At 66.8% G+C, this 57671-nt stretch carries 42 protein-coding genes (1 of these 42 running past the window's edge); 14 read left to right on the forward strand and 28 right to left on the reverse strand.

Going from position 1 to position 57671, the window contains the following annotated elements; translation table 11 throughout:
- Positions 1–205 precede the first annotated feature (205 nt).
- Positions 206–766, reverse strand: a complete 561-nt coding sequence (locus ACU0DV_RS02190; protein WP_446241430.1) for a helix-turn-helix domain-containing protein — start codon at positions 764–766, stop codon at positions 206–208.
- Between the two features lie 354 nt (positions 767–1120).
- Here ACU0DV_RS02190 and ACU0DV_RS02195 point away from each other — a divergent pair, with 354 nt between their 5' ends.
- A complete protein-coding gene (locus ACU0DV_RS02195) occupies positions 1121–10783 on the forward strand; it encodes a VCBS domain-containing protein (protein ID WP_446241429.1) in 9663 nt (3220 codons plus the stop codon).
- 44 nt (positions 10784–10827) lie between these two features.
- Here ACU0DV_RS02195 and ACU0DV_RS02200 read toward each other — a convergent pair whose 3' ends face one another.
- Positions 10828–11397: an NUDIX hydrolase gene (locus ACU0DV_RS02200; protein WP_446241428.1), complete on the reverse strand. Its 570-nt coding sequence runs from the start codon at positions 11395–11397 to the stop codon at positions 10828–10830.
- The gene (locus ACU0DV_RS02205; RefSeq protein WP_446241427.1) at positions 11390–11596 is read right to left on the reverse strand and encodes a hypothetical protein; all 207 of its coding nucleotides are present in this window, start codon (positions 11594–11596) and stop codon (positions 11390–11392) included. Before ACU0DV_RS02205 ends, ACU0DV_RS02200 begins: the two co-directional genes overlap by 8 nt.
- Before the next feature lie 98 nt (positions 11597–11694).
- On the opposite strand from ACU0DV_RS02205, the gene ACU0DV_RS02210 reads away from it, so the two are divergent.
- Positions 11695–12906 (forward strand): bifunctional alpha/beta hydrolase/OsmC family protein, encoded by a 1212-nt coding sequence (locus ACU0DV_RS02210; RefSeq protein ID WP_446241426.1) that lies wholly within the window; start codon positions 11695–11697, stop codon positions 12904–12906.
- 203 nt (positions 12907–13109) lie between these two features.
- Here ACU0DV_RS02210 and ACU0DV_RS02215 read toward each other — a convergent pair whose 3' ends face one another.
- The 6 genes from ACU0DV_RS02215 to ACU0DV_RS02240 all read right to left on the reverse strand — a co-directional run bounded on the left by ACU0DV_RS02215 (position 13110) and on the right by ACU0DV_RS02240 (position 19691).
- Positions 13110–13715: a biotin transporter BioY gene (locus tag ACU0DV_RS02215; protein ID WP_446241425.1), complete on the reverse strand. Its 606-nt coding sequence runs from the start codon at positions 13713–13715 to the stop codon at positions 13110–13112.
- Positions 13716–13866: 151 nt separating this feature from the next.
- The gene (locus ACU0DV_RS02220; RefSeq protein WP_157815037.1) at positions 13867–14241 is read right to left on the reverse strand and encodes a hypothetical protein; all 375 of its coding nucleotides are present in this window, start codon (positions 14239–14241) and stop codon (positions 13867–13869) included.
- 178 nt (positions 14242–14419) lie between these two features.
- Entirely contained in the window at positions 14420–15865 is a 1446-nt protein-coding gene (locus ACU0DV_RS02225; protein WP_100930103.1) for an NAD(P)(+) transhydrogenase (Re/Si-specific) subunit beta, read from the reverse strand.
- A 15-nt stretch (positions 15866–15880) separates the two neighbouring features.
- Positions 15881–17452, reverse strand: coding sequence for a Re/Si-specific NAD(P)(+) transhydrogenase subunit alpha (locus tag ACU0DV_RS02230; RefSeq protein WP_100930102.1), 1572 nt, complete (start codon positions 17450–17452; stop codon positions 15881–15883).
- Positions 17453–18051: 599 nt separating this feature from the next.
- On the reverse strand, positions 18052–18483 hold the full coding sequence (locus tag ACU0DV_RS02235; RefSeq protein WP_446241442.1) for a methyltransferase family protein: 432 nt from the start codon (positions 18481–18483) through the stop codon (positions 18052–18054).
- A gap of 260 nt (positions 18484–18743) precedes the next feature.
- On the reverse strand, positions 18744–19691 hold the full coding sequence (locus tag ACU0DV_RS02240) for an MBL fold metallo-hydrolase (RefSeq protein WP_446241424.1): 948 nt from the start codon (positions 19689–19691) through the stop codon (positions 18744–18746).
- A gap of 147 nt (positions 19692–19838) precedes the next feature.
- On the opposite strand from ACU0DV_RS02240, the gene ACU0DV_RS02245 reads away from it, so the two are divergent.
- Both ACU0DV_RS02245 and kynU read left to right on the forward strand, forming a co-directional pair.
- Positions 19839–20588, forward strand: coding sequence for an SDR family NAD(P)-dependent oxidoreductase (locus tag ACU0DV_RS02245; RefSeq protein ID WP_446241423.1), 750 nt, complete (start codon positions 19839–19841; stop codon positions 20586–20588).
- Positions 20589–20693: 105 nt separating this feature from the next.
- Positions 20694–21884: a kynureninase gene (gene kynU, locus ACU0DV_RS02250; RefSeq protein ID WP_446241422.1), complete on the forward strand. Its 1191-nt coding sequence runs from the start codon at positions 20694–20696 to the stop codon at positions 21882–21884.
- A gap of 154 nt (positions 21885–22038) precedes the next feature.
- Here kynU and ACU0DV_RS02255 read toward each other — a convergent pair whose 3' ends face one another.
- The 4 genes from ACU0DV_RS02255 to ACU0DV_RS02270 all read right to left on the reverse strand — a co-directional run bounded on the left by ACU0DV_RS02255 (position 22039) and on the right by ACU0DV_RS02270 (position 25727).
- On the reverse strand, positions 22039–22218 hold the full coding sequence (locus ACU0DV_RS02255) for a hypothetical protein (RefSeq protein WP_446241421.1): 180 nt from the start codon (positions 22216–22218) through the stop codon (positions 22039–22041).
- Positions 22219–22694: 476 nt separating this feature from the next.
- Complete coding sequence (locus tag ACU0DV_RS02260; protein WP_446241420.1) at positions 22695–24398, reverse strand: tetratricopeptide repeat protein; 1704 nt, start codon at positions 24396–24398, stop codon at positions 22695–22697.
- A gap of 44 nt (positions 24399–24442) precedes the next feature.
- Positions 24443–24703, reverse strand: a complete 261-nt coding sequence (locus tag ACU0DV_RS02265) for a hypothetical protein (RefSeq protein ID WP_446241419.1) — start codon at positions 24701–24703, stop codon at positions 24443–24445.
- A 73-nt stretch (positions 24704–24776) separates the two neighbouring features.
- Positions 24777–25727 carry a homocysteine S-methyltransferase family protein gene (locus tag ACU0DV_RS02270; RefSeq protein WP_446241418.1) on the reverse strand — a complete coding sequence of 317 codons (951 nt, stop codon included), beginning with the start codon at positions 25725–25727 and terminating at the stop codon, positions 24777–24779.
- A gap of 267 nt (positions 25728–25994) precedes the next feature.
- On the opposite strand from ACU0DV_RS02270, the gene ACU0DV_RS02275 reads away from it, so the two are divergent.
- Complete coding sequence (locus tag ACU0DV_RS02275) at positions 25995–29549, forward strand: AAA family ATPase (protein ID WP_446241417.1); 3555 nt, start codon at positions 25995–25997, stop codon at positions 29547–29549.
- A 7-nt stretch (positions 29550–29556) separates the two neighbouring features.
- On the opposite strand, the gene ACU0DV_RS02280 is transcribed toward ACU0DV_RS02275, so the two are convergent.
- The 7 genes from ACU0DV_RS02280 to ACU0DV_RS02310 all read right to left on the reverse strand — a co-directional run bounded on the left by ACU0DV_RS02280 (position 29557) and on the right by ACU0DV_RS02310 (position 35268).
- Entirely contained in the window at positions 29557–29982 is a 426-nt protein-coding gene (locus ACU0DV_RS02280; protein WP_446241416.1) for a hypothetical protein, read from the reverse strand.
- Between the two features lie 4 nt (positions 29983–29986).
- Entirely contained in the window at positions 29987–30553 is a 567-nt protein-coding gene (locus tag ACU0DV_RS02285) for an N-acetyltransferase family protein (RefSeq protein WP_446241415.1), read from the reverse strand.
- Between the two features lie 392 nt (positions 30554–30945).
- Positions 30946–31407: a nuclear transport factor 2 family protein gene (locus ACU0DV_RS02290; protein WP_446241414.1), complete on the reverse strand. Its 462-nt coding sequence runs from the start codon at positions 31405–31407 to the stop codon at positions 30946–30948.
- 88 nt (positions 31408–31495) lie between these two features.
- Positions 31496–31966, reverse strand: a complete 471-nt coding sequence (gene cynS, locus ACU0DV_RS02295) for a cyanase (protein WP_283980500.1) — start codon at positions 31964–31966, stop codon at positions 31496–31498.
- A gap of 65 nt (positions 31967–32031) precedes the next feature.
- Positions 32032–32940, reverse strand: a complete 909-nt coding sequence (locus ACU0DV_RS02300; RefSeq protein WP_100930091.1) for an ABC transporter ATP-binding protein — start codon at positions 32938–32940, stop codon at positions 32032–32034.
- A 126-nt stretch (positions 32941–33066) separates the two neighbouring features.
- Positions 33067–33897: a nitrate ABC transporter permease gene (ntrB, locus tag ACU0DV_RS02305; protein WP_100930090.1), complete on the reverse strand. Its 831-nt coding sequence runs from the start codon at positions 33895–33897 to the stop codon at positions 33067–33069.
- Positions 33898–33900: 3 nt separating this feature from the next.
- Positions 33901–35268, reverse strand: coding sequence for a CmpA/NrtA family ABC transporter substrate-binding protein (locus tag ACU0DV_RS02310; protein WP_100930089.1), 1368 nt, complete (start codon positions 35266–35268; stop codon positions 33901–33903).
- 230 nt (positions 35269–35498) lie between these two features.
- Here ACU0DV_RS02310 and ACU0DV_RS02315 point away from each other — a divergent pair, with 230 nt between their 5' ends.
- From ACU0DV_RS02315 to ACU0DV_RS02345, 7 genes are all read left to right on the forward strand, one after another.
- Positions 35499–37355 (forward strand): sigma 54-interacting transcriptional regulator, encoded by a 1857-nt coding sequence (locus ACU0DV_RS02315; RefSeq protein WP_446241413.1) that lies wholly within the window; start codon positions 35499–35501, stop codon positions 37353–37355.
- A gap of 121 nt (positions 37356–37476) precedes the next feature.
- Positions 37477–38310: a tryptophan 2,3-dioxygenase gene (gene kynA / locus ACU0DV_RS02320; RefSeq protein ID WP_283980502.1), complete on the forward strand. Its 834-nt coding sequence runs from the start codon at positions 37477–37479 to the stop codon at positions 38308–38310.
- 172 nt (positions 38311–38482) lie between these two features.
- Positions 38483–38938 (forward strand): (2Fe-2S)-binding protein, encoded by a 456-nt coding sequence (locus ACU0DV_RS02325; RefSeq protein ID WP_100930086.1) that lies wholly within the window; start codon positions 38483–38485, stop codon positions 38936–38938.
- Positions 38939–38941: 3 nt separating this feature from the next.
- Positions 38942–41179: a molybdopterin cofactor-binding domain-containing protein gene (locus tag ACU0DV_RS02330; RefSeq protein ID WP_446241412.1), complete on the forward strand. Its 2238-nt coding sequence runs from the start codon at positions 38942–38944 to the stop codon at positions 41177–41179.
- Between the two features lie 165 nt (positions 41180–41344).
- Entirely contained in the window at positions 41345–42058 is a 714-nt protein-coding gene (locus tag ACU0DV_RS02335) for a hypothetical protein (protein WP_446241411.1), read from the forward strand.
- Positions 42059–42396: 338 nt separating this feature from the next.
- Positions 42397–45474 carry a Hint domain-containing protein gene (locus ACU0DV_RS02340; RefSeq protein WP_446241410.1) on the forward strand — a complete coding sequence of 1026 codons (3078 nt, stop codon included), beginning with the start codon at positions 42397–42399 and terminating at the stop codon, positions 45472–45474.
- Between the two features lie 207 nt (positions 45475–45681).
- Positions 45682–46599 (forward strand): hypothetical protein, encoded by a 918-nt coding sequence (locus ACU0DV_RS02345; protein ID WP_446241409.1) that lies wholly within the window; start codon positions 45682–45684, stop codon positions 46597–46599.
- 119 nt (positions 46600–46718) lie between these two features.
- Here the strand turns inward: ACU0DV_RS02345 and ACU0DV_RS02350 are convergent, their stop codons facing one another.
- On the reverse strand, positions 46719–47495 hold the full coding sequence (locus ACU0DV_RS02350) for a gamma-glutamyl-gamma-aminobutyrate hydrolase family protein (RefSeq protein ID WP_100930082.1): 777 nt from the start codon (positions 47493–47495) through the stop codon (positions 46719–46721).
- A 338-nt stretch (positions 47496–47833) separates the two neighbouring features.
- Here ACU0DV_RS02350 and ACU0DV_RS02355 point away from each other — a divergent pair, with 338 nt between their 5' ends.
- Positions 47834–48484, forward strand: a complete 651-nt coding sequence (locus ACU0DV_RS02355) for a CatA-like O-acetyltransferase (RefSeq protein ID WP_446241408.1) — start codon at positions 47834–47836, stop codon at positions 48482–48484.
- 10 nt (positions 48485–48494) lie between these two features.
- Here the strand turns inward: ACU0DV_RS02355 and ACU0DV_RS02360 are convergent, their stop codons facing one another.
- On the reverse strand, positions 48495–50312 hold the full coding sequence (locus tag ACU0DV_RS02360; protein ID WP_370312090.1) for an ABCB family ABC transporter ATP-binding protein/permease: 1818 nt from the start codon (positions 50310–50312) through the stop codon (positions 48495–48497).
- A 139-nt stretch (positions 50313–50451) separates the two neighbouring features.
- The gene (locus ACU0DV_RS02365) at positions 50452–52221 is read right to left on the reverse strand and encodes a LysM peptidoglycan-binding domain-containing protein (protein WP_446241407.1); all 1770 of its coding nucleotides are present in this window, start codon (positions 52219–52221) and stop codon (positions 50452–50454) included.
- Between the two features lie 137 nt (positions 52222–52358).
- On the opposite strand from ACU0DV_RS02365, the gene ACU0DV_RS02370 reads away from it, so the two are divergent.
- Complete coding sequence (locus tag ACU0DV_RS02370) at positions 52359–52910, forward strand: LOG family protein (RefSeq protein ID WP_446241406.1); 552 nt, start codon at positions 52359–52361, stop codon at positions 52908–52910.
- On the opposite strand, the gene rarD is transcribed toward ACU0DV_RS02370, so the two are convergent.
- From rarD to ACU0DV_RS02395, 5 genes are all read right to left on the reverse strand, one after another.
- Positions 52853–53767, reverse strand: a complete 915-nt coding sequence (gene rarD / locus ACU0DV_RS02375; RefSeq protein ID WP_446241405.1) for an EamA family transporter RarD — start codon at positions 53765–53767, stop codon at positions 52853–52855. The genes ACU0DV_RS02370 and rarD overlap by 58 nt on opposite strands.
- A gap of 164 nt (positions 53768–53931) precedes the next feature.
- Positions 53932–54531 carry a superoxide dismutase gene (locus ACU0DV_RS02380; protein WP_446241404.1) on the reverse strand — a complete coding sequence of 200 codons (600 nt, stop codon included), beginning with the start codon at positions 54529–54531 and terminating at the stop codon, positions 53932–53934.
- Positions 54532–54625: 94 nt separating this feature from the next.
- Complete coding sequence (locus tag ACU0DV_RS02385) at positions 54626–55045, reverse strand: hypothetical protein (RefSeq protein ID WP_446241403.1); 420 nt, start codon at positions 55043–55045, stop codon at positions 54626–54628.
- 62 nt (positions 55046–55107) lie between these two features.
- On the reverse strand, positions 55108–55671 hold the full coding sequence (locus ACU0DV_RS02390; protein WP_283980513.1) for a sarcosine oxidase subunit gamma: 564 nt from the start codon (positions 55669–55671) through the stop codon (positions 55108–55110).
- Positions 55664–57671, reverse strand: the 3' portion of a protein-coding gene (locus tag ACU0DV_RS02395) for a sarcosine oxidase subunit alpha family protein (protein WP_446241402.1). It continues 1019 nt past the right edge of the window; 2008 of the gene's 3027 nt are visible here — the last part of the coding sequence; its start codon lies off the right edge, out of view — the gene reads right to left on this strand; the stop codon is at positions 55664–55666. Before ACU0DV_RS02395 ends, ACU0DV_RS02390 begins: the two co-directional genes overlap by 8 nt.

Consider the following 57671-nt stretch of genomic DNA (forward strand, 5'->3'; position numbering starts at 1 on the left):
GCTGGCGCAAGGCGATCCGCCGGAGAGGCTCCGCCTCCCCGGACCCCTCCGAGGTATTTTCACCAAGATGAAGGGGACGGACGGCCTTGATTCATCTTGGTCCAAATACCCTCGGGGGAGTCTCCCGGAGGGAGAGGGGGGCAGAGCCCCCATCCGCGGGCGAAGCCCGCGCGGATCGGCTTGCGTCAGCAAGCCGAAACCATTCTCAGCCGCTGATCCGGCACATCATGAACTTCGCTCCCTGCCCTTTTGCGGTGACGAAGCGTGTCTCGCCGTGTTCGCGATAGCGCAGCGTGTCGCCCGGGGCGAGGTAGTGCGCCTCGCCGTCGACCACCGCATGCATGTAGCCGGTCAGCATCACGAGGTGGTGCTCCTGGCCCGGAACCTCGGGGGCTTCCTGCACCCAATGTGTGCCGGGTGTGATCTTGCATTCGATCACCTCCCCCGCAAGCGCGGGTGCTGCGGGGGACACGAACCGGCGGGAGAGGCCTGTTTCGCCATCACGCCACAGCGCCTGGTCGTCGCGGCGGACCTGGGCGGCGAAGCCGTCCTCCATGAGCGACATCAGCCGCGACAGCGTCATCTCGTGGGCGGCGGCGAGGCGGTAGAGCACGTCGGCGGAAGGGCTGACCTCGGCGTTTTCGAGGCGGGAGAGCGCGGCGCGGGAGACGCCGCTGGCAGCAGCCAGCTGGTCCAGTGTCCAGCCGCGCGCCGCGCGAAGTGCAGATAGACGCGCAGCGAGGCGAACTGTCAGTTCGCTCTTCATTCCTATCCCCCCCGGGAATCTATCCCGCATATGAGAGTAGGCAGGATTCGTCCACAAAGGCAACCGTGGCAACTGTCCGGACACCGTTTCCGATTCTGAAACACTCATGACGCGATTCGGCCTGTCGGAACGCAGGATTGACGCGAAAGGTGGTGGAAATCCGGTTCCACTTCGGGACGAAACACCCGCCTTCTCAGACGCTTGCGGTGGTCTGGCCGTGGCCCACGTACGGAAAGGTTTGACAGGGAAGGCTTACCGGGCCGTTAATATTGGGAGTTTCCAGTACCAGCTTGGGCGCGCACCTGCGCCGTTTCGATTTTCAAACTGCCGCTATTCTTTCCGATGGGGGACACCATGACGTATTTTCGTCCGGGCCGTGGAAACGGCACCGTATCAAGCACTTTGAAGACCATCAACGGCACCCGCGCCGACGACACGATCGACCTTTCCGGGGAGACATCCGGCCGCAAGGTGAACGCCAAGGGCGGTGACGACAGTGTCATCGGTTCGGATCACGACGATACTATCGAGGGCAGCAGCGGCGCCGACACGATCCTCGCCGGGCCGGGCGACGACAATGTCAGCGGCGGGTCGGGCGACGACAGCATCGATGCGGGCAGCGGCGACAACGACATCCGCGCGGGGACCGGCGACAACACCGTTGTGTCCGGCGATGGCGATGACGAGGTGCGCAGCGGCTGGGGCGACGACGACATATCCACCGGCGGCGGCGATGACGAGATCCGGTCGGGGCACGGTGACGACACCGTCGATGCGGGCGACGGCGACGACGTGGTGCGCACGGGGCATGGCGACAGTTCGGTCGACGGCGGTGCGGGTGACGACCTGATCGAGGTGGGGCATGGCGAGAACACCCTCCGGGGCGGCGCGGGCGACGACACCCTCGAGGGCAGCATCGGGTTCGACACGGCGGTCTACGACGGCTCCATCCTCGACTTCGACATCTGCCTGACGGGCAGCCATCTGGACGGCGGCGACCGGCACCGGAACGACAAGGGCAAGGGCCACGACACGCACGGCAACGGCCATGGGTACGGGCATTACAAGTCGTGGTTCGCCTGCGGCTGGGGGCAGTCGCTGACCGTCACCGACCTGATCGGCGCCGAGGGCACCGACACGCTGCGGTTCATCGATGCGCTGCAGTTCGCGGATGTCACGCTCTACCTCGACGGGCGGGACAATGCGCCGGTGGTCTCGGTCGCCAATCAGGTGGTTTCCGAGAGCGGGACGGTGGCCTTCCCCATGGAGATCGTGGATTTCGACGGTGACGGGATCGCCATCGATTCCGTTTCGGCCACGGGCGGGCTGGTCGACGTGGCGCTGCTGAACGGCGACACGCGGGATTGCGCCAGCGGCATGCTCTACGAACTGACCTTCGACACCGATGGCGCATACGAAGGGCTGGCCCTGGGCGAGGATGCCGTGGTGGTGGTGACGGTTGTCATCGACGACGGCCGCGGCGGGCTGATCGCCCGCGAGGTGCAGATCACCGTCACCGGGGAGAACGATGCCCCGACGCTCGACGCGGTGACGCTGGCGGCGGAGGAGACAGGCGGGCCGGTCAGCGTGGACCTTGCCGACTACGGCGATGACATCGACAGCGACGACGACGGCACGACGCTGATCTACACCATCACCGCCCCGCCTGCGGAGGGTGCGGCCACGGTCTCCGGGACGCAGGTGACCTTCGACCCGACCGGCTTCTTCACCGACCTTGGTCAGGGCGAGACGCGGGATGTGACCTTCGAGGTGACGGCGACCGACCGGCACGGGGCGACGGCTGTGAACACGGTCACCGTGACGGTCACGGGCACCAACGATGCGCCGCAGGTCACGGTCAGCCCCTCTGCCGGATTCACCGAGGCGCCGGTGGCCGGCGTGCAGGTGCTGGCAGACAGCGGGACGGTGGATTTCACCGACAGCGATGCGGGCGACCTTGTCGACATCACCTTCGTCTCCAACGGCGATATCGCGTGGAGCGGCGGCGTGCTCGACCCCGGCATTGCGGCAGCGCTGGAGGCCGGTTTCTCCACCGGGGTGTCGGATGCGGTGCCGCCGGGGTCCATCGGGTGGAACTACGCGGCGCAGGCTGCTCTGAGTTTCCTGGCCATCGGAGAGGAGATCACCTGGTCCTACACGATCACGGCGACGGACCTTGCGGGCGAGACCGGGACGCAGGTCCTGAGCTTCACGGTGACGGGCAGGAACAACGCGCCGCAGATCACCTCGGCGCCGGTCGACGTGGCGCTGGCTGAGCCGCTGGCGCCCGGCGGGCTTTCCGATCAGGGGCAGATCACCTTTGCCGACCTCGACGCGACCGATACGGCCAGCATCGGCCACCTGCCCTTCACCGTGATCTTCGAGGATGCGGCGGGCGCCGGTGTCCCCTCGCCCTTCACCGCGGCAGAGATGGCGGCGCTGGAGGCGGCCGTGACCATCGACGAGACCGGATACTGGCGGCTGGACATCCCCGCCTCGCTGGGGATCGACCGGCTGTCCGCGGGCGACACGCTGAGGATCGAGACCCGGGTCTTTGCCACCGATGACAGCGGGGCGCCGAACGACACCTCCGGCATGCAGGTGTTCAGGGTGGCGGTGACCGGCCGCAACGATTTGCCCGAGATCACCGCCGCCGTGGTCGAAGGCGCGGTTTCCGAGATCGCGGATGGCGCACCGGGTGAAAGCGTGGATGTCCTGTCCGCCTCCGGCACGATCGACTTCACGGATATCGATGCCTTCGATACGCATACGGCCACGGCCCTGCCGGTTTCGACCGGCTATGTCGGCAGCTTCTCCGTGCCCGCCGGGCCGATGTCGGGCAGCTTCGACTGGACCTTCACGGTGGATGACGCCGCGCTCGACAGCCTCGGCGAAGGCGAGACGCTGCAGCAGGTCTACGAGGTCATCCTCTCCGACGACAACGGGGGCAGTGCGACGCGCCTTGTCACGGTTACCATCACCGGCAGCAACGACGGACCGGAGATCGCCGTGGGCCAGGACACGTCGGGCGCGGTCAGGGAGGCCGGCAGCGATGCGGACGGGATCGTTGTCGATCCGGGCACGCCCGTGGCCACCGGGACGCTCGCCGGTTTCGACCCCGATGCGGGCGCGGTGCTGACGTGGTCCGGCGACACGGCGGGGACCTATGGCGATTTCAGCATCGACCCGGGGACCGGCGCGTGGACCTATGCGCTGAACAACGGCGCGGCGGACAGCCTGTCCGCAGGCCAGGTGGAAACCGAAAGCTTCGTCGTCACGCTGACCGACGATGCGGGCGCCTCCACCACTGCCAGCATCACGATTTCGGTGACCGGCACCAATGACGCGCCGAGCGCCAGTGCCCTGTCGGGGGTCGTGCAGGAGAGCGCAGTTACAGAAAAATCTCCGAGCGCGACATTGGAAAACATTGCCGCGCAAAATATCGGACTGTTCATTGTTTTCGACTTTGACAACAACGTAGCATTCTCTGTACCGCGCGACCTCAGTTCCAACAACACCGTCTCCCAAGTTGCAGAATCTAATCTTGCGTTTGGGAACGGAGTAGTCGTGGTTGTCGATCCCAACAGCAACAGTTGGAGGGTCAGTGCGTCTCTCTTTAGTAAAGGCGAATTGTCATACATTGAAACATCAAATTATTCCATAATTGACACCGATGGGGGGACACCCTCTGCAACAATTGGAAGTAATTTCGAGACGCTACTTTTTTCGCCCGACAATGAAACTGTTGAGGAAATCAAAATATCATTGTTGAATCACTCTTTGGTCGACGAACGGATCCTGAATTTTGAAGCCCAGATCTTAGGAATTGACTATCGAATTTCCAGAAATGACGATCTCCTTATCTCCGAGGTCAAATTCGACGCACAAATCATCCACCCGAAAGATAGGATTGTTATTAATGCGGCCTTCACGGATGTGGACGCGCTCGACAGCCATACATTCGGCGTGGACACCACAGGCACGCTTGGCCTTGTGACCAACAACCTGGACGGCACGTTCACCTATTCCGCCAATGGCGCTTTCGAGCATCTGGCGATTGGCCAGCAGGCGACCGATACCTTCACCTACACGGTGGATGACGGCAATGGCGGCGTCGATACGGAGGTGGTGACGATCACCGTCGAAGGCGCCAACGATGCACCCCGGATCACACTGACCACGCCCGATACCGATGCCGAAACGCTGGCAGAGACCGGCGTGCCGCTGACCGTATCCTCTTCTCTCACCTTCTCGGACGTGGACATCAGCGACACCGTGACGGCTGCGGTGACCGGGTTCAGCGCCTCCGGCGCGACGGCGGTGCTGGCGGGGATTCCGTCCGCTGACCTCCTCGGGATGCTCACGCTGGACACGCCAAACGTGCTGAGCGGCGTCGAAAGCCTCGCGCGGCGTGGATGGACCTTCGACAGCGGCACCACGAATTTCGCCGGGCTGTCGCTGGGCGAAAGCCTTGTGCTGACCTACACGGTCACGGCGACCGACGTGCACGGTGCAGAGGCGAGCCACGACATCGCGATCACCATCGAAGGCCGCAACAACCGGCCGACCGTCGTCATCGAGCCCGCCCTGCCCTTCGTGGAGGACGCGGATGCCACGGCGCAGGTCCTGTCACAGAGCGGCACGCTGAGTTTCGATGACATCGACCTGGGCGACACGATCGATCTGACCTATTCGATCAACGGGGCGCCCGTGTGGTCCGGCGGGACACTGACCGCCGCGCAGGAAACCGCGCTGGCGGCAGGGTTCTCCACTGGCGTAACAGGGGCCAATGCGCCCGGCACAATCGGCTGGACCTACGACGCCACGCTCGACCTCGATTTCCTCGGTCGGAACGAGACCATCGGCCTGTCCTATATGGTCGCGGCGCATGACGGCACGCAGACCGGCACAGATGTCATCTTCTTCAGCATCTTGGGCACCAATGACGCGCCGGTGGTGACGGCGACCCCGGCCAGCGCAATCACAGAGGAGGCGGATGCCTCCGCGCAGGTCATCGGGCTGTCCGGCACGGTGGAGATCGCCGACCTCGACGTGAACGACGTGCTGGAGGTCTACACCCAGTTGGTGGATGTGCCCGTCTGGTCGCACGGTACGTTGACCGCCGCGCAGGAGGTGCAGATCCAGACCGGCTTCACGCTCGGCGTACCGGGGCCGGTGACGGCCGGGACGGTGCTGCCGTGGAGCTACAACAACTCGCTCGACCTCGACTTCCTCGGCGCGGGCGAGACGATCACCTTCTCGGTCCGGATCGTGGCGAACGATTTCGGGGCAGCGCTGGCGTCCGACATCGTCACCTTCACCATCACGGGCACGAATGACGGGCCGGTGCTGGTGGCGGACGGCAACGGCAGCGACCTCGTGACGGAGGCCGGAACCCTCGATCCGGGCGACCCGAGCGCCGTGGGCAAGCTGCTCATCAACGACAGCGACCCGGACGCCAACGACACGCTGACGCTTTCTGCGGTGAACGGATCGGCGGCGAACATCGGCACGGCGGTCGCGGGCACCTACGGCAGCCTGCTGGTCGATGCGGCGGGCAACTGGACCTACACGCTGGACGACGCCGACCCGGATACGGAGGCGCTGGCGCAGGGCGAGATCGCGACGGAGGTCTTCGGCTATTCCGTGGTGGACAGCACGGGGGCGGAGGCAAGCTCCACCCTGACGATCACCATCACCGGGTCCGGCGACAACGCGCCGCCGGTGGCATCCGACGACAGCCTGCAGGTCGACGAGGATGACGTCCACGGCTTCGCCCAGGCGGACATCTTCGGGCAGGTCTCGCTGGCGCTTGCCAACGACACCGACCCGGAGGGCGACGCGCTTCGGGCGTCCTCGATCACCAACGGCATAGACTCGGAGGCGCTGCCCGATCCGTTCGGCGCGCCCGGCCAGACGATGACCATTGCCGGGACCAACGGCGGCGTCTTCACCGTGCGGAACGACGGCGCCTACAGCTTTGACACCAATGGCGAATTCAACGCCCTCGCTCACGGGGAGTTCGTGAGCACCGGCATCACCTACACGGTGACGGACGCAAACGGCGGCACCGACACGGCAGAGATCACCGTGGACGTGCGGGGCAGGAACGATGCGCCGGTGGCCGTGGCCGACGACAACGGCGGCAATCCCGTGGTGGAGGCGGGCTTTGCCACGGCGGGCGATCCCTCTGCCAGCGGCAATGTGCTGGCCAACGACACCGATCCGGATACGTCGGACGTGTTGATCGTGCTTTCGGTGGAAGCGGACAACGCCAACGTCGGCGCGCCGGTGGCGGGGCTTTACGGGTCGGTCGTGATCGGCGCGAACGGCGACTGGACCTACACGCTGGACGACCTCAACCCGTCGACCCGCGCGCTGGCCGAGGGCGAGGTCGTAACGGAAACCTTCCAGTACGTGGTGAATGACGGTCTGTTCGCGGCCGACACCGGGACGCTGACCATCACCATCACCGGGTCTAATGACGCGCCTTTCGCGCCGGATACCCTCCAGGTCGGGACGGAGGATGGCATGGTCATCGATTCCGTGCTGTCGTCAGACCCGGATTCTGTGGCGGCACCGATCCATACCGTCGAAACCGGGCCGTCACATGGCAGCGTCACGATGAACATCGACGGGAGCTTCACCTACATCCCGGACGCGGACTGGTCCGGGATCGACAGCTTCGACTACCGGGCGACCGACAGCCTTGGCGCCTACGAGGTCGGGACGGAGATCATCACCATCGAGGCGGTGGCCGACGCGCCGACCGTCTCTCTGGCACCGCCGGGGGCGGCGACCTACGGCTTTGCAGGTAGTGGGGTCGACCAGCAGGTGTCCACCGCCGCGACCGATGGCGACACGGCAGAGACGGTTGCAGCACTGGATGGCGGCGGCTACGTCGTCGTCTGGCATTCAAATGAAAACGGCACGTACAACGTGCTGGCCCGGATGTTCTCGGACGATGGCACACCGCAGGGTCAGGCCCTGACGGTTGCCTCTGGCCTGCCGGCGATCCCGTACCCGGTGGTAAACGGCCTGCCCGGCGGAGGGTTCGCCATAGCGCATGCCAGCGCCGGAGCCGGCGGCAGCGACATATCCGTGTCTCTGTACGATACCGGCGGGAGCCAGACCAACACGCAGACATTCGGCGGGTCCGGTCTGGTCCACCCCGACACAGCCGTCCTGGACGACGGGCGCATCGTGGTGACCTACACGCAGAGCGCTGGCGGCGATGCGGGCAGTTCGGCGATCATGGGGCAGGTCCTTGCATCCAACGGAAACCTGTTGGGCAGCCCGTTCCTCGTCAACGTGACGAACCCCACCGCCCAGCAAAGCAGCCACGTCACGGCCCTGCCCGGCGGCGGCTTCGTGGCGGTCTGGGCCTCCGACTTGCAGGACGGCAATGGCCTGGCCATCGTGGGCCGGATGTTCGACGCCAGTGCCGCACCGGTCGGCCCGGAGTTCGTCGCGAACACCTACACCAACGGCAACCAGGAGCTTCCGGTCGTCGCCGCGCTGGCGGACGGCGGCTATGTCGTCGCCTGGCAGAGTTTCGGCCAGGACGGAAGTGGCAACAGCCTGCACGCGCAGCGATACGATCTGACCGGCGCGCGCGTCGGCGGTGAATTCCAGGTCAACACATATAGTTTCAGTGCCCAGTCCTCGCCCACCGTGGTCGGACTGCCCGACGGCGGCTTTGCGATCAGTTGGTCGTCCTTTCTTGAGGACGGCTCCGGCTACGGTATCTTCGAGCAGCGCTACAATGCGGACGGCAGCCCCTTTGGCATCGAAACCCGCGTCAACAACATCACCACCGGCAACCAGTATTCGTACCCGTTCGGCGGCGGTGGGCAGATGGCGCTGCTCGACAACGGGGATCTGGTCAACGTCTGGAGCACGGAGATTGGCGCGGGAGAGATCTTCTCGACCCTCACGTCCCTGCCCGAAGGCTATACGACCGAGGACCGGCCGGTGCCGGTGAACCTGGCCGCAGCGCTGACCGACACGGACGGGTCCGAGACGCTGACGATCACGCTCTCCGGTTTCCCGGCGGGCGCGACCTTCAGCCTCGGCGCGGCCTCGGGCAGCGACTGGGTGATCGAGAACGCCGAGGGTCTGGACCTCTCGACGCTCGAGATGACGCCGCCCGCCGACTGGAACGGCAGCTTCACCCTGACCGCCATGGCGACGGCGACCGAGACGTCCAACGGCAGCGCCGCGTCCACGACCGCCTCCGGCACCTACCGGATCCTGCCGGTCGAGGATGGGCCGCGCGCCGAAAACCAGGTCATCGAGGTTCCGATCAACGACGGCCTCTCGCCCTACACGCCCCCGCCCGGCGCGCTGGTCGCGGTCGATCCGGACCTTGGCGACACGCTGACATGGACGGCGGGCAGCTTTGCCCTGCCGAACGGCACGCTCAACATCTCTCCGAGCGGCGGGTTCAACTTCATCCCCAACCCCGGGTTTACCGGAGTGGAGACCTTCACCGCCACGGTCACGGATTCGACCGGGCGAACCGACACCGCCGAGCTGCGGATCGAGGTCGCCAACGAGACCTTCGTGTCTGACAGCGGACAGGAGGTGACGCTGGACCTGAACGCAGCACCAGTGGACGGGAACCCGGCAGGGGCGATCTCCATCGACCTGACGTCCTACGACGCGCCCAGCGTGAACCTGGTGTTCGCCATGGACGCGTCGGGCAGCCTCGGCGCCTCCGCCTGGCTACAGCAGCTCGACGCCGTTTCGAACGCACTCGAGGACATCGCGACGCGGTTCGACGGCACGGGCATCGACATCGACGTGGAGGTGTTCAGCTACAGCGGCGCGACATCGCAGAACAACCTGCGCCTCCAGTTCGTCGACGGCAACCCGGCCACCCTGCCGCAGATCCTGACAGCGCCGCGGCGGGCCGCCCCGTCCGTGGACCTCGACCTGACGACGCTTGCCGGCTTGCAGGCCGACATCGCCCAGATGACTTACACCGCCGGGTTCACGCCGTGGGACGCCGCCTTCCAGCAGACCGAATACTACTTCGACTCGCAATACGTGGTGGATGGCCCGGATGCGCTGAACCTGATGCTGTTCATCACCGACGGCAACCCGGGACCCACCCAGCAATGGGCGCAGCCGCTCGCCAACCTGCTGAACGACAGCTTCACGACGACCATCTCCTCCTCGGGCACGCCGGCCGGGACCTACACGCCCCAGCCGCAGTTCTCCCTGCCCTACGCGGTCGATGTGCAGTCCTTCGGCATCGGCAGCAACCTGAACCTCGCGCTGCTCAGCCAGACCGACAGCGACGGCCAGGCCACCCCGGTCACCAGCTTCGGCGCCCTCAGCGCCGCACTGACCGGCGCGGGGCTGTTCCCGGCGACGCTGATCGCGCTCGACGTGACGCTGGAGGCGGACGGCACCGACCTCGGCACCATCGCGGACGAGACGAACCCGGCGGTCGTCGCAGGCACGCTGGAGATCGACCTCGCGCTGGCGGACCTCGCAGGGATCGAGGACCTGCTGGGCGCGCAGAACGAGTTCGCGGTGACAGCGATCTTCGATCTGGACGGCGACACCGGCACGACCTTCGACCAGGTTACGCTGAACTCCTACGAGCTGATCGGCCTCGGCGATACGGCCGTGACCGAGACCGGGACGAGCGGGAACGACCTGCTGATGGGCAGCCTTGCCGGGGATTCCATCGATGGAGAGGCGGGCGACGACCTGATCCTGACCGGGGCCGGGTCCGACACCGTGATCGGCGGCACCGGCGACGACCGGCTGGGTGGCGGCGCGGACGGCGACAGCTTTGTCTTCCGGGCGGGCGACGGGCTGGACCGGATCCTCGACTACGATGCAACTGAGGACGAGATCGTCTTCGACGGGCTGGCCTTCGGCGACCTGACCATCGCGGACACCGGCACGGGCAACGTATCCATCACCTACACGGGCGGCGTCCTGACGGTGGAGAACGCATCCGTAGCGGACTTCCTCGAACCGGAGTTCGTCTTCATCTGACGGGCGCGCTTGGCCCGAGGGGGGCGGCGGCGCACAGCCCCGCCCTACCCCGTGTCGCGCCCGATCCGATGCGCGGCCTCTGCGCCACGGTCGGCCAGCACCCGGTCCCTGAGGCGCAGCACGCTAGGCGCGCGGGTGTAGCGCCCGACCTCTGCCAAGGGCACCCAAGCCAGCGCCCGGCTTTCGTGCGAGACGGCAAAGCCGCGGCTCCCGGCCCGCATCAGGTAGCGCAGGTCGTAATGCAGATGCGCGGGCTCACGCGTGTTGGCGGGGATCTCGTGGATGTCGATGTCGAAGACCTCGGGCGAGAGCAGGGTGATCCCCGCCAGCCCGCTTTCCTCCCGCGCCTCGCGCAGTGCCACCTGCGCCACGTCTGCCTCGCCGTCGCAATGGCCGCCCAGCTGCAGCCAGCGGTCGAGCTTGCGGTGATGGGTCAGCAGCATCTCGCCCCCGTCCGGAGAGAGCAGCACGGCGCTTCCGGTGACATGCCCGCCGATCAGCGGATCGCGCGAGAAGGCCGCCCTGCCGTGCCGGGCGCAGAAGGCCAGCAGCCGCGCCCACTCCCGTCGGTCCCGCGCGTCGCGCGGCGTGAAGAGGCCCGGCCCCTCAGCCACCCGTCACCTCCGACAGCAGGAGCGCCATGGCCACCGCCGCCAGCGGCCAGCGCAGGCGGGCCGGCCAGGACGACCAGATCGCCGCCAGCGCAAAGACAACCGTCGCCGCAACGCGCACGCCCGCGGGAAAGGCGCCCGGCGCCATCCATCCCGCGGCCGTCACCAGACCCGCCACCGCCGCCAGCAACTTCACCCACATTGCAACGTCTCTCACCTTGCCGTGACGCACCTGTCACCCCGGTTGCGTCTCCCCTGCGTCCGGCCACATCCTGTCGGCACCAGGAGTCAGGAACGATCATGCCCAGCGACCGCGTCACCTTCCCCGGCCATTCCGGCCACCGGCTTGCCGCCCGTCTGGACAGGCCCGACGGTCCGCACTTGGCCACCGCCCTCTTCGCCCATTGCTTCACCTGCGGCAAGGACATCCATGCCGCGCGGCGCATCTCGCAGCGGCTGGCGGCCATGGGGATCGCCGTGCTGCGCTTCGACTTCACAGGCCTCGGCCACAGTCAGGGCGAGTTCGCCAACACCACCTTCTGCTCCAACGTTTCCGACCTCAGCTGCGCCGCCGACTGGCTGGCAGAGCGCGACATGGCGCCCGCCCTCCTGATCGGCCACTCGCTCGGCGGCTCGGCCGTGCTGCGCGCCGCAAGCGACATCCCCTCGGCAAAGGCGGTAGTGACCATCGGCGCCCCCTTCGACCCGGCGCATGTGACGGAAACCTTCGCCCACGCGCTCGACCGGATCGAGTCGCAGGGCGCCGCGCAGGTGAGCCTCGGCGGGCGGCCCTTCACCATCGGGCAGGACTTCGTCAAGGACGTGGGCGCGCAGGACCTCGAACCGGCCATCGGCCACCTCAGGAAGGCGCTGCTGGTGCTGCACGCGCCGCGCGATGCGGTGGTCGACATCTCAAACGCCACGCGCATCTTCATGGCCGCGAAACACCCGAAAAGCTTCGTCACGCTGGACGACGCCGACCACCTCGTCTCCGACCCCGACGATGCCGAGTACACCGCGGGGGTGATCGCCGCATGGGCCCGGCGCTACGTCGACCTCGCCCCGCCCGCCCCGCCGCCCGGCGCACCCGAAGGCGTCACCCGCGTGACGGAGACCGACCCGAGGAGCTTCCTTCAGGACATCCAGAACGGCCCGCACCACCACGCGCTCGCCGACGAGCCGGAGGCCTACGGCGGCACAGACCGGGGCATGTCGCCCTACGGCTTCCTGTCGGCGGGCCTCGGTGCCTGCACATCGATGACGATCCGCATGTACGCCCGGCGCAAGGGCTGGCCGCTGACGCGGATCTCGGTCGACGTGACCCACGACAAGGTGCACGCGCAGGACGCGGGAAGCCAGACAGACACCCGGATCGACCGCTTCACCCGCGCCATCACGCTCGAAGGAGACCTTTCGCCGGACCAGCGGAGCCGCCTCCTTGAAATCGCCGACCGCTGCCCGGTGCACCGCACCCTCGAGACCGGCGCCCAGATCGAAACCCGCCTCACCTGACGTGCACCCGGCCCCTTCATCTTGGCGGCAAATACCTCGGGGGGCCGAAGGCGGGGGCAGAGCCCCCTCCTGCCGTTTCCATCCGTTCACCGTCCGAAACAACGCCCCATCCCCATAAACGAAAAGGCCGGGCGCGATGCCCGGCCTTTGCTATCTTCGTGTCCGGAAGCAGGGCGGGGCTCATGCACCGCCTGCCCCGTTCCTCAGCCGCGCGCGCGGCCGACCAGTTTCCATGCGGCGGGCAGCAGCAGCGCGGCCAGCGCCAGCTTGATGAAGTCGCCCAGCAGGAAGGGCGTCAGGCCCCACGCGAGGATCGGCTTGTCCCAGCCATAGAGCATGCCAAGCCAGATCAGGCCCGGCACGTAGAGGATCACGTTGCCCAGGAACATCGCCGCCGCCATCTTCGGCGCGGACCGGTCCCAGCCGCGACGGGCCAGCACGCCCATGGCGCCGACCGCGATCACGTAGCCCAGGAGGTAGCCGCCGGTGCCGCCCATCATGTACTCGATGCCGTTGAGGTCAGCGGTGGAGCTCTGGAAGATGTCGAAGCCCAGCATGCCGATCATCATGTAACCCATGATCGTCGCGAGGCCGAGGCGCGCGCCATACGCGGCGCCGATCGTCAGCACGGCGAAGGTGCCCATGCCCATCGCCACCGGCGAGCCCGGCACCGGCACCTTGATCTTGGCCATCACCGCAAGGAAGGCGATGCCCGCGACGACAAGCGCCACCTGCTTGGCACGCAGAGCCAGTCCTTCGTTCGCGCCAAAGGCTTCTGCCAGCACGCTCCGGTCAAACGTCAGGTTCATGAGGTCCCCCTTTATCCTGTCGAAACCATTCCGACCGTATTGCCTCAAGCCTTCCGGCCAAGCAAGTATATTGCGCGGATGCACGCGCAGAAAATATGCAAATATGTGGTTTGCAGATGCAAACTTTGTGGACCGCACCGCGGCCGATGCCCTACAGCCGCGCGTCCAGCCAGACCTGTGCCTGCGTCAGCGCGAAATGCACCCGTGCCGCATCGCCGGCCTTCAGGCGGGAGCGCAGCAGGAACTGATACCGCCCGAGGTCGACCTCCGACAGCGCCTGCAACAGCGCCAGCAGCCAGCGTTCGTCGAAGGTCCGCGCCGCGTCGCCCGGTGGACAAAGGTCGAGCGGGCGGGCGAAGGCGCCCTCCACCGTGCTCAGAAAGCGCTCGAACGGGTGGTTTTCCCGCGCGTCCATTTCCCGGACGGCACGGAGCACATCCAGCCGGGGATCGGCCTCGCGAAGCTGCGGGAACCGATGGGACCAATGCTCCCCCGCCGCGGCGTTCATGGTCGGTCTGGCTGTCATCGCTTTGCACCCCTTATTTCCGACCAATTTAATCAGTTAATACGGCGGCACGCAACGGCCTTCTCGATCCCCTGCCCCTGCGCCACCCCCGACTGCCGCGAAACCGGGCAACCGGCACGCCAACGAAAAAGGGCGGCCCCATCGGGCCGCCCTTCCGTTTACCTTGTCACCTGAGGGATCAGCTGATGCGGTTCAGCAGTTCGCCCACGGAATGCTTGGCGTCACCGTAGTACATCCGCGTGTTGTCCTTGTAGAACAGCGGGTTCTCGATGCCGGAGTAGCCGGTGCCCTGGCCGCGCTTCGACACGAAGACCTGCTTGGCTTTCCAGACTTCCAGCACCGGCATCCCGGCGATGGGCGAGTTCGGATCGTCCTGCGCCGCCGGGTTCACGATGTCGTTCGAGCCGATGACGATGACCACGTCGGTCGAGGGGAAGTCCTCGTTGATCTCGTCCATTTCCAGCACGATGTCGTAGGGCACCTTCGCCTCTGCCAGCAGCACGTTCATGTGGCCCGGCAGACGGCCCGCCACCGGGTGGATGGCGAAGCGCACATCCTTGCCCTTGGCGCGCAGCTTGCGGGTCAGCTCGGCCACGTTCTGCTGCGCCTGCGCAACGGCCATGCCGTAGCCCGGGACGATGATGACGCTGTCCGCTTCTTCGAGCGCGTTGGCCACGCCGTCCGCATCGATCGCGATCTGCTCGCCCTCGACTGCCATCGCCGGACCGGAGGCGCCGCCGAAGCCGCCGAGGATCACCGACACGAAGGACCGGTTCATCGCCTTGCACATGATGTACGACAGGATCGCACCGGAGGAACCCACAAGCGCACCGACCACGATCAGCAGGTCGTTGCCCAGGGAGAAGCCGATGGCCGCCGCCGCCCAGCCTGAATACGAGTTGAGCATCGAGACCACGACCGGCATGTCGGCGCCGCCGATGCCCATGATCAGGTGATAGCCGATGAAGAACGCCAGGAGCGACATCACCAGCAGCGTCCAGCCGCCGCCCGTCGACATGTAGATGACGAGCAGGATCAGCGAGAGGATCGCCGCGCCCGCGTTCAGCATGTGGCCGCCCGGCAGCTTCTGCGCCGCGGAGGTCACCTTGCCCGCCAGTTTGCCGTAGGCGATGACGGAGCCGGTGAAGGTCACCGCACCGATGAACACGCCCAGGAACACCTCGATCTTGAGGATGTTGATCTCGGCCTGGGTCTTGTGCGCCACGGTGGAGGCAAAGCCCTTCAGCGCCGCCAGCCCGGCTTCGTCACCCGCCGACTGCAACGCGCCGACGGTGTTCATGACGAGTTCGGCGTTGTAGCCCACGAAAACGGCCGCGAGGCCGACCAGCGCGTGCATCCCCGCCACCAGTTCCGGCATCTGGGTCATCTCGACCCGGCTGGCCAGCAGGTAGCCGATGACGCCGCCGCCCGCGATCAGGATGATCGACAGGATCCAGAGGCCCGAGCCCGGTCCGATCAGCGTGGCGAAGACCGCCAGCGCCATGCCGACGATGCCGTACCACACCGCGCGTTTCGCGCTTTCCTGCCCCGAAAGGCCGCCCAGCGAGAGGATGAAAAGAACGGCTGCGACCACGTAGGCCGCTGTCGTGAATCCGAAGTCCATGTGCAATGTCCCCCCTTACGACTTCTGGAACATGGCGAGCATGCGCCGTGTCACGAGGAAGCCGCCGAAGATGTTGATACCGGCGAAGAAGACCGAGATGGCCGCGAGGATGACAACAAGCCAGTTGCCCGCACCGATCTGCATCAGCGCGCCGAGAATGATGATCGAAGAGATCGCGTTGGTGACCGCCATCAGCGGCGTGTGCAGCGAGTGCGACACGTTCCAGATCACCTGGAAGCCGATGAAGACCGACAGCACGAAGACGATGAAGTGCTGCAGGAAGCTGGCCGGCGCCACGAGGCCCACGAGCAGCATCAACGCACCGCCTATGGCGAGCAGCGTCACCTGGCTTTTCGTCTGGGCCTTGAAGGCGGCCACTTCCTTGGCGCGCTTCTCCTCGGGGGTCAGCTCCTTCGGCTTCTCCTTTTTCTGCGCGGCGATGGCCTGGACCTTCGGCGGCGGCGGCGGGAAGGTGATCTCGCCCTGGTAGGCGACGGTTGCGCCGCGGATCACGTCGTCGTCCATGTTGTGGTTGACCTTGCCGTCCTTCTCGGGCGTCAGGTCGGTCATCATGTGACGGATGTTGGTGGCATAGAGCGTCGAGGACTGCGTCGCCATGCGCGACGGGAAGTCGGTGTAGCCGACGATGGTCACGCCGTTCTCGGTCACGACCTTCTCGTCCTTGACGGTGCCCTCGACGTTGCCGCCCTTCTCGGCGGCGAGGTCGATGATCACCGAGCCCGGCTTCATCGCGGCGACCATGTCGGCCAGCCACAGCTTCGGCGCCTCGCGGTTGGGGATCAGCGCCGTGGTGATGACGATGTCCATCTCGGGCGCCAGTTCGCGGAACTTGGCAAGCTGCGCCTCGCGGAACTCGGGGCTGGAGACCGAGGCATAGCCGCCGGAGGCGCTGCCGTCCGCCTGCTCTTCCTCGAAGTCGAGGTAGACGAATTCGGCCCCCATCGATTCGACCTGCTCGGCCACTTCGGGGCGCACGTCGAAGGCGTAGGTGATTGCACCGAGCGAGGTGGACGTGCCGATGGCGGCCAGACCGGCCACACCGGCGCCGACGACCAGCACCTTGGCCGGGGGCACCTTGCCCGCCGCCGTCACCTGGCCGGTGAAGAAGCGGCCGAAGTTGTTGCCCGCCTCGATCACCGCTCGGTAGCCCGCGATGTTGGCCATTGACGACAGCGCGTCCATCTTCTGCGCACGGGAGATGCGCGGCACCATTTCCATCGCGATGACGTTGGCGCCCTTCTCCTTCGCCTTTTCGAGACCCTCGGCGTTGCCGCCCGGGTTGAAGAAGGTGATCAGTGTCTTCTCCGGCGTCAGCCGGTCGAGTTCGTCCGCCGTGGGAATGCGCACCTTGGCAATGATGTCGGACTGCGACCACAGCGCATCGGCGGTCTCCACCACGGTGACGCCGGCCTCTTCGTACAGCGCGTCGGCAAAGCCCGCCTTCTGGCCCGCGCCGCTCTCGATCAGGCAGTCATAGCCCAGCTTCTGGAGCTGGCGCGCGGAGTCGGGCGTCATCGCCACCCGGTTCTCGCCGACTTCGACTTCTGTTGGTGTCCCGATTTTCACGTCTCTTGTCCCCCTCTTCAGGAAATCCCGGACCGGATGCCGCACGTCGCGGCCCCGGCATTACGGTTTGACGATGGGTCTACACGTCTGACCTAATGTTTCCAAACCGTATCTCGCGCTTCTAGACCACAGCACGGGAGAAAGTTAAAGATGTCTATTCGTTTATTGCGCAACCTGTCTGACCTAAGCAACAAACTTGCGCACCGATGTATACCGAAGCCTGGCTATGGCGCGGCGTGGAACCGATGCCGGGCTCGCCCGGGCGTTGAAATTGCTTGCGACGTCCGGAAGCATCCGACGATTCAAACGCGGTCCGCAGGGGAATACCGAGACCCGACCGGGGGCTTCAAACACGGATGGGCACGCCGCGAGCCAAGGGCCGGCTCTGCGTGACACGCACCCGACCGGGGGCTTCAAAAGCACCACCGATCCGGACAATAGGCCCGAGGGCGCCCTGACCTCGCTCGCGTGAAGGAAGGCTGGGCAGCGGCCTCAGTGACGAGGCCAGACCGAAGAGCCGCCCGCCGATCCCATAGGCCGCCAAACCTTGCTCACCGTGTGTCCATAGCCGAACCGCCTCCCGCAGAGGCGTACTCAACTCAAACCCAGCGGCGGGTCTCCCGCTCGTATCGTGCGAAGGCGGTGGTGAACCTCTGCCGCAGCCGCGCCTCCTCCGGCACGATGAACCGCCGCTCGATCACCCAGACGAAGACCGGCACCAGCGGCAGCGCCAGCACCGCATCCCAGTAGAGGATCAGCCCGGCAAGGATCATCGTGTCGCCCAGGTAGATCGGGTTCCGGGACCGCTTGAAGATGCCGGAGGTCACCAGCCGGTCGGCATTGCGGTGCGGGATCACCGTCGTGCGATGGCGCCGCATCTCGAAGATCGCCAGCCCGAGAAGGAACAGCCCGCCGCCCACCAGCAACCCGCCCAGAAGGTCGGCCCAGACGGGCCCGAAGGACCCGCGCGGGAACCATGTCTTCTGCCACCACGCCAGCGCCGCGAATCCCGCCAGCCAGACCGGCGGCATGTCCAACCACTTCAACACGCAACCCTCGCCTTCATCCTGATCCCAGTACCCCGCATTGCCTCTCCGCAGGAAAGGCGGGGGCAGCGCTCCCTCCCCCGCCATGCAACACGTACTCCGTCCTGCACCGGCGCGCCCGGAAACGCCAGTGACCGAATGCAACGTCCGCCGCCAGCAGCGCGGCCCCCTTCAGGACGGCGATACGCGCACCGACGGCACCGGCGGGCCAAGGCATCTCCGCCATCCCAGCGGTGCGGAAGGTGTCACTCCCACTCCATCTCCTCGAACACCCGCCCGGCGTTCTTCGTTGCCAGTTCCTCGAAGGTGTCGAGATGCGCCCAACGCGCCTGATCGACGTAGTAGGCGCCGGCCAGGTCGCCGCCCTCGTCGATATGCGCGCCGACCTTCTCACGCAGGTCGCGCAGATAGCCGACCGTGCCCTCCGTCACCGTGCCCATGTTCGTGGGATGGCCGTGGCCCGGGATCACGTAGGCTGCGCCGAGATCGGAGAACGGGCCTTCGAAGGTCTCGATCCAGCACGACGTGCAGGTGTCGGCGAAGATCGGTGGCATCCGCTCGTGAAAGGCGATGTCCCCGGCAATGACGATGTCCCACTCCGGGATCCAGACCTGGGCGTCGCCCGGCCCGTGCGCAGGGCCGAGGTGCAGGACCTCGAACCCCACCCCGCCCATCTCGAACCTGTACCCGTCCTCGAACGACAGGTTCGGCACCACCACCCGCGTGCCTTCCGCCTTGTCGCGGTTGTAGCCCTGCATGCCCTGCAGGATGAAATCGCCGTTCTCCTCGACCTCCGCGATCGCCTCCGCATGGGCGAGGATGTCGACCCCCTGATCGGACCAGTAGGCATTGCCGAGCATGGCGTGCCCCTGCCCGTTCTCGTTGATCACCAGTTTCACCGGCAGATCCGTGACCTTGCGGATCTCCTCGTGCAGCGCCGCCGCCAGCCGGACCGAGGCGCCGCCGTTCACGACCACCACTCCCTCCTCCGTGACAACGAAACTGAGGTTGTTGTTGTGGCCCGCGTTCTCGTAGGTCGGCGGCGCGGTGGCCCCGATCGCGGTCCAGACGCCGGGAATGAATTCGACCGGCGCGTCGTACAGTTCGGATTGCGGATACTTGTCGGCAATCTCTTCGTTGGCCAGCGCCGGCATCCCCGCCAGCACCAGCCCCGCAACAAGCAACGTTCTCATGGCAATTGTCCTCCCTCGAAACCCGGAACACATTCGCATACGTGAATGACATTGCCAAGCCACCCAGCGCCTTGTCCCCGCCCGCCACGCCGTTAATGTGCGACGCACCCGGCGCACATCCGGCGCGCAGGACCAAGGGGAGGACACATGCTGCAGGGCAAACATGCGCTCGTCACCGGCGGCGGTACGGGAATTGGCCTCGCCATCGCCCGCGCACTGGCCGCAGAAGGCGCACGGGTGACCATCACCGGCCGCCGGCCCGGCCCGCTCGAAGAGGCCGCCACCGACCGGATCTTTGCCCTGCCGATGGACGTCGCCGACGAGGACTCCGTCACCCGTGGCATTGCGACGGCCGTCGAGGCGCGCGGCCCGATCCAGATCTGCGTGCCGAATGCCGGGATCGCCGAAGGGCGCGCGCTCCTGAAGACCGACATGGCGTTCTGGCGGCAGATGATGGCGATCAACGTCGACGGCGCCTTCCTGACGATCCGCGAATCCCTGAAGTCGATGACCACAACCGACTGGGGCCGGGTCATCGCCGTCTCCTCCATCGCGGGGCTGAAAGGGCTGAAGGGCGCGCCCACCTACAGCGCCTCGAAACACGCGCTTCTGGGGCTGATCCGGGCACTGGCGGCGGACTACGCGACGAAGCCCTACACCTTCAACGCTCTCTGCCCCGCCTATGTCGACACCGACATCGTCACCCGCAATGTCACCTCGATCATGGAGCGCACCGGGATGGACGCGGAAAAGGCACGCGACGTGATGGTCGGCGTCAACCCGCACGGACGGCTCGTCACACCCGAAGAGGTGGCGGAGGCCGCCCTGTTCCTCTGCGGCCCGCATTCGGGCAGCGTGAACGGCCAGGCCATCCAGATCGCCGGGGGTGAGGTGTGAAATACACCCACCGCCGCCCCGACCCGCCCACACGGGCGCCCGCCCCCTGACCCGCCCCGTCCTTCCGTGACCGGGGCCAGACCCCATGCACAACAGGACGACACGATGACCGATTTCACCGCGACCAAGACCCTCTTCGACCTGCCCCCGGGCGTGACCTACCTCGACGGCAACTCGCTCGGCCCGCTGCCCCGCGCCACCGAGGCGCGCGTGGCCCGCGCCGTGCGCGAGGAATGGGGCGGTCACCTGATCTCCGCCTGGAACGCCTGCGGCTGGATGGAGATGCCGCGCCGCCTCGGCGACCGCATCGGACGGCTGATCGGCGCGGAACCGGGCCACACGGTGATCGGCGACACCCTGTCGATCAAGGTCTTTCAGGCACTGGCCGCCGCGCTGAAGCTGAATCCGGAGCGGCGGGTGATCCTTTCAGACACCGGCAACTTCCCGACCGACCTCTACATGGCAGAGGGCCTCCTGAAGCTGCTGCCCGAGGGCTACGAGCTGCGGACCGTCGCCCCCGAAGACGTTGCGGCGCACATCACCGAAGAGGTCGCCGTCACCCTGATCACCGAGGTCGACTACCGCACGGGCCGCCGACACGACATGGCCCGGCTGACCGAACTGGCCCACGCCAGGGGCGCGCTGACGATCTGGGACCTCGCGCATTCGGCGGGCGCCTTCCCGGTGCATATGTCGGACTGCCACGCGGACTTCGCCGTGGGCTGCACCTACAAGTACCTCAACGCGGGCCCCGGTGCGCCCGCCTTCATCTACGTGGCGCCGCGCCACGCGGACCGGGCGGAACCGGCGCTGGCCGGCTGGATGGGACACGCGGCGCCTTTCGCCTTCGACCTCGGCTACCGGGCCGGAGAGGGCATCGAACGGATGCGCGTGGGCACACCGCCGGTCCTGCAGATGGCCGCGCTCGACAGCGCGCTCGGGATCTGGGACACCGTGGACCTCGCCGCCCTGCGCACCCGCGCGCTGGAGCTGGGCGACCGCTTCATCGCAAAGGTCGAGGCGCAGACAGACCTCGCCCTCGCCACGCCGCGCGCACCCGAAGACCGCGGCTCGCAGGTCTCCTTCCGCCATCCCGAAGGCTACGCGGTGATGCAGGCGCTGATCGCCGAAGGCGTGATCGGCGACTTCCGCGCCCCCGACATCCTGCGCTTCGGCATCACCCCGCTCTACATCGACGAGGCCGACATCGACCACGCCGCCGACACGCTGGCGAGGATCCTCGCCACCGGCACGTGGGACCGGCCGGAGTTCAAGGCACGCAAGGCCGTCACCTGACACCCCCGGCTTCTTTGCTTTCCAAATACTCCGGGGGAGTCCGCGCAAGGCGCGGACGGGGGCAGCGCCCCCCCTGCGCGCGACCTCTCCACCCGGTCACCCGGTGGCCGCACCTTCACCGGGCCCAAAGCTCGTACCACTTCCACTCCAGAAGTCAGGCGGTGCCGGACGACGCTCGGTCAGTGAACAGTATCGGGATGCCGAACAGGATCATTCCGCCGAAGGCGCGCTTGTGCCAGTGCAGGCGGGTCGCCGCGAAGGCGGCTGCAAACTGGCCGAGCCAGACGAGACAAGCCGCGCCAATGATCTGGACGGCAATGCGCATCAGCGCCAAGGCCCAGTGCGCTGGCGGCGATCATGGGCTCGAAGACGGCCACCCGCACAGTGGCCGCGCCGATGGCGGCCCCGGCGACGCTCCGTACCGAACGTGGCCAGCGGCGCTTTTGGAGTGCGTGAATGTCACCAGTACCGAACCCAAAGGCGGATGACCGGCATTGCGCGACGCGGCAGGCTTCACACGCGGTGTGCTGTCGTCGAAATTGCACCGGGCGGTACCCTGCATATTGCACTCCGCCCCCGAGGCAGGCGAACGATGGTCGGATGCGATCATGGACAGGACACTGACAAGCGCCCCGAGCCCGATCACGGCACGGGGCAACCAGGACCGGCGAACGCGGTTGCGGCGCAAACGCTCGCCACAGTCTCCTGCGGCGCGGGAATGGATCATTTCGTGCGCCTCCTGTTCGCCGACCATGACTTCGGACATGCGAAGGGCGACCGCGCAGCGGCGGACGCCCTCCCGGCCCCGTGTCAGAGCCTGCTCAGTTCGGGGTCCTCGCCACCAAGCCAGGCGTTGCGGAAGGCGCGCGCGGCCCGTTCGATGACGGAGGCATCCGCCTGTTCGGCCTTTTCGACCTGCCACAGGCCCCAGAGCGCCCACGCATTGTTGGGATGCGTCTCCAGTGTGCCCTCGAATGCCGTCCTCGCCCCATGAAGATCCCCGGCCTCCAGAAGGACGGCGCCCAGGGTCTGCCGCACCGGGTAGTACCAGTAGGGCGGCTCCATGTAGGCGATGGTGCCTTCCAGCGCGATGGCCTCTTCGAGGTGATGCGCGGCTGAGCGATGATCGCCTTTCGCCTGTGCGATTCGCGCCTCGACGATGTGCTTCGCGATCCCGAGGACATCGCGCGCGGGCAGGTATTGCGCTTCCAGCCCGGACAGATCGGCATCGGCGATGATGCGTTCGATTGCCTGCTGTTCGGCGATGGCGGCGTCGAGATCGCCCTTGAGCGCGAAGGCCGTGCCGCGGGCATAGTGCCAGTGGCCCTTCACGAAGGGGAAGGTTTCCCCCGGATCCGGCAGGGCCAGGATCCTGTTCGGGTCGCTGAACTGTGCGTGCGCCGTAAAAGGCGCCGTGTCGATGGCCTGCACCCAGGCCAGATCTCCGCTAACCTCGGCGGAAGTTACACCGGCCAGTTTCGCCGCGGCTGCAAGCGCCTCGTCCTTCAGGCCGGCCATCTGTGCACCCACCAGCAGGAAGTGGATGTTGTGCGGGTAGTAGCCATAGCGGTAGAGCGCACTGGCCCTGTTGCCGGCCGCGGCAAGGTAGGCTTCGTCGGCGGCGATGGCGGCCTTGTTCACCTCGATCGAATCCGAGTAGCGGCCGATACGGTTGTAGATATGCGCGGGCATGTGGACGAGGTGCCCGGCCATCGGCACGCTCCCCCGCAGGAGGTCCGCCGCGATCTCGCCCTGTGCAGGGTCTGCCGATGCTTCGACGGCGTGGATATAGAGATGCAGCGCCGCGGGATGGGCGGGGTCGATCTCGATCGCGCGTTCCAGTGCGGCCAGGATCTCGGCCCCGTTGCCCTTGGGCGTGATGCCGTCTTCCTCCCAGTAATCCCAGGGCTGCAGGTTCATCAGCGCGTCGGCGCGGATCACCTGCACATTGGCATCGTCCGGGAAACGGGCGGCGACATCGGCCATCGCATCGGCAAAGGCGCTGTCGCGGTCAGACTGCGTGCCGCCTTCGACGGCGTAGCGCAGGGTCACGGCCTCGGCCAGCATCCGGTCGCGGTCGTTCGCGGCGGTGGCGCGCGCCATTTGCGCAGCCTCGACCGCGCGCGGTGCGTTTTCGGGATGCATCCCGTCATTCAGGTTCGGACCCAGGGCATAGGCTTCGGCCCAGTAGCAGGCCGAACAGTCCGGGTCGGCCTGCTGTGCCGCGCGGAAGGCCAGCCCGGCGGCGGCATGGTTGAAGCCCCACAGAAGCCCCATGCCCTGTTCGAAATGGGCGCGCGCTTCGGGCATGTCGGTTTCGGGGTCGAAGCCGAAATCGCCGAACCCCGCGAAGGCGCTGATGGATGCGGCATCGGCGACGGGCATCTCGCCGGTGGCGTGTTCGACACCGGGCTTGTAGAGCTCGGTCTTTCGGTCGTTTTCGTGGGCGAAGGCGCCGTGCGTCAGGGCGGTGGACGCCATCAGAAATGCGGCAGAGGTCAGTCGCAGGATCATGGGATTTTCCTTTCGTGGCAAAGTGATGCGGTTCAATTCGAGGGTCAGTGGGCGACGCCGCGATAGATGCGCGATCCGGGGACCGGCGCCGCGACATGCATGCGCCGCACAGGGCGGTGGACGACGCCGCGGTAGATCAGGCGCACGGGCCGGACCGGACGCTCGACCGGCAGGTCCGACCGGCGATAGGCGGCACCGCGGTAGCGGAACGGCAGGTCCGGTTCCGCTGTGGCCCCGGGAAACACCGGGGGCAGGACGGAAGACCGGGGCTGGGGCAGACCGAAGGTCCAGAAAAGGGCTTGCATGGGAAAACTCCGTTAATATGCGTGTTCGTCACAGTTGGGATGGGGCCGCCCGGCGGTGCCGGACGGCGCTGGTTCAGGCCGCGTACGGGGCGACGCAGCAGTCTGCGACAGCCTCGACATGACGATGATCGGTGCCGCAGCACCCGCCCATCACGGCGAGTTTCGGCAGCAGGCGGCGCAGGCGGGCATAGTCGCGCCCGAATTCGGCCGGGTTGCCGTCGTCCAGCTCCTCCGCCTCGTCGAGTTCGGCATGGCTGAGGCGCGAGGCATTGGCACGGATGCCGCCGATGCGGTTCAGCCAGCCCGAGCCTGCTTCGAGGGCACCCCGGAAATGGTCCGGATGGGCGCAGTTCACCATGAAGTAGGCGGCGGCCCCGCCGGTCTGGGCATCGGTCTGCTCGAATGCCTCCCCAAGCGGCGTTCCGTCCGGCAGCCTGCCGTCGGTTTCGACCGTGTAGGCGACGACCACGGGCATCCCGGCCTTCACGGCAGCGCGGATCACGCCCACGCCCTCGGCCACGGTGGACAGGGTCACGGCGGTCACCATGTCGGCGTCGGTTTCGGCAAACCAGCAGATCTGCTCGGCATGGTAGGCCTCGGCCTCGGCGGCATTCATGGCGGTGTCGGCCACATAGCCGTCGCCGCGCGGCCCGATGTTGCCGGAGATCACGACCGGCCGGACACTGCCCGCATTGGCCCGCAGATCGGACAGGAAGCCGATGGAGGCGCGATTGATCCGGGCGAGATCCTCGGCGGAATGGCCAAGCTGCGCGCCCCAGTCACGGCTGGCACGCCAGGTCGGCGCCTCGAGGAGGAAACCCGTCGCGTGATCGGACGCGATGGTCAGGTGCCTGCGGTAGTACCGCGTCAACACCTCGCGCCCTGCTGCGCTTTCCATGAGCGGATAGGCTGCAAAAGCTGGCAGATCGAGCCCTTCGTGGAAGATCAGCGTGGTTTCGAGACCGGAATCGGTCAGAAGGAGAGTGCCGCCGGCTTGCGGCAAATTATTGCGGTATGAGGTCATTGCGATCACCATGGGTAAGGTTTGTTGAAAGGGAGCCCGGAGACTGCCTCGTGGGGGTCGATCCGAGGCAGTCTGAAAGCCGCGCGGATCTGACGTGAAAGCGTTCCCGGCATGGGTGACGGGACGCTCCGCCTTCGCCGCGTGTCGGAGGAAGACAAGTTCTTGAGGAAAGGCATTGTTCGTATCACCTGGTTGCAAGTCGTGTGGGCGTTCTCTGCTTTCGGCGTGAAACGACTCGGTGGCGTGGCGTGAAAGGAGCGTGAAAGGATGAAGCTCTGGCTCGATTGTCTCGGAGGATGCGCCCTGTCGCGCGATGGCGCACCTGTCGCGATTCCCGCGCGAAAGGCCCGCATGTTGCTTGGCCTGCTGGCGGCGGCGCGTCGCCGGACCATGCCCCGGGTGCGCCTCGCCGCGCTTTTGTGGGAGGCAAGCGACAGCGATCAGGCCCGGGTCAGCCTGCGGCAGGCCCTCGCCCAGATCCGCCGCTCGGCCGGCGAAGGATGGGTCGAGACGGACGGAGACGACCTTCGGCTGGGCGACGCGGTCGGCACCGACCTCGATGCCTTCCACGCGGCCCTGACCCGCAACGATCCGGTCGAGGCCGCGCGACTGTACCGTGGTCCCTTCCTCGAAGGTCTGGACGCCTCGACGCCCGACCTCGGGCATGCCATCGCGGCTGAGCGCGCGCGGCTGGCCGGATTGGCGTCAGAGGCTCTGGCCCGGGCCCTGGACCGGGCGGACGACGGCGCGGATGCCTCGGCGCTTGCGCATCGTCTGCTTAGTCTCGATCCACTGAACGAGGTCGCCCATCGCCGCCTGATGCAGATCGACGCGGCCCACGGGATGCGCGGCGCAGCACGCGCGCGGTTCGAAAGCCTCGAAGCCGCGCTGCGCCGGGACATGAACAGCGCGCCCGAACCTGAAACGCGCGCGCTATACGACCGGATCCGGCGTGGCGGCGGCCAGAGTGCCACTCCAGGCGCGGTCGAGGTGCCTGCGCCCGCCGCCCCCGACCCCGCCGGTTACCTGCTTCTCGGCATGGAGGCGGAGGGCGCGCCCCACTACGCCATGCTGCGCGACCGCGCGTCTGGTCACGGTGCCGTCGAACAGGACTCCGGTCCCGGCGAAATTGCCCTGGTCTATCGCGACATGCGCCTTCGGGAGGTCTGCGCCCGCGCGCTCGAGCTGTCCGAAGCGGCGGGCGGGACCCTGTCCTTCGGGCTGGTGCCATTCGATGGGCAGGATGACGGCGCCGCGCGGTCGATTGCACAGGCCCGCCGGATGGCCGCCCGGGCCGATCCCGGGTCCATCCTCGCGACGCGAGACCTTGCCGCGCGGGTCGGTCTCGCAATCGAACCGGATCAGAGCATGGTGCCCCTGCGGCCCGATGCGATGCGCGCGAGACCGGTTCTGCCGCTCGTAGGTCGGGCCATGGAACTGGCGCAGCTCGAAGCCGCGGTCGCCGGGGTGCGCCAGTCGTCCAGCAGCCTGACCGTGCATCTGTCCGGCGAAGCGGGCATCGGCAAGAGCCGCCTCGCCAGCGAGGTCATCCGCCTGTCGGAACGGGCCGGCATGGCGATCGCCGTCTGCGGCTTCGATGCCTTCTCTCCGGGCTCGCGTCATCTCGCGCAACGGATGATAGCAGGGTTGTCGGCGCCTCCGGTCCCCGATCCCGAGGCACCGCCCATAGAGCGCGCGATCTGGAGATGGCTGACCGATCCCGAAGACGAAGGCGAAGCGCGTTTGCGCTTGAGCGCTCTCGACCCGCAAGCGCAGCAGGAGCGGATACTGGACGTCCTGTCCGCCGCACTGAAACGCGCGGCAGAAGAGACAGGGCTGCTGATCCTGATCGAAGACTGCCACTGGCGCCCCGATGGTGCGGGCGATTTCATCCTCGCGCTGCAGGCCCGCCTGCGCGACAGCCCCATCCTGCTGCTGCTGACGGAACGCCCGCACCCCGGCAGCCTCGATCACCGCATCGCCACGCGGGCCAAGTCCGGCCTTTCGCGGATCTCGCTCGCCCCCTTGCCGGAGGCGGCGGCGCGGGAACTTGTCCAGGCCGTGGCCCCGGGCTTCGCGTCAGCCGAGGAGGCAATCGACCGGGCCGCGGGCCATCCGCTCTTTCTGATACGGTTGATCGAGGCGGGCTGGACCGCAGGCGCCCTGCCCGCAACCGTGACCGAACTCGTGCAGGAACAGATCGAGCGGCTGCCGGAGCAGGAACGCGCCGCGCTCAGGACGGCGGCCATTCTGGGCGCAAGCTTCGATCCTGGGGACATGTCCGCCATCTTTCCCGAAACCGCATCGCTCCGGGCGAACGGCGATCTCCTGCACGAAACGGAAACGGGGCTCGCCTTCGGTCACGACCTGATCCACCGTGCGGTCTACGAAAGCATCCCCGAGGAGACCCGCCAGACCTGGCATGCCCGTGCTGCCGCGCATTTCCGCGGGCACGATCCCATAAGCTGGGCCGAGCACGCCCTGAAGGCCGCCGACGATGCGGATGCAGGACATGCAGCCGTCGCTGCGGCCAACGCGATGATTGCGGCGCGGCGCTTCTCGGCAGCCTATCCGTACCTCGAAGCCGGCTTCGCCCGCGACAGCGACGCGGAGGCCAGCGCCGAGCTTTATTCCTGCCGTGCAGGCATTCGCAGGGTCCGCGGCGACATGGCCGGCGCGCTGGAGGATTACCGGGCCGCTCATGCACGCGCCATCCGGTCCGAGACCCGCGTCGCGATGCTGTGCCGCCAGGCGCTCGTGTTGCACCGGCTGGGTCGCGGGGACGAGGCGGACCGGGCTCTCGACGCCGCGGAGGAGATCGCCGATGACATCGGCCTGACCGGATCGGGACGCGCCGAGATCCACGAACAACGCGGCAACCGCGCCTTCGTGCGCGGAGACCATGCCGCCTGCATGCGTCACCATCGCGCCGCCCTCGCCGCGGCCGAGGCGACAGGCGCCCCGCGCGGCATCGCGCGCGGGCATGGCGGGATCGGGGACGCCGCCTATGCCGCGGGGCGCTTTGCCACGGCCTATCGCCATTTCACGAAGGCGATTGAAACCGCGGAACAGGCGGGCCTTGGTCTTGTCCGCGAAGAGTACCTCTTCATGCGGGCCTTCGCGCTGTTCTTTGCCGAGCCCGGCCCGCAGGCGAGCCTGCTCTCGGATATCGCCGTCGACAGCGCCGTCCAGTGCGGTGCCATTCGGACGGAGATGATCGCACGCGAGGTGCGGGCCGAAATGCGCCTTGCCAACGGCGACCTGGCCGGGCTGGAGGAAGACCTGCAGGCGATCGAGAAACTGGCGTCCATCCGGGGCGAGAACCGTTTCTCGAAGGACGTGGAGACGCTTTACGCGTTCCTCGAATGGCGCCGGGGGAATGCAGAGGCGGCCCGACGGCGGCTTGCCCCGCTTTTGCCGGACGCGGTGGACGACGCCTATATCGGCGGCACGATCCTCGGGCTGGCCGCCATCTGCGCAGAGAGCACGGCGGAGAGAGACCGCGCCATCGCCGACGGGCTGACCTGCCTCGAACGGGGTGCGCTTTCACACGCCGTCATCTGGTTCCATTCCAGCGTCATCGAGCGGGCGATCAGCGACGCCGACCGGGATCTGGCACGCCGGCACATGGACGCGCTGACAAGCTATGCCGCAGAAGAACCCATCGGACTGGCGTCGCTGTACGTCCGGTCCGCTGTGTTGCTGCTCTGGCCATCTGAACCCGAAGCCCGGCGGGTGCTGGCCACGGACCTGCGCGCGGCCTGCCTGGAAGACATGGCACGGATGCTGGAGAACTCGGGCTCCCTGGCCGACGCCCCCTGAGAGGGTCTTATCCCGTGGCGAGCGGGCGCGCGGCCTGCATGGCAACGAGGAGCGCGGTGGCCAGGGTGTCGCCCGGCCATGCCGCGAGATGCCGGTCGAGCGCGGACGTATCAGCGCCATCCTCGCCCCAGCCCGCCAGAATGGCCAGGTGGGACGCCTCACGGTCGGTCCTTGGAAACGGCGCGAGCAAGCGGGTCATGGCCCGTCCGGCCGCGGGGTCTTCCGACAGGACCAGATGTGCCATGGCCACATGCGCCATCACGAAGGTCGGCGCGAGGCGGAGAGCGGTGTGGAAGGACGCCATCGCCTTGTCGGGCATGTGGTGCATCGAAAGGACACCGGCTTCGAAAGGACGGACGCTGCCGCTCGTCGCGCCGGACAAGGGCCATCCATCGCTGCCCCTGACGGGCTGTTCGAGAAACGGGACACCCATCGTCCTACTCCGAACCTGCGGGGGCCGATGGCCACGGCACGGCTTTCAGTCGGCCCATGATGTGGGCGTCTTCGTATGCGCCATCCACGAACACGAACTGGCGCATGGTCCCTTCGATCGAGAAACCGAGTGACCGGTAGAGAGCGATCGCCTTTTCGTTACCCGCCCAGACGGTGAGGGAGAGGCGGCGGACCTGCAGCCACCTGTCGGCGAGATCGATCAGCTGTTGCAGCATGTGGCGGCCGATGCCGTGCCCGCGGTGATCGGGGTGGACGGCAACGATGTCGACCTCGGCGCAATGCCAGTGCCTCGGGAGGGAGGGATAGGTCACCATGGACGCATATCCTGCAACCGCCCCCTGCCGCAGCGCGACGATCTTTACCACGCCCGGTTCCTCGGCGATGCGTTGCGCAACGCCTGCGGGCGACTCGAACGGCAAGCGCATCGTGCCGCGATTGACGTGATCCGACTGCAGTATTTCCTGTATCGCATCGGCATCCGAAGGGCGCACGTGGCGCAGCGTCGTGATGCCTGCGGCGCAGGCCGAAATCGGTTCGATCATGCTGTTCATTTCGTCCTCGCGATGTTCCCGGCCCCTGCGGGCAGTCTTTGGGTTCGACCTTGATCCGGGATTTGGACGATCAGCGTGAAAGGCGCCGCTCTCGGGGCGTGAAATGGCCGTGAAAGTTGACGATGTTGGCTTCGGCGAACGGAACGGGTCGTGAGTTCGATGGCTGCGCGACTGGAAGACCCCCGCAGCGTTGACCAGCGTGTGGTCAGATCAACGCCTTGGAAATGCAGGGCTCCGGATCGGAGAAAGCCGCGTTTAAGCCCCTTCGCTGTCCATCGCTAAAAACCGGCACACTGAAATTTGGGGAACGCATGCCACGCGCGTCACCATCCAGACGGACAGTCAGGCGACATTACATACGCCTGTCGTTCGACGTTCCTGCGAGCAGCCTTTCAGAACAATCCCGACGGTGGCGCCACGTCCTCGGGCCGCGGACCTGAGGGCCAGTGGAAGAGCCTTTCGTCGGCCTGGATTGGCACATCGTTGATCGAGGCGTGGCGCTCGGCCATGAGACCCGCCTCGGTGAACTGCCAGTTCTCGTTGCCGTAGGACCGGAACCACTGGCCTGAGTCGTCGTGCCATTCGTAGGCGAAGCGGACGGCGATCCTGTTGCCGGTGAACGCCCAGAGCGACTTGATCAGGCGATAGTCGTTCTCTCGCTGCCACTTGCGCGTCAGGAACGCGTGGATCTCGCCCCTGCCCCTCAGGAACTCCGAGCGGTTCCGCCAGAACGTGTCCTCCGTGTAGGCCAGGACGACCCGGTCGGGATCGCGCGTGTTCCACGCATCCTCGGCCATGCGCACCTTCTGGCGGGCGCTTTCCTCGGTGAAGGGGGGAAACGGGGGGCGGGACATGCCGGGGCCTTTCGATATGCCGGTCCGGCACCCTGCGCGGGGACCGGACCGTTGAGTGGGGGTGGCAGGCGTCACGCCCGCCACGACTTCACCAGCTGTTGTAGCCGAGGTACTTGCCCGACATCTCGATCTTCACGCGGTCGCCCTTGGGATTGGGCACGCGGGTGATCTGCATGTCGAAGTCGATGGCGGACATGATGCCGTCGCCGAACTTCTCGTGGATCAGCGCCTTGATCGTGGGACCGTAGACGCCGACGATCTCATACAGGCGATAGATGCAGGGGTCGGTCGGCACCGTCTGTTCCCAGACCTTGGTGGGGCTTTCGGCCAGCACGCCCGCGGCCTCCTGCGGCAGTCCCATGACCGACACCAGAAGCTCGGCTTTCTCGGGCGGCATCGCGTTCATTCCCATGCAGGCGGAGTGGGTCCAGACAGGGGACATGCCGATCTTGTCCGCGATCCCCTCCCACGTCAGGCCGGCCTGCTTCTTGGCCGACAGGATCATCACGGTGACGTCCTCTTTGGTCATCATCTTGGGCACCTCGTAGTTGTCTTTCATGGGTCTTTCCTTGGAATGGCGGCCTCAAGCCGCACGGCTCAGATCAGCGGCCCGGGGCCGCGGGGTCATCGGTGCACGGCACGAAGCCGCGGGCTGTCGTCGCTGTCGTCTTCGGTCGGGGTTTCCGTCAGGTCGATGCGCACGGTTTCCGGCGATTGCGGCACCCCGTTCGAGGGCTGGCCCGCCAGCTCCTTCGACCGCCGTCCGAGGAACTGCACCAGGTGGTTGCGGATGGCGTAGTAGTTCGGGTGCTCGACGATCTCTGTCCGGTTGCGCGGACGGTCGATGGTGATCTCCACCGACTCCGCCACGCGCGCCAGCGGCCCGTTGGTCATCAAAAGGATGCGGTCGGCCAGGAGGATCGCCTCGTCGATGTCGTGTGTGATCATGAAGACGGTCTGCTGTGTCCGGCTCCATATCTTCAGCAGTTCCTCCTGGATCGTGCCCCGGGTGAGCGCGTCGAGCGCGCCGAAGGGTTCGTCCAGCAACAGCAGCTTCGGGTGGTTCGCAAAGGCGCGCGCGATGGACACGCGCTGGCGCATGCCCCCCGACAGTTGCGCGGGCTTGCGGTGGATCGCGTCGCCCTCCAGCCCGACCATGGACAGATACTGCTCCGAATGCTCCGCCACCTTGGCGCGGGACCAGTCGGGATGCCGCGCCTTGACGCCAAACATCACGTTGCGCAGCGCCGAGAGCCACGGCAGCAGCGAGTAGTTCTGGAAGACGACACCGCGGTCGAGCGACGGTCCCGACACCTCGAAGCCGTCCATCTTGACGACGCCGGAGGTGGGCTCCGCCAGACCGGCGAGGATGTTCATGATCGTCGACTTGCCGCAGCCGGAGTGGCCGAGGATGCAGACGAATTCGCCTTTCTCGACCCCGAAGGTGGCATCTTCGAAGACGGTCATCGTGCCGCCCTTGCCGTCCGGGAAGGACTGGGTCAGCTTCTCGACGCTCAGATAGGGTTTGGTCATGCCGAGGGCCTTTCGGATTGGGGGGCTTGGGCGTCACGCCTCGGCCGGCGGGCGCCGCGGATGCGGTCTGGTCCGGCGGCGGCGCCATGCCCCCTTTCGGGGAGGCACGGACGCGCGCTTTGTGGATCACTCCGCATAGGCCACCGCCCGCTGGAGCGCCCCGAAGGCCGAGTCCAGCAACATGCCGACGACGCCGATCATGAGGATCGAGAAGATGACGGAGGTCAGGTCGAGGTTGTTCCACTCGTTCCAGACGTAGTAGCCGATGCCGGTCCCGCCGACCAACATCTCGGCCGCGACGATCACCAGCCACGCGATGCCGATGGAGATGCGCATGCCCGTGATGATGGTGGGGGCCGCGGCGGGCAGGATCACGGTGAAGGCGGTTTTCAATGCCCCCAGTTCATGTGTGCGCGCCACGTTCACCCAGTCCGACCGTACACCCGCCACACCGAAGGCGGTGTTGATGAGCATTGGCCAGATCGAACAGATGAAGATCACGAAGATCGCAGAGGCCTCGCTGTCCTGGATGATGAACAGCGCCAGTGGCATCCATGCGAGCGGCGAGATCGGCCTCAGCACCTGTATGAAGGGGTTGAGCGCCTTGTAGGCTATGGGCGACATCCCGATCAGGAAACCGAGCGGCAGGGCAACCAGCGCCGCCAGCGCATAGCCCGTCAGCACCCGGTAGATCGAATAGCCGATCTGGATGCCGATGCCCTTGTCGTTCGGGCCCGCATCGTAGAACGGGTTCGACAACTGCTCCCACGCCTTCGCGAGGACCTGCGACGGGGGCGGCACCCCGGCCTTCTGGGCACCGCCGCCGGTGAGACGTTCGTATTCCGTCATCTCGGACAGCGGCTTCTGGCCGGGGATGGCGGCCTCCCACACGAGGAGGCCGACCGCCAGCAGGAGAAGCGACAGGATCGCTGCCTTCTGGTTCAGGGAGAGCGTCATGGTTCAGCCCTTGCCGATGGCGAAGGACTTCACGTAGCCCTCCGGGTCCGCCGGATCGAAGGTCTTGCCCATGATCGTGTGCGACGTGTAGGTGACGTCCGGCGCGTCGTAACCCAGATCGTTCATGATCTTCTTGCAGTCGGCGGCGAGGTAGACCTGCTCGGCCACGCCGCGGTAGTCGACGTCACCCTCGATATAGCCCCACCGCTTCATCTGCGTGAGGATCCAGACGCCCATGGAGTGCCATGGGAACGGGTCGAAATCTATGCGGTCGGGCACCTGCTTCACCTCGCCCAGACCGTCGGCGTATGTGCCGGTCAGCACCTGTTCGACCACCGGAACCGGCTGGTTGAGGTAGTTCGTCGGGCTGATCGCCTCGGCGATTTCCTTGCGGTTCTCCGGGACGCGGGCGTATTGCGTTGCGTCGATGATCGCCTTCAGGAGCGCGCCGTAGGTGTTCGGCAGTTCCTGGGCAAAGGACAGCGGCGCGGCGAAGGCGCAGCAGGGGTGGCCTTCCCAGATCTCCTTGGTGAGGACATGGATGAAGCCGATGCCCTCCCAGACCGCACGCTGGTTGAACGGGTCGGGCGAGAGGTAGCCGTCGAGGTTGCCCGCGCTGAGGTTCGCCACCATCTCCGGCGGCGGGACGACGCGGATCTGGATGTCGACATCGGGGTCCAGCCCGTGCTCCGCCACGTAGTAGCGCAGCAGGAAGTTGTGCATCGAGTATTCGAAGGGCACGCCGAAGGTGAAGCCCTTCCACTGCTTGGGATCGCGCTTGTCCTTGTGGTCGTTGTGCAGGACGATGGCCTGCCCGTTGATGTTCTCGACCGCGGGCATGATGTAGGGGCTGGCGGTGGAGCCCGCGCCCAGCGTCATCGCGAGCGGCATGGGCGTCAGCATGTGGGAGGCGTCGTATTCGCCGGCCAGCGACTTGTCCCGCGCAACGGCCCAACCGGCGGTCTTGATGACCTGCGCGTTCAGCCCGTATTTCTCGTAGAACCCGAGCGGCTGCGCCATGATGATCGGCGTCGCACAGGTGATCGGCACGAAGCCGATGTTGAGGTCGGTCTTCTCGGGCGTGCCCAATTCGTCGAGGATCGCAGCCTTGGCCTTGTCCATGGGAAAGACCGAGGCCAGCGCCGCCGCGAAGGTGGTGCCACCCACCATGCCCATGAAGGACCGGCGGCTCAGGTCGTTCTGGCCGAACATCGACCGGACCACCGCGCTTTCGACGGCCCGTTCCAGCATCGCGTCGGTGGTGTCCGGTGCCGCAGTCTCGGCGGCGGTTTCCTTGCAGCTTGCACATCCGCAGCCTGCGCCGTGGCGCAGGTCGGACTTCGGATCGAAGGGGTTCCCCAGACTTTTCATGTGTTCCGTCTCCCGTGTTGATGCCCGGTCTTTCGAGGACTGACCGCGTCTGATGGGAAAAGGTTAACGCGGTCCGTCGCGTCGGTTGACGATTTTTCGGGAAACGCGGATTGATTGAATGCATCGTAAAATCAATTGTTTGACCCGCTCACCGCATCCCAATAAAATACGAATTTTCGTAATTTATGATTTTTCGTAACACGGATGCTGCGTTGCGGTATTGTTTCCGCATGAAAGATCTGTCGCCCGATTCGATCCTTGACCTGTGGCCTTGGCCCGCCGTCAGTGTGGACCCGGCCACCGACCGCATCTGCGCCGCCAATCCGGACGCCGAACGCCTTCTGGGGCGTCCGCTGGCCGGGGAGAGTTTCCTCGACTGCCTCGACGGCGACGCCGGTCATCTCGTGGTCTTTGCCGACGGGGTGCAGCACTACGGCCGCCACTGGACCCGCGAGCTCCGCCTGCTCCTGCCCGGGGGCGAACCGCGGCCCTGCGAGTTGAACGGCACTTACCTCCGCACCGCGGACGGCCACCGACTGCTGATCGCGCTCGTCCCGCTCGACGACCTTCAGGCGCGGCAGGACATCACCGAGGCGGGCACACTCCACCGCTCCGGCCTGATGGAGTGGAAGCGCACCCAGACCTTCTTTTCGGAACTGGAACGCCAGAACCAGCTGATCCTCGATGCGGCGGGCGAAGGCATCTACGGGATCAACGCGGACGGACAGACCACCTTCGTCAACCGCGCCGCGCAGGAGATGCTGGGCTGGTCGGCGGAGGATCTGCTGGGCCGCGACACCCACGCGATCATCCACCACCGCCACCTCGACGGCACGCCCTACGATCACCGCGACTGCCCGATCTACCATTCGTTCCGCAACGAACGTGTCAGCCGCGTGGAGAACGAGGTGTTCTGGCGCAAGGACGGCCGCCCGATCCAGGTCGAATACGTCTCGACCCCGATCTACGACGGGCAGGTGCTGGCCGGTGCCGTGGTGATCTTCCGCGACATCACCGACCGCAAGGAAAGCGAGCGGCGGCTGCGTGACGCAATGGCCGAGGTCGACGCCCTGCGCGACCGGCTGGAACAGGAGAACGCCTACCTCCAGGAAGAGATCAGCTCGGCCCGCGCGCATTACGATGTGGTGGGTGAAGCCCCCGCGATCCAGCGGACGCTGAAGCAAGTGGAACTGGTGGCACCGACCGATGCCAACGTGCTGATCACCGGCGAGTCGGGCACCGGAAAGTCGCTGGTCGCCGCCGCCGTGCACAAGGCGTCGGACCGCAGGCGCCGTTCGATGATCCGGCTGAACTGCGCCGCCCTGCCCGACAACATCGACAGCGAGCTTTTCGGGCAGGTCCGCCGCGACGGACGCGGGATCGACAAGGCCGGGCGGCTCGAACTGGCGCACGGCGGCACGCTGTTCCTGGAAGAGGTCGCCGACCTGCCGCTCGAGTTTCAGGGGCGGCTGCTGGACGCGCTGCGCGACCAGACCATCACCCGCGTCGGCGAGGACCGCCAGCGGCGAGTCAACGTCCGCATCATCGCCTGCACCAGCCGCGACCTGTCGCGCGAGGTCATGGCCGGTCGGTTCCGCGAGGACCTGTATTTCTTCCTCAACGTCTTCCCCATCGCCCTGACCCCGCTGCGCGAACGCACCGAGGACATCCCCCTTCTGGCCGCGCATTTCCTGCGTCTCGCCTGCCGCCGCACCAAACGCGCGGAGCCGACGATCACCACGGGCGCAATCCGCAAGCTCGTGGCCTATCACTGGCCCGGCAACGTGCGCGAGCTGGAGAACGTGATGGAACGCGCCCTGATCGTGTCCGAAGGCGACAAGCTGCGGATCGAGGGGCTGGATGCTTCGCTGCCCGCCAGCGGGCGGCCCGCCGGGAAGATCCTGACAGAGCAGGAGTTCCGCGCGGCGGAGATCGAGAACCTCGTCGCCTGCCTGAGGGAGACCGGCGGCAGGGTCGCGGGGCCCGGCGGCGCGGCAGACATCCTCGGGGTGCGGCAGACGACGCTTTATTCCAGGATCCGCAAGTCCGGCATCACCCCGGCGATGTGGTCCTCTCCGACCAGCTGAGGCGCTGCAAGTGGCGGGCGGCGCACCTCTCGCTCTGCCCATCTGCAGCGAGCACGAATTTACCTTGCTGCCGACTTCGCATATCGGTTCTTCAGACCTTTTCGACACAGGACAGCCAGCCATGACCGAGCCCTATGATCCCTCCGGCGAAGGCGCGCAGATGTCCTTTGACCGGTCCATGTCCTATGGCGACTACCTGCACCTCGACGCGATCCTCTCGGCACAGGCACCGCTGTCGGAGGCGCCGGACGAGATGCTCTTCATCATCCAGCACCAGACGTCCGAGCTCTGGATGCGGCTGGCCCTGCACGAACTGAACGCAGCCCGCACCGACCTTGCCGGCGAAGACGTGCGCCCCGCCTTCAAGCGCCTGACCCGGACGACACGGATCTTCGAACAGCTCAACAGCGCGTGGGACGTGCTGCGCACCATGACGCCGTCGGATTACACCACCTTCCGCGAGACGCTGGGGCAGAGCTCGGGCTTCCAGTCCTACCAGTACCGCGAGATCGAGTTCCTGCTGGGCAACCGCAATCCCGCGATGATCCGCCCCCACGCCCACCGCCCCGAGATCGCCGCGCGGCTGGAGGAAGAACTGACCCGGCCCTCGCTCTACGATCTCGCCGTGGAGCGGCTGGCGCAGGCGATCCCCCTGCCCGACAAGGCAATGCAGCGGGACCGCGCCAGACCGCACGCGCCCGTCCCCGCGCTTCGCGAAGCCTGGGCCGAGGTCTACCGCAACCCGCAGGCGCACTGGGATCTCTACGAACTTGCAGAGAAGCTCGTGGACCTGGAGGACTATTTCCGCCGCTGGCGCTTCAACCATGTCACCACGGTCGAGCGGGTGATCGGCCTCAAGCGCGGCACCGGCGGCACGGGCGGCGTCAGCTACCTGCGGCGCATGCTGGAAGTGGAGCTGTTCCCGGATCTCTGGACCCTGCGCACCGATCTGTAATCGCAGGGTGCCGCGGCTGCCGGTTGCACCTGCGACACGCCGCAGCAACAGCGCGGGAAAGCTGGGGCCGCCGGGGCGCCACGCCTTGACCTTGGCGCGGGAAGCCGCACAATCGGACAAAAGGGCGCGACATCGCGGCCCGCCAAATCAAAGCTCCCCCGAAGGAGATCCCATGCCTTTCACCCTGACCGTCAACGGAACCGCCCACGAGGTCGACCTGCCCGGCAACGTGCCGCTCCTCTGGGTGCTGCGCGATGCGCTGAACCTGACGGGCACCAAATACGGCTGCGGCGTCGCGTCCTGCGGCGCCTGCACAGTGCACATCGACGGCCAGCCGGTACGGGCCTGCGTGACGCCGCTGGACAGTGTCGAGGGCGACGTGACCACCATCGAGGGACTGGGCACGCCCGACGCGCTGCACCGCCTGCAGAAGGCCTTCATCGACGCGCAGGTGCCGCAGTGCGGTTACTGCCAGTCGGGTCAGATCATGCAGGCGGCGGCCCTCCTGGAAGAGGTGCCGAACCCCACCGACCAGCAGATCGACGATGCCATGGCGGGCAACCTCTGCCGCTGCGGCACCTACCCCCGCATTCGCGCCGCCATCAAGTCCGCCGCGCAAGGAGCCTGATCCATGTCCAGCATCGGCAAGATCGCCCGACGCACCTTCCTGTTCGGCACGCTCGCCGTGGCCGGCGGCGCCGCCTTTGCCGCGTGGTACGTGGCGAAACCCGCCCCCAACCCGCTCGAGCCCGGCGAGGGCGAGACCGCGCTGAACCCCTGGGTGGTGATCGACAACGAGGGCATCACCGTCGTCGCCCCCCACGCGGAGATGGGCCAGGGCACGATGACCACATGGGCCGCGCTGATCGCCGAGGAACTCGACGTCACGCTCGACCAGATCCGCATCATCCACGGTCCGCCCGCGCAGGCCTATTACAACCACGCGATGCTGGGCCTCGCGGTCGAGGGCAAGGGCTATGACGCCTCCTCCCTCCAGCGTTCCCTCGGCGACCTGATCGGCCACGTGGGCAAGGTCATGTCGCTGCAGGTGACGGGCGGGTCGACGGCGATGAAGGACGGGTTCGAGCGGATGCGGGTGGTCGGCGCCACCACGCGCGAACTGCTGGTCCAGGCGGCTGCCAACCGGCTTGACGTTTCGCCCGCAGAGCTGGTCACCGACAAGGGCAACGTCATCGCACCGGACGGCACGAAGATCCCCTACACCCGACTTGCCGCGGAGGCCGCCGAACTGGAGGCGCCGCGCATCGAACTGCGCGAGCCGGAAGAGTGGAAGATCCTCGGCACCCGGTTCCAGCGCGTGGACATCCCCGCCAAGACCACCGGCACCGCGACCTTCGCCATCGACACCCGCCTGCCAGGTCAGAAGTTCGCGGCCATTCGCCTTGCCCCCACCCGCGCCACGGTGCGCGACTTCGACGCCTTCGAGGTCTCGCGCATGCCGGGGGTCGAGAAGGTGGTGGACCTTGGCGACGGCCTCGCGGTGATCGCCAGCAACACCTGGATCGCACAGGACGCGGTGAACCGCATTCCGGTCGAATGGAATGCGGCGCGCTACCAGAAGGACGACGCCGCGCTGGCCAAGGCGCTCGAGCAGGCCTTCGACAAGGAACCGGACTCGATGCTGCGGGACGACGGCGACGTGACACGCCTGCACCGCGACGCCCAGCAGATCGAGGCGGAGTACCGCGTGCCCTTCCTCGCCCATGCGACGATGGAACCGCAAAGCTGCAACGCATGGTTCGACGGCGGCAAGCTGCGTCTCTGGACCGGCAGCCAGATGCCCACCTTCGCGGTCAGTGTCGCGGCAGAGGAAGCGGGCCTCGACGAGGACGACGTGGAGATGACCGTGACCTACCTCGGCGGCGGCTTTGGCCGGCGCGGCGAGGTCGACGCGGTGCGCTATGCCACGCGGATCGCCAAGGAGGTGCCCGGCTCGCCGGTGCTGCTGACCTATTCGCGCGAAGAGGACATGACCCACGATTTCTACCGCCCCGCTGCCATCGCGCGGTTCCGCGGTGCGGTGCGCGAGGGCACGGCCGAGATGCTGGAGGCGCGCATTTCCTCGGCCCCGGTGACCGGCCCTGCCCTGACGCGCGCGGCGGGTTTTGCGCCCGGCGGTCCGGACCAGGCCATCGTGGAGGGCGCCTTCAACCAGCCCTACGACATCTTCAATTACCGCGTGCAGGGCTTTGCCGCGTCGGAGATGCCGCCGGTCGGGTTCTGGCGCTCTGTCGGTTCGTCGATCAACGGTTTCTTCATGGAAAGTTTCATGGACGAGATGGCCCATGCCGCCGGGACCGACCCGATCGAGTTCCGCCAGGCACTCTGCCGGGACGAGTTCCTGCCGGCGTGGGAAGTTCTGAACGCGGTCAAGGAGATGTCCGGCTGGACGGACGAGAAGCCCGAGGGCGTCGGGCGCGGCGTTGCCATGTGCTACAGCTTCGGCACGCCCGTGGCCGTGGTGGTCGAGGTCAGGATGCAGGACGATGCGATCCGGGTCACGCGGGCCTGGATGGCCGCCGACCCCGGCGTGGCGCTGGCCCCCGACAACATCGAGGCGCAGTTGACCGGCGGTCTCGCCATGGGGCTTTCGGCGGCCATCGGCGAAGAGATCACTTTTGCCGAGGGCGCCGTCCAGCAGAGGAACTTCCCGGATTACGAGCCGCTGCGCATCACCCAGATGCCGCAGGTCCGTGTCCGCATCCTCGAGACGCAGGAACACATCGGCGGCATCGGGGAGCCGGGCACACCGCCCGCCGCCCCCGCGCTGGCCAACGCGATCTTCGACCTGACCGGCGAGCGTTACCGCACCCTGCCGCTCAAGCACCACGTCGACTTCTACGTCTGACCGTCTTTGCATCTGACCACGAACGCCCGGCCCCTTGCCGGGCGTTCGCCTTTAGCGGGTAGGGAATCCCGCCGTTGGCCGCGCGCCCCAATGCCCCCATGTCTCCCTCATGAATTGAACCCCGGATTTATCAGCCCGGATCTTTTTCAGGAGGAGGACCACATCATGCGCGGCGCAAAGCAACGGCGATACAACGACCGGATCACCCTTCGGACCGATGCGGCACAGGGGACCGCGTGGCTGGACGAAACAGAGACGCGGCTGAACGCAATCGCGCCCGGCTGGCACTTCCTCGCCACCTACCTGATCGCCTACATCGACCGCCCGCTGCTGATCGTGCCGCGGACCTCCGGTGCGCTGACGCCAGAAGGCAGCCTGCACCGGAAGGGCCGCGGTTTCGTGCTGGAGTTCTCTCCCGAAGACCTGCAGGCGGAAGACCGGAACGGCCCGTGGCAGGGCGATCCGGACGCCTTCCTTGTCCATGCGCTGGCGCGGGTGATGCTGGCCTGCCAAGGTCTCGATGACGACACGCCCTTCACCGGCGCGCGCAGCCACTGGCGCAGCCCGGCGGACTTCCTGGCCGTCACGCTCACCAACATCTTCCGGTCAGAAACGGATCCCCAAGCCACCCTGCGAGGCAGTGCGTCGGACGATGCCTTCGATCCCATGGACGGCGACCCGGGGGCATTTCATGCCGATCACCGCGACCTGTTCCTGCGCGTCTTCCGGCGGCAGGAGCACGTCTTCTGGCACCTCGCACAGGCGCATTACGCTTCATTCAATCCGTTCAACGACATTGTCACGAACCTCAGCCTGCGCGAGCTTTATCCGTCGCGCAGGCGGGGTGGATCGCCGGAGACATTGGCAAGGGCGGCCTGACGGGCCGTTGCCCGTCCCACTTCCGGCAATGAATGATGTGCCGCCATCGGTGAAGATTCACCGTAACCGGCAGGCACCGTGACCTGAGAGGTCGTCACCGAAGGCGGTCGTGTCGCCCCTTCGCACAATGGTGGCGGCCAAACGACGCGTACGGCCCGCGTTTCCCAGTCCGTCACATTTGACGCGAATTTGACGCGATTGTTCCGCAAAACCGCCCATCCACTCCCGTAGACCGATCAACGGAAGGCCCCTGAGAGGCCGTTGTTTCGAGCAGTCGCCGCCCCAAGGGGCGCACCCTCCCCCGTGCGTGTACCGGGAGGGCACAGGATCGGTATGTCATGGCCACGTACAGAGTAGAGTTCTATTCCTTCAACCCGCAGGGCGTGATCCCCACCTCGGGCAGCTTCACCTGGACCGGGCCATCCACCTACAACGCCACCGCCTCGATCACCGACAACGAAGCGGGCGTTCAGGGCTACACGCTGGACGACGACAGCGCCGGCGCGGAGAGCGCCTTCGGTACGGCGACCACGACCTCCGGCACCTCGACCAACGTCAGCATGGACGCCGAGATCGTCTGGACCGTCACCGACAGCGTGACCGGACAGACCTTCCAGGTCGCACAGCTCGAGATCGAAGGCGGCGGAGCCAGCGGATTCTACACCCTGTCCGAACAGCCGATGGTGGCGGGCAGGTCGTACACCGTCTCCGGCTACGACTCGAACCCGGACGTCACGGCGGGCGACATCGCCTTCTCGTTCCGGGACTACACAAACGGCGTGATCGAGGGCACCTCGGGCAACGACTCCATCGACCCGACCTTCGTGGACATCCATGGCGAAAGCCCCGACGACACCATCGGCACCAACGCCGATTCCATCGCGGCGGGCGCCGGGAACGACACGGTCGTCGCCGGCTGGGGCAACGACACGGTGCATGGCCAGGACGGCGCCGACCTGATCTACGGCGACTACGGCAGCTACACGCCCGCCAACATCGCCCAAGACCTGAACTGGAGCCAGCAGGGCGCGAGCGGCACCAACCTCGCGGGCGGCTTCACCCAGGATACCGGCAACATCGACGTCACGCTGGGCTTCGTCAGCACCGGCAACAACAACCCCACCTTCCAGGTCGACACCAGCCAGACACAATATTCGCAGGCCGGAGAAGGGTTCAGCGGCACGTCCTCCCTCTACCTCTACGGCCAGGGGGATGGCGCCACCTCGCGCACGACCATGACCTTCGGCCGCTCTGCCGGTGCGTCGGTCGAGGACGAAGTGGTCAACGTCTCGTTCCGCATCAACGACATCGACTGGGGCGCCAACAACCACACCGATCAGATCACGATCAACGCCTATGACGCGGACGGCAATCCCGTCGCCGTCACGATCACGCCGGGCAGCACCGACACGGTGTCGGGCAACACGATCACCGCGGGCACGGTGGCAGAGGCGACCAGCGACGCGGGCGGTTCGGCCCTGATCGAGATCGCCGGGCCGGTGAAGACGGTCGAGATCATCTACGGCAACCTCCAGACCAACACCCAGGGCATCTGGGTCACCGACGTCCAGTTCGAGGCCGTGCCGATTGCGCAGGGCAACGACAGCCTGTCCGGCGGCACCGGCAACGACACGATCTACGGCGAGGCCGGGAACGACACGCTGGACGGCGGCGCCGACAACGACCGCCTGTTCGGCGGCGACGGCACGGACAGCCTGCTGGGCGGGACAGGCACCGACACGCTCGACGGCGGTGCGGGCAACGACACGCTGGACGGTCAGGACGACGCGGACAGCCTGTTTGGCGGGACGGGCAACGATTCCCTGGTCGGCGGCGCGGGCAACGACACGCTCGAAGGCGGTGCCGGGGCCGATGTGCTGAACGGTGGCACGGGGCTCGACTACGCCTCTTACGCGTCCTCCGGTTCCGGCGTGACGGTCAACCTTGCGACCAACACCTTCTCGGGCGGCGACGCGACCGGGGACACCAACGGCGGCGGGCTGGACGGCATCATCGGCTCTGCCTTTGACGACAGCCTGACCGGCTACGACGCGCAGGGGTCGGACGCCGATGGCATCTGGACCAACGTCATCTACGGCGGCGGCGGCAACGACACCATTGCCGGTCTGGCGGGCGACGACAGCCTTTACGGTGAAGACGGCAACGACAGCGTCGATGGCGGCGACGGCAACGATTACGTCTCTGGCGGGACCGGAAACGACACGCTGCTGGGCGGTCTGGGCAACGACACAATCGACGGCGGCAGCGGTTCGGATTCGATCACCGGCGGCGCGGGCAGCGACACCATCAGCGCCGGGTCCGGCAACGATACGGTCGACGCGGGCACCGGCAACGACACCGTCCTCGGCGGCGTCGGCTTCGACTGGCTTTACGGTAACGAGGGCGACGACCTGCTGCAGGGCGACGGCGGCAACGACACGCTCCTCGGGGGTGCGGGCGCCGACACGCTGGACGGCGGCGCGAACGACGACGTGCTGGCGGGCGAAGCAGGCGCCGACAGCATCCTCGGCGGGGCAGGCAACGACCTGATCTATGCGGCCCAGGGCGACACGATCAACGCGGGCGACGGCGACGACACCATAACGCTGGTCGACCTGGCAGAGGCCGGGTCTGCCGCGATCTTCATCGAAGGTTCGACCACCGGACAGACCGGCGGCGACACGCTGAACCTGAACGGCGTGGCCGACCGCGGCACCATGGTCATCACATCAGACGTGGACGGCGAGCTGACCGGCACCGTACAGATGTACGATGGCACCCTGGTCAGCTTCTCCAACATCGACCAGGTGATCTGCTACACGCCGGGCACGCGCATCCTGACGACGACGGGCTATCGCGCGGTCGAGACGCTGCGCCCCGGCGACCTGATCGAGACCCGCGATGACGGCCCGCAACCGCTGCGCTGGATCGGCCAGAGCCGCCGCCTCGCCCGCGGAAAGACCGCCCCGGTCAGGATCGCGCCCCACACGCTGCCGACCGATCCGGCGCTGCGCGATCCGCGTCCGCTGCTTGTCTCGCCGCAGCACCGGCTGCTGATCGAGGGCTTCGAGGCAGAGCTTCTGTTCGGCGAGGAAGAGGTCTTTGCCGCCGCCACCCATCTCGTGGGGGCCGAGGGCGTGACCCGACAGCAAGGCCACGAAGTGACCTACGTTCACCTCGCGCTCGACCGGCACCAGGTGATCTGGGCGGAAGGCGTGGCCTCCGAAAGCTTCTTCATCGGTCCGCAGGCGCTGGATAGCCTCACGCCGGACCTGCACGCCGGTCTGATCGAGGTCTTCCCGCAACTGGTGGAGGGCACCGAATGGTACGGCGCCACCGCCCGCCCCTGCCTGAAGCGCCACGAGACGGAGATGCTTCTGAAGGAGATGACACAGTCGCTCAGGCAGGCGGCGTGACGCCCTGCGGATGAGGCGCACAAGCGGCGGACGAGGACCGAGAGCGCCCGCAAAACCACAAGATGCAAGGTGCCGAAGGGGATGCGCGCGCCCTGTGCAAAGGCGGTGCACAACCCGCGCCGAACCGCTTCCCTCGCTTGCCGCTGCGTCAGGCCCAAGCCTAGTCTCCACAGCAGGAGCAACGAGATTCTCGGGGACATTCTCATCATGCGACGTATCACGCGGGGCCTCGCGGCCCTTTCCCTGTGCCTTGTCCAAAGCGGCATCGCGCAGGCCCAGGTCGTTCTGCCGGGTGACACCGTGACACCCTATTTCAACGACGTGCGCGGCTGGCGCGTGGATGTCGTCTCGGAACAGCCCGGGCGCGGGTTTGTGGGCTGCCGGGCCACGCGCGTCATCGACGGCGACGCGGTGGCCATCGACCGGATCGAGGGCGACTGGCGGTTCATCTTCCCGACCGGCGTCTCCGCCGTCTACGAAGGCGGCACGATGGATTACGACAAGTACAGCATCGACGCGCAGTTCGACCTGCGTGAGGGCTGGGCGGTGCGGTTCCTAGAAGGCCAGGAGCTGGCGCTGCTGAAGGGCGCCGGGCTGGTTGGCGTCTCGGTGAACAGCGATCCCCGGGGCGCACGCGGCTATTCGATGGCCGGTTCTACCGCGGCGACGCTGAAGGTCGAGGAGTGCGTCCAGCGCGGCGGCCAGACGGCGTCGGCCGTGCCCTCCACGCCCCCGGCCCCGCCCGCCCCTCCGCCGGGCGCCAACGCGGCGGCGATGCCGCTGATCTTCTACCAGGTGCCGGTGGGCGAGTCGCAGGTGGGCGACTGCGACATGGGTTTCACGGAACCCTACCGCTGCACCTTCGACGGCCAGCCGCCGCAGCCCGGCTACAGCCATTCCCTGCTGGTGCAGGATGCCTTCGGCGAAGCACCATCCATGACGATCAACGTCATCGACACGGCCCATGCCCATGTCTGGGCATCGCTGGACGGCGGAAGCTGGATGTACCTGGGCAACTGGCACCCGACGGACGGCGGCACCTGCGCCGAACCGGACGCGACACAGACCCCGGACGCGGAGGCCAACATCGGCCAGGATTACTGGAAGGTCTGTATACTCCAGTGATCCATGGTGAGGGGCGGATTGACTGTCCCCTCAGCGCCTCGAAGGATGGGTCTGCGAATATAAATGCCACGCGACAACCGGGCACTGACCCTTAGCGTCCGTGCCGCAGTCCCTTCGTTTCAGGCGCTTTTCAGAAGATCGGTGTGCTTGCCGCGTGCCCAGTCGCGAACGGCGTCCCCGAAGGCCTGGAACAACGGGCGGGAGACAGGGTCGTTCGCGGCATCCCATTCCGGGTGCCACTGCACCGACAGCGTGAACCCCTTGGCGCCTTCGACGTAGATCGCCTCCGGCGTGCCGTCGGGGGCATAGCCCTCGATCACGATCCGGCGTCCCGGCGTCTTGATGCCCTGGCCGTGCAGGGTGTTGGTCATCACCTCGGTCGCGCCGAACAGCCGGTGGAACACGCCGCGCTCTGTCAGGGTTACCTTGTGGCGCAGGGCGAACTTCTCTTCGATGGTGCCGTCCGGCGGCATCCGGTGGTTCATCCGTCCCGGCAGGTCGCGGATTTCCGGGTAGAGCGTGCCGCCCATCGCCACGTTGACCTCCTGGAAGCCGCGGCAGATGCCGAAGAACGGCTGGCCCCGCTCGACGCAGGCACGGACCAGCGGCAGGGTGATCCCGTCGCGATATCGGTCGTGGGCGCCATGCGCTTCCGTCCATTCCTCTCCGTATTCCTCGGGGTGGACGTTGGGCCGGCCGCCGGTCAGCAGGAACCCGTCACAGACCTCCATCAGCTCGTCCACCGACACCAGGCGCGGGTCGGCGGGGATCAGCAGGGGCATGCATCCGGACACCTGCGCGACGGCCTCGGAGTTCATCGTGCCGCCGGCGTGGGCGGGGTACTGATCGTTGATGAGATGCGAGTTGCCGATGATGCCGACGACGGGGCGCTTCATGCCGTGCTCCTTCTGTTCGTTCATAACCTAGAGCACAAAATGGTTCAGAAAAAGATCAAGCGCGCGCACGGCAGGTCTGTTTCAGCACACATGTGCCGGTCGAGATCACGAATGCAGCACAAGATGTGCGACGGATGCCGCAGGTGCACGGTCCGTGATCCGCCCTGGCCGTGGCGCGGTTTGCGGCAGGGGCACGATGACGTGCGGCGGGCGGCCGATCCCGGCGAATGCGGCCCGTTTCGCCCGGAATCGCGTTGAATAAACGTGCGGCGGATGGTCGGATACTGGCAGGCCATGGACACCGCCTTCCAAGGCCCGATCACGCGAGGGAGACGACGATGCGCGCGCCGACAGACACCATGACATCCGAGGCGATCGACCTCTCCTCCTGGGACCGGGCCGAGCATTTCCACTTCTTCCGCGCCTATGCCCGTCCGCATTACGCCGTCACCTGCCGTCTGGACGCCTCGCACCTGATGGCCCGGCGCCACGCCGACCGGATTTCGCCATTCCGCGCCTGCCTGCACGCCATGGGCACGGGTCTGAACGCTAATGCGGCGCTCCGTACCCGCTTCCGCGGCGACGAGGTCGTGCGCCATGACCGCATCGGCCTGTCCATCACCGTCCCCCGTGAACGAGAGGGCTTTGCGTACGCCTACCTGCCATGGCAGCCAGACTTCGCCGCCTTCGACCGCGACGCGGCAGGACGGATGGAAGCCGCGGCCAAGGAGACCGGTCTGAGGACATCGGACGTCAGCGGCGACGGCGTGGCCTACCTGTCCTGCCTGCCGTGGATGGACTTCACCGCGCTCGACCACGCGGTGCCGGACGCGGACGACTGCATCCCGCGCGTGTCGTGGGGCAAGATCGTGGAGGAAGACGGTCGTCACAAGGTCGCCGTCAACATCCAGGTGCATCATGCCGTGGTGCACGGCGCCGACCTTGGCCAGTTTTACCAGGAATCGCAGACCGCGCTGAACGCCCTTTAAAGGGCAAGGCTCAGGCCGCTTCCTCGTCCTGTTCTGCCTGTTGGCGCTGCCAGAGGGCGGCATAGCGGCCGCCCTTCTCCAGAAGCGCATCGTGGGTGCCCTCCTCGACCACCTCGCCCTGTTCCAGCACCACGATGCGGTCGGAATCGGCGATGGTCGACAGGCGATGCGCGATGGTCAGCACGGTGCGCCCCTCACCCGCGCGGCGCAGCGCGTCCTGGATCGAGGCCTCCGTCTCCGTGTCGAGCGCCGAGGTCGCCTCATCCAGCAGCAGCACGGGCGGGTTCTTAAGGAGCGTCCGGGCGATGCCGACGCGCTGCTTCTCGCCGCCCGACAGCTTCAGCCCGCGTTCGCCCACCTGCGTGTCGTAGCCTTCGGGCAGCGCCTCGATGAAGGTGTGGATCTGCGCGGCGCGCGCCGCCGCGACGATCTCTTCGTCGGTGGCGCCGTCACGCCCGTAGGCGATGTTGTAACGGATCGTGTCGTTGAAGAGCACGGTGTCCTGCGGCACGACCCCGATGGCGGCGTGCAGGCTGTCCTGCGTCACGTCCCGCAGGTCCTGCCCGTCGATGCGGATCGCGCCGCCGTTCACGTCGTAGAACCGGAAAAGCAGCCGCCCGATGGTCGACTTCCCCGACCCCGACGGCCCGACCAGCGCCACGCGTTCGCCCGCGCCCACGTTGATCGACACGCCCTTCAGGATAGGGCGCGCGGGGTCGTAGCCGAAGCGCACGTCCTCCAGCGAAACGGCGCCGCCGGACACCGACAGCGCAGGCGCGCCCGGCTTGTCAGACACCTCCTGCGGCTGTTCGAGCAGGTCGAACATTTCGCCCATGTCTACCAGGGCCTGACGGATCTCGCGGTACACGGTGCCAAGGAAGTTCAGCGGCATGGTGATCTGGATCATGTAGGCGTTGACCATCACGAAGTCGCCCACGGTCAGCGCGCCGTTCTGCACGCCCACAGCCGCCATGACCATCACGATCACGAGACCCGTGGTGATGATGAGCGACTGGCCGAAGTTCAGCATGGCAAGCGAGGTCGCGGTCTTCACCGCCGCCACTTCGTAGCCCTGCATGGCCCGGTCGTAGCGCGCGGCCTCGCGCCCTTCCGCGCCGAAATACTTCACCGTCTCGAAATTCAGAAGCGAGTCGATGGCCTTCTGGTTCGCGTCGGTATCCTGGTCGTTCATCTGGCGGCGCAGCTTCACCCGCCACTCGGTGACCTTGAAGGTGAACCAGACATAAAGCCCGATGACGCTGGCCACGACGACAAGATACCAGACATCGAACAGGTAGAAGAGCACCGCCCCCACCAGCACCAGTTCGAGCACGAGCGGCCCGATGCTGAAGAGCAAGAAACGCAGCAGGAATTCGACGCCCTTCACCCCGCGTTCGATGATGCGGGACAGGCCGCCCGTCTTGCGGGTGATGTGGTAGCGCAGGCTCAGGCGGTGGATGTGTTCGAAGGTCTCCAGCGCCAGGGCCCGCAGGGCGCGCTGCCCGACGCGGGCAAAGACGCCGTCGCGCAGCTGCTGGAAACCGACCGACATCAGCCGCGCCAGACCGTAGGCGACCGTCAGACCCACGGCACCCAGTGCCAGGTCCGAAACCTTGCCGTCCAGCGCATCGACCGCCTGCTTGTAGAGGATGGGCGTGCCCACCGCCACCAGCTTCGAGATCAGCAGCAGCACCAATGCAATCACCACACGGCGCTTCACCCAGTCCTGCCCTTCCGGCCACAGATAGGGACCGACACGGCGGATCGTGCGCATGCCGGAGCGGCGCTCTTCGCGGGCGATCTCCTTTGCGGTGGTGTCTGCGGCCATGCCGGCTCTCCTGTGCCTAACACGCGCCCGAACAGGCGCGCCTGGGTCTGTCATGTCGGAAAAGGGCCGCGCCTTTGCGGGCGCAGCATCCGCGCAGCGCCTTACCTAGCCCGCGATGGAAGGAAGGACCAGCCCCGGATCACTCTCCGGCGGCGGCTGTGCCATCCGGCAGGTCGAAGATCTGGCCCGGGTAGATCAGGTCGGGATCGCGGATACGGTCCCGGTTGGCCCGGAAGATCTTCACGTATTCGATGCCGTGGCCGTAGCGGTCCTCGGAAATCCCCCAGAGCGTGTTGCCCGGCTGAACCGTGATCTCGGAGATCGGTCCTTCGCCCCGCTTGAGGCTGGCCAGCAGGTCCGGGTCCTCGCGCAGGAACGGGCTTTCGACGCGGGCCAGCACGGTGCCGTCGCCGTCGATCTGGTCGACGCGCAGCGTGTAGGTGCCGGTATCGACCTCCGGCAATTCCACCTTCCAGCGTCCGCTTTCGGCGATGCGCGACGTGGTGACGGGTCGGTTGTCCAGGTAGACGCGGACAAAGGCGTCATCCGCCCCCCTGCCCGTCAGCAGCACCTCGCCCGCGCTGCCGTAGTTGATCGTGTCAAGCGCCACCTCGTCCGGCTGGAGCGGACCGGAGGCCAGCACCTCCACCCCGCGCGGGCCGGTGACAAAGACCTTGGGCGCCTGCGGCGCGCCGGTCTCGCCGGGCTTAGGCGCGGGGTCGCGCGCTGCGATGGCGTCGTCCTGCGCGGACGGCGTGCCCACCGGGGCCGCACCGTCCGCCGGCATGGCAGGTACGCCCGGTTCGGCGGCGGTCACGCTGGGCGGGGCCTCGGGTCCGTCGTCTGCCTGCGGGGCGCTGCCAGACGCGGTGGCTAGGTCGAGCGCGCCGGGCGCCGCTGCACGCGGTGCGGAGAAGGACGCAAGCCCGCCGGCAGAGACCGCCTCATCCTGCCCCACGTCGTCGCCAAGCGCCTGAGGCGCGTCACCGGGCTGCGGCATCGGCGCGGCGGAGGCCACGGCGTCGGGGCTGGGTGCGGCGGCGGGGGCCGTGCGGACATCGGCCGCACCAAGCGCCGTTCCATCGGTCTGCGACCCGGGCACTGCGGCGCCGTCGGGGGCCTGCGGCTGGGTCAGCGGTCCGGGCGCGGCGGCCGCCCGCTGTTCGAAGCGCGGCGGCTGCGTCACATCGCTGGTCAGGGCGGAGGGGGCGACGATGACCTCGTCTTCCGACATGACCTCCCCGGTGTCGGCGCGGCTGCGCAGCCGTAGCACCGAGGCCTTGCCTTGGGACGGAAGCTCGACGAAGGCCACGAATTTCCCATCCTGCCCGATCAGCGCGGTGGCTGCGGGATCGCCGTCTACCAGCACGTCGATCTCAGCGCCCGGCTGTCCGGCGCCCGCCACCAGCGTGCTGCCGCCGGGCTCTGCGCGCACTGTATCGAAGCTAGGCGCGGAGGGATTGGCGGCTGCTGTCTCGCCTGCCTCGGGCATCGCATCGGATGTCGCTGCCGGATCGGACGGGGCAGCGACGACAGCATTTACCGCTGCCCCGTTTTCTGCCGCATCAGGTGCTGCTGAGCCGCTATCTGCCAATTCCGGCGCGTCGGCCGTCTGGGCCGGTTCGGTATCTGTCTGCGCCGCCTCGACCGGCACCGATGCCTCTGTCCCTTCCACGACCGCCCCGGTGTCCCCATCGCCGGCCGACGCAAGCGCGTTCTCCGTTCCCGCGTCGCCTGCCTGCGTCGATGCCGTCTGCGGCGCATCCGGCCCTTGTGAGGCGCGCGCCGGGTCGTCAGCCGTGGTATCGTCCCCGCCCGGCAGGTCGATCAGCCCGAGCGCCAGAGCCACGGCCACTGCCCCCGCAACGGCCGCCCCTCCCAGTGCGCTGTTCTTCAAGGTATTGGTCATGGCAGTCTTTCAAACGGCTGCCCTGCGGCAGATGGCTCCCCAAAGCCGTCCACAGGGTGGTTGAGCGTGTATATCCCACGGTCTAGGTTGGGTCAAAAGCCGATTTTCCTGCACAAATCCAGCATAAGGGACCGCGCATGCTCAGAAAATCCATCTGCGTGTACTGCGGGTCGCGTCCGGGCGACCGCGAGGCATACACGACCGAGGCCACCTCGCTGGGCACCGCCATCGCCGACGAAGGATGGCGGCTGGTCTACGGTGCGGGGGATGTGGGGTTGATGGGGACCGTTGCCCGCGCCGCGCAGGCCGCCGGGGGCGAGACCTTCGGCGTCATTCCCCAGCATCTGCAGGCGCGCGAAGTGGGCAAGTCCGACCTGACCACCTTCATCGTCACCGAGACCATGCACGAACGCAAGAAGGTCATGCTGATGAACGCCGATGCGGTGGTGGTGATGCCGGGCGGGCCGGGTTCGCTGGACGAGTTCTTCGAGGTGCTGACCTGGCGCCAGCTTGGCCTGCACCAGAAACCCATCGTGCTGCTGAACGTCGAGGATTACTGGGCACCGCTGGTCGCGCTGCTGGACCACGTGGTGGACAGCGGCTTCGCCGACAGCTCGCTCCTCGACTTCGTTCAGAGCGGCGGCTCGGCCCTCGACACCATGGCGCTCCTGCGCCGCGCCCTCTCCTGAGACAGCGACTGAAAGGAATAGATCGCCAGCGCAATCCAGATCAGCGCGAAGGCCACAAGCTGGAAGGTGTTCAGCGGCTCGCCGAACAGCACCACGGCGCAGAAGAACTGCAGCGTCGGGTTCAGGTATTGCAGGAGGCCCAGCGTCGCCATGTTCACCCGCTGCGCGGCGGCAGAGAACAGGATCAGCGGCAGCGCGGTCAGGACACCGGAGAAGAGCAGCAGCGCGGACAGACCGATGTCGGCGCCGAACACCCCTCCGCCGTTCCAATGCACATGGACGAGCCACCCCAACCCCAGCGGCGTCAGCACCAGCACCTCGGCGGTGACGGAGGTCATCGCACCTACGGTCAGCCGCTTCTTCACCAGACCGTAGAGACCGAAGGTCAGAGCGATGACCAGCGAAATCCAGGGCGCCACCCCCAGGCCCAGCGTCAGCTGGGAGACGGCCAGGGCCGCAAGGCCGACGGCCAGCCATTGCAGGGGCGCCAGGCGTTCCTTGAGCACCACGGTTGCGAGCAACACCGCGACCAGCGGGAACATGTAGTAGCCCAGCGAGGCCTCCACGACATGGTCCGACTGCACCGAGAAGATGAACAGGAACCAGTTCACCGATATCGTCATCGCGGCCAAGGCCACAATCGCCACGGACCGCCCGTTGCCAAGCGCCAGACGCAACCGGCCAAGCCGCCGCTGCACAGTGAGGATCCCGGCGAAGGTCACGAACGACCAGATCGTCCTGTGCGCCAGCAGCTCCAGCGGCGGCACCTCCACCAGCAGCTTGTAGTATATCGGAGACAACCCCCAGATCGAGCACGCGCCGATCATGCAAAGGATACCCTGGATCTGTGGGGACATAAAAAACGCTCCGGAAGGACGGACCCGTGGTAGTCAGCCCCTCCCGGAGGGGCAAGGGCCGAGGCCCCGGTGTAATCGCGAAGTTGCGGATATGGCCCGCCTGCGGAACGACGAAGGGGCGCGGATGAACCGCGCCCCTGTCTGGATCTCGATCCGGGCCGGGATTACATGCGCGAAGCCACGTTTTCCCAGTTCACCAGGTTGTCGAGGAAGTTCTGCAGGTAGGCCGGACGCTTGTTGCGGAAGTCGATGTAGTAGGAATGCTCCCACACGTCGCAGCCCAGCAGGGCGGTCTGGCCGAAGCACAGCGGGTTCACGCCGTTCTCGGTCTTGGTGACCTTCAGGCCGCCGTCGGTGTCCTTCACCAGCCATGCCCAGCCGGAGCCGAACTGGCCGCCGCCCGCTGCGGCGAACTCTTCCTTGAACTTGTCGACGGTGCCGAAGCTGTCCTTGATCGCGACTTCAAGCTCGGACGGCATCGCGCCCTTGTTCGGACCCATCATTTCCCAGAACTGGCAGTGGTTCCAGTGCTGCGAGGCGTTGTTGAAGATGCCCGACTGGGCGACGGCACCGGAATTATAGGTGCCCTTGATGATCTCCTCGACGCTCTTGCCTTCCCACTCGGTGCCGGCGATCAGCTTGTTGCCGTTGTCGACGTAGGCCTTGTGGTGGATGTCGTGGTGGTACTCCATTGTTTCCTTGCTCATGCCGCTGGAGGCCAGCGCGTCGTGTGCATAGGGAAGATCGGGAAGTTCGAAAGCCATTGGGTTACCCTCTCCGTATTGGCAAGTCTCGGATACTTACCTGTTCCTGTGGACGGCGGAGGTCAAGTGAATGTCGCGAAAATCCGCATCCCGCTCAACGGGAGAGGGTGTCCACCTGGCAGGTCCCGCCCCGAGTGAAGTTGTTCGCATAGCCCGTGGGTTCGGCGAGGATGGAGAAATGTCCGGAGGACTTCACATAGGTGCCACGATACCTCAACTTGACCGGACTGACCTGCAGGATGACTTCAACGGTCCATGCGAACGTGGTGCGGGACGCGTTGTCCACGACAAGCCTGCCCTCCACCGGTTGCCCGTCGTTGAAGGCAAGGATCATGGCGTCAGACACCACCACACGGTCGCTGGCGGTATCGCGGATGATGAAGACCAGCGGCTGGATGATGTCCAGCGACTCCGACCCGCGGACCGAGCACTTGTAGGCCACAAGGTCGGCTTCGGCCGCCGTGGCGACGCTCGCACATATGGCGACGAACGCCGCGGTGAGCCATCTCAACATGCGCCGTTCCTCGCTTTCCGCCGCTCGGCCACTATTGGCGAGCGGCGGTGCGAACACAACCGTCAGCGCGCCGCGCTGCGGAAATAGTCGACGCGGCTGTCGGGATGGGCAGCGGTGCTCAGCAGCTCGAACATGTAGTCGGCCACGGAGCGGAAGCAGAACAGCGTCGCCGTCTCTTCGCCCTCCAGCCAGACACCGGCGGCGACCTGTCCGAAGCGGGTGCGCCGCAACTCACCCGGCTGCAGACCGTCCGGCGCCATGTCGAGCGGCGCAAGCTTGGCGATCACCTCGCGCACGGCACGGCCCTGAAGGCGGAACATCGCGCGGGCGTCGGACACGTCCAGCACCAGCGCGTGCTGGTCCGACAGCGCCTCTGCCAGTTTCGCGGCGCTTTCCGCGGCCTCCGCATGCGGCACGAGCATCATCAGCTCGTCCGGCGACATCCACAGCAGGCCGCGTGCGCCATCCACCGAGGCACCGCGCTGTTCCGGGAAGGCGACCCTGGCCACACCCGACACTGCCTCGCGGAAGGCGTCGGAGGCAAAGTCGCCGCGGATCGTGACCATGCCCTGCAGACCGATGGCGCGGACCTCGACAAGGCCCTCGTACACTGCGAGTTCAGACATTCTGCTTCTCTCCTTCCGGATCGTAGAAGACCGGGCTGACGATGCAGGCGGCCACTTCGGTTTCGCCATCGTCCTTCATGAAACTGATGGTTTCGCCCATCCGCTGCGGACCGTTGTGCACCAGACCCATGGCGATGCCCTTCTTCAGCGTGGGCGACCAGTAGGTCGAGGTCACGCGGCCCTGGGTGTTGCGCTGGCCGTTGGCGTTCCGGCCCGGGGCCACCGCGTAGGCGCCATCCGGCAGGACGGAGCCGTCCACCGTCTCCAGCCCTACCAGTTGCCAGCGGTCGGGATTGTCCATGAAGTTGCGCGCCTGCGCCCGCTTGCCGATGTAGTCGTCTTTCTTCTTCGAGATCGCCCAGTGCAGGCCAAGATCCTGTGGGATCACCGTGCCGTCGGTCTCGTCGCCGATCATGATGAAGCCCTTCTCGGCCCGCATCACGTGCAGCGCCTCTGTACCGTAGGGCGTCGCGTCAAACTCCTTGCCAGCCTCGATCAGTTTGTCCCAGAGCGCGCGGCCCTGGCTTGCGGGCACCGCGATCTCGTAGCTCAGTTCCCCCGAGAAGGAGATCCGGTAGATGCGCACCGGGAACCCGCCCAGCGTGCCGTCCTTCCAGTCCATGAAGGCCATCGCCTCTTTCGAGACGTCCATGCCGCCGAGCTTCTCCAGCAGTTTCCGGGCGTTGGGACCGACAACGGCGATCTGAGCGTAGGCTTCGGTGACGTTGGCGGTGTAGACCTTCCAGTCCCACCATTCGGTCTGCAGCCATTCCTCCATGTGGGCATGGATACGGTCCGCGCCGCCGGTCGTGGTATGGCAGAGGAAGGTGTCCTCGTCGATCCGCGCCACCACGCCGTCGTCGGTGAGGAAGCCGTTCTCCGTGCACATCAGGCCGTAGCGGCATTTGCCCGGCTTCAGCGTGCTCATCATGTTGGTGTAGAGCATGTCGAGGAACCGGCCTGCGTCCGGCCCCTTGACGATGATCTTGCCGAGCGTGGAAGCGTCAAGCATTCCAACGCTTTGGCGCGTGGCGTTGATCTCGCGGTTTACGGCATCCTCGACGCTTTCCCCGGACTTGAGGAAGGCAAAGGGACGGCGCCAGTCACCGACCGGCTCGAACGTCGCGCCGTTGGCTTCGTGCCAGCCGTGGATCGGCGTCTTGCGCAGCGGATGGAACAGGTCGCCACGCGCATCGCCTGCAATCGCCCCCATCGAGATGGGCGTGTAAGGCGGACGGAAGGTGGTCGTGCCGACCTGCGGGATCGGCTCTCCCAACGCATCAGAAAGGATTGCCAGACCGTTGATGTTGCTCAGTTTCCCCTGATCCGTCGCCATGCCAAGCGTGGTGTAGCGCTTGGTATGTTCGACGGAGCGGTAACCCTCGCGCGCCGCAAGCTGGACGTCCGACACCTTCACGTCGTTCTGGTAGTCGAGCCAGGCCTTCATCCGCAGCCCGTCGTGCGCACGTTCAGGCATCAGCCAGACCTGCATGAGCGGCGCCTCTTCGGCGGCCTCTCCGGCGGGCGTTCCCGGCAGATCGGCGTCGGAGGCACCAAGCGCAGACAACACGGACTTTGCAGCTTTGTCAGCGTCTTGCAGCGTATCGTTGATGTGCATCGCGCCGCTTGCGCTGCCCGCGGTGGTGACAAATGCCTCGCCATCCACACCCGTGGGCGCACGCGACGGATCGGGTTTGAAGTAGGCCTGCGCATCGTCCCACGTCAACTTGCCGCCGCAATGCGACCAGAGGTGCACAACGGGGGACCAGCCGCCGGACATGGCGACCGCGTCGCAGGCGATCTCTTCGAGGACCGCGCCCTCGCCACGCTGGAGACCGATGGCCACGCCCTGCACCCGCTTGCCGCCGAAGACCTTGGTGATGGCTCGGTCACGTTCGACCCGGATGCCCATGGCCTGCGCTTCCTTGACCAGCGGCCCTTCGTTGCCGTGCGGGCGCGCGTCGACGATGAGCGGCACCGCAAGCCCGGCCTTCTTCAGC

This window comes from Sagittula sp. (assembly GCF_052825245.1).

Bases quoted from the DNA above. Each gene is read 5' to 3' on its own strand.
- ACU0DV_RS02225 (WP_100930103.1), bottom strand. From the start codon at position 15,865: ATGGACTTCGGATTCACGACAGCGGCCTACGTGGTCGCAGCCGTTCTT.
- ACU0DV_RS02220 (WP_157815037.1), bottom strand. From the start codon at position 14,241: ATGACAGCCAGACCGACCATGAACGCCGCGGCGGGGGAGCATTGGTCC.
- ACU0DV_RS02310 (WP_100930089.1), bottom strand. From the start codon at position 35,268: ATGAAAAGTCTGGGGAACCCCTTCGATCCGAAGTCCGACCTGCGCCAC.
- ACU0DV_RS02370 (WP_446241406.1), top strand. From the start codon at position 52,359: ATGCTCAGAAAATCCATCTGCGTGTACTGCGGGTCGCGTCCGGGCGAC.
- ACU0DV_RS02290 (WP_446241414.1), bottom strand. From the start codon at position 31,407: ATGTCCCGCCCCCCGTTTCCCCCCTTCACCGAGGAAAGCGCCCGCCAG.
- ACU0DV_RS02285 (WP_446241415.1), bottom strand. From the start codon at position 30,553: ATGAACAGCATGATCGAACCGATTTCGGCCTGCGCCGCAGGCATCACG.
- ACU0DV_RS02265 (WP_446241419.1), bottom strand. From the start codon at position 24,703: ATGCAAGCCCTTTTCTGGACCTTCGGTCTGCCCCAGCCCCGGTCTTCC.
- ACU0DV_RS02350 (WP_100930082.1), bottom strand. From the start codon at position 47,495: ATGAAGCGCCCCGTCGTCGGCATCATCGGCAACTCGCATCTCATCAAC.
- ACU0DV_RS02270 (WP_446241418.1), bottom strand. From the start codon at position 25,727: ATGACCTCATACCGCAATAATTTGCCGCAAGCCGGCGGCACTCTCCTT.
- ACU0DV_RS02195 (WP_446241429.1), top strand. From the start codon at position 1,121: ATGACGTATTTTCGTCCGGGCCGTGGAAACGGCACCGTATCAAGCACT.
- ACU0DV_RS02240 (WP_446241424.1), bottom strand. From the start codon at position 19,691: ATGAGAACGTTGCTTGTTGCGGGGCTGGTGCTGGCGGGGATGCCGGCG.
- kynA (WP_283980502.1), top strand. From the start codon at position 37,477: ATGACCGAGCCCTATGATCCCTCCGGCGAAGGCGCGCAGATGTCCTTT.
- ACU0DV_RS02215 (WP_446241425.1), bottom strand. From the start codon at position 13,715: ATGAACCTGACGTTTGACCGGAGCGTGCTGGCAGAAGCCTTTGGCGCG.
- ACU0DV_RS02365 (WP_446241407.1), bottom strand. From the start codon at position 52,221: ATGACCAATACCTTGAAGAACAGCGCACTGGGAGGGGCGGCCGTTGCG.
- ACU0DV_RS02335 (WP_446241411.1), top strand. From the start codon at position 41,345: ATGCGCGGCGCAAAGCAACGGCGATACAACGACCGGATCACCCTTCGG.
- ACU0DV_RS02355 (WP_446241408.1), top strand. From the start codon at position 47,834: ATGCGCGCGCCGACAGACACCATGACATCCGAGGCGATCGACCTCTCC.
- kynU (WP_446241422.1), top strand. From the start codon at position 20,694: ATGACCGATTTCACCGCGACCAAGACCCTCTTCGACCTGCCCCCGGGC.
- ACU0DV_RS02245 (WP_446241423.1), top strand. From the start codon at position 19,839: ATGCTGCAGGGCAAACATGCGCTCGTCACCGGCGGCGGTACGGGAATT.
- ACU0DV_RS02190 (WP_446241430.1), bottom strand. From the start codon at position 766: ATGAAGAGCGAACTGACAGTTCGCCTCGCTGCGCGTCTATCTGCACTT.
- ACU0DV_RS02390 (WP_283980513.1), bottom strand. From the start codon at position 55,671: ATGTCTGAACTCGCAGTGTACGAGGGCCTTGTCGAGGTCCGCGCCATC.
- cynS (WP_283980500.1), bottom strand. From the start codon at position 31,966: ATGAAAGACAACTACGAGGTGCCCAAGATGATGACCAAAGAGGACGTC.
- ACU0DV_RS02360 (WP_370312090.1), bottom strand. From the start codon at position 50,312: ATGGCCGCAGACACCACCGCAAAGGAGATCGCCCGCGAAGAGCGCCGC.
- ACU0DV_RS02210 (WP_446241426.1), top strand. From the start codon at position 11,695: ATGCCCAGCGACCGCGTCACCTTCCCCGGCCATTCCGGCCACCGGCTT.
- ACU0DV_RS02330 (WP_446241412.1), top strand. From the start codon at position 38,942: ATGTCCAGCATCGGCAAGATCGCCCGACGCACCTTCCTGTTCGGCACG.
- ACU0DV_RS02340 (WP_446241410.1), top strand. From the start codon at position 42,397: ATGGCCACGTACAGAGTAGAGTTCTATTCCTTCAACCCGCAGGGCGTG.
- ACU0DV_RS02260 (WP_446241420.1), bottom strand. From the start codon at position 24,398: ATGATCCTGCGACTGACCTCTGCCGCATTTCTGATGGCGTCCACCGCC.
- rarD (WP_446241405.1), bottom strand. From the start codon at position 53,767: ATGTCCCCACAGATCCAGGGTATCCTTTGCATGATCGGCGCGTGCTCG.
- ACU0DV_RS02345 (WP_446241409.1), top strand. From the start codon at position 45,682: ATGCGACGTATCACGCGGGGCCTCGCGGCCCTTTCCCTGTGCCTTGTC.
- ACU0DV_RS02205 (WP_446241427.1), bottom strand. From the start codon at position 11,596: ATGTGGGTGAAGTTGCTGGCGGCGGTGGCGGGTCTGGTGACGGCCGCG.
- ACU0DV_RS02380 (WP_446241404.1), bottom strand. From the start codon at position 54,531: ATGGCTTTCGAACTTCCCGATCTTCCCTATGCACACGACGCGCTGGCC.
- ACU0DV_RS02385 (WP_446241403.1), bottom strand. From the start codon at position 55,045: ATGTTGAGATGGCTCACCGCGGCGTTCGTCGCCATATGTGCGAGCGTC.
- ntrB (WP_100930090.1), bottom strand. From the start codon at position 33,897: ATGACGCTCTCCCTGAACCAGAAGGCAGCGATCCTGTCGCTTCTCCTG.
- ACU0DV_RS02275 (WP_446241417.1), top strand. From the start codon at position 25,995: ATGAAGCTCTGGCTCGATTGTCTCGGAGGATGCGCCCTGTCGCGCGAT.
- ACU0DV_RS02280 (WP_446241416.1), bottom strand. From the start codon at position 29,982: ATGGGTGTCCCGTTTCTCGAACAGCCCGTCAGGGGCAGCGATGGATGG.
- ACU0DV_RS02315 (WP_446241413.1), top strand. From the start codon at position 35,499: ATGAAAGATCTGTCGCCCGATTCGATCCTTGACCTGTGGCCTTGGCCC.
- ACU0DV_RS02325 (WP_100930086.1), top strand. From the start codon at position 38,483: ATGCCTTTCACCCTGACCGTCAACGGAACCGCCCACGAGGTCGACCTG.
- ACU0DV_RS02235 (WP_446241442.1), bottom strand. From the start codon at position 18,483: ATGCCGCCGGTCTGGCTGGCGGGATTCGCGGCGCTGGCGTGGTGGCAG.
- ACU0DV_RS02300 (WP_100930091.1), bottom strand. From the start codon at position 32,940: ATGACCAAACCCTATCTGAGCGTCGAGAAGCTGACCCAGTCCTTCCCG.